This is a genomic window from Chlamydiales bacterium (assembly GCA_016185065.1).
Taxonomy (GTDB): Bacteria; Chlamydiota; Chlamydiia; order Chlamydiales; family Rhabdochlamydiaceae.
Map to the genome: position 1 here is coordinate 114,316 of JACPOL010000004.1, position 42,240 is coordinate 156,555.

Annotated in this window: 35 protein-coding genes and 3 tRNA genes (1 of these 38 only partly in view); 15 read left to right on the top strand and 23 right to left on the bottom strand. The window is 49.4% G+C overall.

The window, feature by feature from the left end:
- The 9 genes from HYX48_02500 to HYX48_02540 all read right to left on the bottom strand — a co-directional run.
- Positions 1-79, bottom strand: the beginning of a protein-coding gene (locus HYX48_02500) for a hypothetical protein (protein MBI2742771.1). 464 nt of this gene lie to the left of the window's left edge; only the first 79 of its 543 coding nucleotides appear in the window; its start codon is at positions 77-79; its stop codon lies off the left edge, out of view.
- 38 nt (positions 80-117) lie between these two features.
- The gene (locus HYX48_02505) at positions 118-639 is read right to left on the bottom strand and encodes a hypothetical protein (GenBank protein MBI2742772.1); all 522 of its coding nucleotides are present in this window, start codon (positions 637-639) and stop codon (positions 118-120) included.
- A gap of 447 nt (positions 640-1,086) precedes the next feature.
- Positions 1,087-1,160, bottom strand: a tRNA-Lys gene (locus HYX48_02510).
- Positions 1,161-1,163: 3 nt separating this feature from the next.
- Positions 1,164-1,238: transfer RNA gene (locus HYX48_02515), tRNA-Glu, on the bottom strand.
- 71 nt (positions 1,239-1,309) lie between these two features.
- Positions 1,310-1,861, bottom strand: coding sequence for a ribosome recycling factor (gene frr / locus HYX48_02520; protein ID MBI2742773.1), 552 nt, complete (start codon positions 1,859-1,861; stop codon positions 1,310-1,312).
- Positions 1,862-1,864: 3 nt separating this feature from the next.
- The gene (locus tag HYX48_02525) at positions 1,865-2,599 is read right to left on the bottom strand and encodes a UMP kinase (protein ID MBI2742774.1); all 735 of its coding nucleotides are present in this window, start codon (positions 2,597-2,599) and stop codon (positions 1,865-1,867) included.
- Positions 2,600-2,623: 24 nt separating this feature from the next.
- Positions 2,624-3,475, bottom strand: a complete 852-nt coding sequence (locus HYX48_02530) for an elongation factor Ts (GenBank protein ID MBI2742775.1) — start codon at positions 3,473-3,475, stop codon at positions 2,624-2,626.
- Complete coding sequence (gene rpsB / locus HYX48_02535; GenBank protein ID MBI2742776.1) at positions 3,472-4,269, bottom strand: 30S ribosomal protein S2; 798 nt, start codon at positions 4,267-4,269, stop codon at positions 3,472-3,474. The genes HYX48_02530 and rpsB overlap by 4 nt, the downstream gene beginning before the upstream one ends.
- Before the next feature lie 96 nt (positions 4,270-4,365).
- Positions 4,366-4,436 (bottom strand) — tRNA-Gly (locus HYX48_02540).
- Positions 4,437-4,733: 297 nt separating this feature from the next.
- On the opposite strand from HYX48_02540, the gene HYX48_02545 reads away from it, so the two are divergent.
- Positions 4,734-8,114 (top strand): hypothetical protein, encoded by a 3,381-nt coding sequence (locus HYX48_02545; GenBank protein MBI2742777.1) that lies wholly within the window; start codon positions 4,734-4,736, stop codon positions 8,112-8,114.
- 18 nt (positions 8,115-8,132) lie between these two features.
- On the opposite strand, the gene HYX48_02550 is transcribed toward HYX48_02545, so the two are convergent.
- The 4 genes from HYX48_02550 to HYX48_02565 form a co-directional block, all read right to left on the bottom strand.
- Positions 8,133-9,149, bottom strand: coding sequence for a hypothetical protein (locus tag HYX48_02550; GenBank protein MBI2742778.1), 1,017 nt, complete (start codon positions 9,147-9,149; stop codon positions 8,133-8,135).
- Positions 9,150-9,394: 245 nt separating this feature from the next.
- Entirely contained in the window at positions 9,395-10,333 is a 939-nt protein-coding gene (locus HYX48_02555) for an SDR family oxidoreductase (protein ID MBI2742779.1), read from the bottom strand.
- On the bottom strand, positions 10,330-12,849 hold the full coding sequence (locus tag HYX48_02560) for a hypothetical protein (GenBank protein ID MBI2742780.1): 2,520 nt from the start codon (positions 12,847-12,849) through the stop codon (positions 10,330-10,332). The genes HYX48_02555 and HYX48_02560 overlap by 4 nt, the downstream gene beginning before the upstream one ends.
- The gene (locus HYX48_02565) at positions 12,846-13,871 is read right to left on the bottom strand and encodes a polysaccharide biosynthesis/export family protein (GenBank protein ID MBI2742781.1); all 1,026 of its coding nucleotides are present in this window, start codon (positions 13,869-13,871) and stop codon (positions 12,846-12,848) included. The genes HYX48_02560 and HYX48_02565 overlap by 4 nt, the downstream gene beginning before the upstream one ends.
- Before the next feature lie 310 nt (positions 13,872-14,181).
- Between HYX48_02565 and HYX48_02570 the strand changes: the two genes are divergently transcribed.
- Complete coding sequence (locus HYX48_02570) at positions 14,182-15,141, top strand: GDP-mannose 4,6-dehydratase (protein MBI2742782.1); 960 nt, start codon at positions 14,182-14,184, stop codon at positions 15,139-15,141.
- A 731-nt stretch (positions 15,142-15,872) separates the two neighbouring features.
- Here HYX48_02570 and HYX48_02575 read toward each other — a convergent pair.
- Together HYX48_02575 and HYX48_02580 are read right to left on the bottom strand one after the other, a co-directional pair.
- Positions 15,873-17,390 (bottom strand): NAD(P)H-hydrate dehydratase, encoded by a 1,518-nt coding sequence (locus HYX48_02575; GenBank protein ID MBI2742783.1) that lies wholly within the window; start codon positions 17,388-17,390, stop codon positions 15,873-15,875.
- Positions 17,387-18,385: an NAD(P)-dependent glycerol-3-phosphate dehydrogenase gene (locus HYX48_02580; GenBank protein ID MBI2742784.1), complete on the bottom strand. Its 999-nt coding sequence runs from the start codon at positions 18,383-18,385 to the stop codon at positions 17,387-17,389. Before HYX48_02580 ends, HYX48_02575 begins: the two co-directional genes overlap by 4 nt.
- Positions 18,386-18,564: 179 nt before the next feature.
- Between HYX48_02580 and HYX48_02585 the strand changes: the two genes are divergently transcribed.
- Positions 18,565-19,173: a hypothetical protein gene (locus tag HYX48_02585; protein ID MBI2742785.1), complete on the top strand. Its 609-nt coding sequence runs from the start codon at positions 18,565-18,567 to the stop codon at positions 19,171-19,173.
- A gap of 646 nt (positions 19,174-19,819) precedes the next feature.
- Here HYX48_02585 and HYX48_02590 read toward each other — a convergent pair.
- Genes HYX48_02590 through waaF form a run of 3 tightly spaced genes read right to left on the bottom strand, consistent with a single transcriptional unit; the run spans position 19,820 to position 23,154 of the window.
- The gene (locus HYX48_02590) at positions 19,820-21,184 is read right to left on the bottom strand and encodes a UTP--glucose-1-phosphate uridylyltransferase (protein ID MBI2742786.1); all 1,365 of its coding nucleotides are present in this window, start codon (positions 21,182-21,184) and stop codon (positions 19,820-19,822) included.
- The gene (locus tag HYX48_02595) at positions 21,169-22,086 is read right to left on the bottom strand and encodes a hypothetical protein (GenBank protein ID MBI2742787.1); all 918 of its coding nucleotides are present in this window, start codon (positions 22,084-22,086) and stop codon (positions 21,169-21,171) included. The genes HYX48_02590 and HYX48_02595 overlap by 16 nt, the downstream gene beginning before the upstream one ends.
- The gene (gene waaF, locus HYX48_02600) at positions 22,087-23,154 is read right to left on the bottom strand and encodes a lipopolysaccharide heptosyltransferase II (GenBank protein MBI2742788.1); all 1,068 of its coding nucleotides are present in this window, start codon (positions 23,152-23,154) and stop codon (positions 22,087-22,089) included.
- 66 nt (positions 23,155-23,220) lie between these two features.
- On the opposite strand from waaF, the gene ruvC reads away from it, so the two are divergent.
- The 4 genes from ruvC to nth all read left to right on the top strand — a co-directional run bounded on the left by ruvC (position 23,221) and on the right by nth (position 26,537).
- Positions 23,221-23,733, top strand: coding sequence for a crossover junction endodeoxyribonuclease RuvC (gene ruvC, locus HYX48_02605; GenBank protein ID MBI2742789.1), 513 nt, complete (start codon positions 23,221-23,223; stop codon positions 23,731-23,733).
- A complete protein-coding gene (gene ruvA, locus HYX48_02610) occupies positions 23,711-24,307 on the top strand; it encodes a Holliday junction branch migration protein RuvA (GenBank protein ID MBI2742790.1) in 597 nt (198 codons plus the stop codon). Before ruvC ends, ruvA begins: the two co-directional genes overlap by 23 nt.
- A gap of 236 nt (positions 24,308-24,543) precedes the next feature.
- The gene (mnmE, locus tag HYX48_02615) at positions 24,544-25,920 is read left to right on the top strand and encodes a tRNA uridine-5-carboxymethylaminomethyl(34) synthesis GTPase MnmE (GenBank protein MBI2742791.1); all 1,377 of its coding nucleotides are present in this window, start codon (positions 24,544-24,546) and stop codon (positions 25,918-25,920) included.
- A complete protein-coding gene (nth, locus tag HYX48_02620; protein ID MBI2742792.1) occupies positions 25,917-26,537 on the top strand; it encodes an endonuclease III in 621 nt (206 codons plus the stop codon). Before mnmE ends, nth begins: the two co-directional genes overlap by 4 nt.
- A 212-nt stretch (positions 26,538-26,749) precedes the next feature.
- Here nth and psd read toward each other — a convergent pair whose 3' ends face one another.
- The 3 genes from psd to HYX48_02635 are packed head-to-tail and all read right to left on the bottom strand — an operon-like array spanning position 26,750 to position 29,571.
- Complete coding sequence (gene psd, locus HYX48_02625) at positions 26,750-27,664, bottom strand: phosphatidylserine decarboxylase (GenBank protein ID MBI2742793.1); 915 nt, start codon at positions 27,662-27,664, stop codon at positions 26,750-26,752.
- Between the two features lie 3 nt (positions 27,665-27,667).
- Positions 27,668-28,060 (bottom strand): hypothetical protein, encoded by a 393-nt coding sequence (locus HYX48_02630; GenBank protein ID MBI2742794.1) that lies wholly within the window; start codon positions 28,058-28,060, stop codon positions 27,668-27,670.
- 2 nt (positions 28,061-28,062) lie between these two features.
- Positions 28,063-29,571: an ankyrin repeat domain-containing protein gene (locus tag HYX48_02635; GenBank protein ID MBI2742795.1), complete on the bottom strand. Its 1,509-nt coding sequence runs from the start codon at positions 29,569-29,571 to the stop codon at positions 28,063-28,065.
- 238 nt (positions 29,572-29,809) lie between these two features.
- On the opposite strand from HYX48_02635, the gene secA reads away from it, so the two are divergent.
- Both secA and HYX48_02645 read left to right on the top strand, forming a co-directional pair.
- Complete coding sequence (gene secA, locus HYX48_02640) at positions 29,810-32,761, top strand: preprotein translocase subunit SecA (protein ID MBI2742796.1); 2,952 nt, start codon at positions 29,810-29,812, stop codon at positions 32,759-32,761.
- Between the two features lie 171 nt (positions 32,762-32,932).
- Positions 32,933-33,412 (top strand): hypothetical protein, encoded by a 480-nt coding sequence (locus HYX48_02645; protein MBI2742797.1) that lies wholly within the window; start codon positions 32,933-32,935, stop codon positions 33,410-33,412.
- 58 nt (positions 33,413-33,470) lie between these two features.
- Here HYX48_02645 and HYX48_02650 read toward each other — a convergent pair whose 3' ends face one another.
- The gene (locus HYX48_02650) at positions 33,471-33,995 is read right to left on the bottom strand and encodes a hypothetical protein (protein ID MBI2742798.1); all 525 of its coding nucleotides are present in this window, start codon (positions 33,993-33,995) and stop codon (positions 33,471-33,473) included.
- 333 nt (positions 33,996-34,328) lie between these two features.
- Here HYX48_02650 and lpdA point away from each other — a divergent pair, with 333 nt between their 5' ends.
- The 4 genes from lpdA to HYX48_02670 all read left to right on the top strand — a co-directional run bounded on the left by lpdA (position 34,329) and on the right by HYX48_02670 (position 38,758).
- Positions 34,329-35,732 (top strand): dihydrolipoyl dehydrogenase, encoded by a 1,404-nt coding sequence (gene lpdA / locus HYX48_02655; GenBank protein MBI2742799.1) that lies wholly within the window; start codon positions 34,329-34,331, stop codon positions 35,730-35,732.
- Entirely contained in the window at positions 35,729-36,670 is a 942-nt protein-coding gene (gene lipA, locus HYX48_02660; protein MBI2742800.1) for a lipoyl synthase, read from the top strand. The genes lpdA and lipA overlap by 4 nt, the downstream gene beginning before the upstream one ends.
- A gap of 61 nt (positions 36,671-36,731) precedes the next feature.
- Positions 36,732-38,003 carry a glucose-1-phosphate adenylyltransferase gene (locus HYX48_02665; protein MBI2742801.1) on the top strand — a complete coding sequence of 424 codons (1,272 nt, stop codon included), beginning with the start codon at positions 36,732-36,734 and terminating at the stop codon, positions 38,001-38,003.
- Complete coding sequence (locus tag HYX48_02670; GenBank protein ID MBI2742802.1) at positions 38,003-38,758, top strand: metallophosphoesterase; 756 nt, start codon at positions 38,003-38,005, stop codon at positions 38,756-38,758. Before HYX48_02665 ends, HYX48_02670 begins: the two co-directional genes overlap by 1 nt.
- Here HYX48_02670 and HYX48_02675 read toward each other — a convergent pair.
- The gene (locus tag HYX48_02675) at positions 38,729-39,718 is read right to left on the bottom strand and encodes a hypothetical protein (protein MBI2742803.1); all 990 of its coding nucleotides are present in this window, start codon (positions 39,716-39,718) and stop codon (positions 38,729-38,731) included. The genes HYX48_02670 and HYX48_02675 overlap by 30 nt on opposite strands.
- 2 nt (positions 39,719-39,720) lie before the next feature.
- Here HYX48_02675 and HYX48_02680 point away from each other — a divergent pair, with 2 nt between their 5' ends.
- Entirely contained in the window at positions 39,721-40,215 is a 495-nt protein-coding gene (locus tag HYX48_02680) for a hypothetical protein (GenBank protein ID MBI2742804.1), read from the top strand.
- A gap of 16 nt (positions 40,216-40,231) precedes the next feature.
- Positions 40,232-42,112 carry an oligopeptide transporter, OPT family gene (locus HYX48_02685; GenBank protein ID MBI2742805.1) on the top strand — a complete coding sequence of 627 codons (1,881 nt, stop codon included), beginning with the start codon at positions 40,232-40,234 and terminating at the stop codon, positions 42,110-42,112.
- Positions 42,113-42,240 lie beyond the last annotated feature (128 nt).

Below are 42,240 nucleotides of genomic sequence, written 5' to 3' on the forward strand. Positions count from 1 at the left end.
CCCAAATCATTCCCGACACTGCAAAGGGAGTCATGATTGGATTGTTATAGTCTCTTGATTCGATTACGTTGAATACCATAAATTCTCCTGTTTAATTAGTCGTCGTCGCAGATGCTACTAGAAATCGCAGATGTTTAGCTCGTTTAACTCTTTACGGAACCCGCCCTCATTAACTACATCGAGCAGACACTTCTGAACGATCGCAGAGATTGAAAGCAGGGGCCCATCGATCAGATAGATTACAGAAAAAATAGCCTGAGCTATGCAATACCAAGTCCAAGAATCTTGAAATTTCCTATCTTGCAACGCGAGAAGCGGAAGGGTGAATGGAATAGCAGCAAGGGAGAGGGCGAGACGCACGATCTCCTCTGCTACAACTGCAACGAGAAGCCCTGCGTAGCAGAGAGCTCCAAAAACTCTACGCGCCATGCTCTCAAGGCATCCTAACTGAGCATCTGTTAATAGCGGCTTTCCAGTATGCCTGCCAAGCCTCACGGTTCCATCTGCATTCTTGAGTGGCTCTTGAGGATTCATGATCTCGGTGGTCACCCAGTCCATTGCACGGTAGGTGAGAGGTAGAATATCTGCGTCAGCGTGGGACCAGTCTCTTACCGCGTTTATATTCACTTGCATTACCATAGATGCTTCTCTTGTTTAATTTTTTAGGCGTAGAGCCTACACCTCTTCACACTCTTTTTGCAAGAAATCTATTTCCAAACAGCTTCTTGTAAAATCTATAATAAATAGACATAAAATTATAACACTTAATTACAATTACAGTAACATTAATGATTAATTGAATATCTTTCTTTGATTGAGCGAAGCGAAATCCCTGGAGTGCGCGCGCTCTGCGCCGCCTTGGCTTCTTTCTGACCAGAGTTGTGAAAAACAAAATTTTAAGAAATTCAGGGCGGCGCAGAGCGCGCGCACTCCAGGGACCTCTCTTCGTTCGGTCAAAAAAAGATTAATGCTTAAGACAAGTAATTTTTGTTTATTAGGAATGAAAGAGAGATCGCCGTGCCGATGCCTTAGAAAGGCGGCGCTAAGTTGCCGCACTCTAAAACCTAAATTTTTTTGGAAAAAAATTGAGACTTGATGGACTCGAACCATCGACCCCCTCATTAAAAGTGAGGTGCTCTAACCAACTGAGCTAAAGTCTCGTGTGACCCCAAGGGGATTCGAACCCCTGTTATCAGAATGAAAATCTGGTGTCCTAGGCCTGACTAGACGATGGGGCCATTCTAAAAACGCTAAGAATCTAAAGAATTCCCGCTATTATTTGCAAGAGGCACTTAAACCTACCATGCATTTAAACAGTTAAAATCTCCTTCTCTTTTTGCGCAAAGAGGTCGTCGATCTCTTTGCAGAACTTATCTGTATACTCTTGGATGCTCTTTTCGGCTTTTTTCATCACATCCTCTGCGATCTCTCCATCGGCCTTCTGTTTGCGCACCTGCTCGTTGCCTTTGCGGCGCGTCTCGCGGATGGTGATCTTGGAGTCTTCTGCCTTCTTCTTGCCCTGTTTAACGATCTCTTTACGGACGTTCTCATCCATCGGAGGGATCATGATGCGGATGGCGCCCCCTTCAACGATGGGCTGAAGGTTGAGGTTCGCCTTTTCAATGCCTTTTGCGATGGGGCCTGTTGTTTGGGGATCAAATGGCGACACCTGGAGCTGGCGCGACTCTGGAACGGAGATGTTCGCAAGCTCTTTAATGCGCATATTTGAGCCGTAGACCTCTACCATCACGTTTTCAATGATGGCGGGGTTGGCGCGGTTGCTGCGAAGCCCCTTAAGCTCTTGCTTAAAGTGTTCAACAGTGGCTTGCATTTTTGTTTTTACTTGATCTGGAACGCTCATCTTCTATTCTCCTTGGACTATGGTGCCGCCAACAACTCCATCCCTCTCTTCACAGATCGCTTTTAACAGGGCTCCTTTTTCAAAGAGGTTAAAAACATAGATGGGAATACGATTTTCACGACAGAGTGCTATTGCTGTAGCATCCATGACTTTAAGATTTTTGGCGAGTGCCTCTGAATATGTCAGTGTGCTGTACTTGGTGGCTTTCGGGTTTTTCTTGGGATCGTCGGTGTAGACGCCATCCACAGTAGAAGCCTTGAGCAAGATCTCCGCGCTCATCTCACTGGCTCTTAAGCTGCCTGCAGTGTCGGTAGTGAAATAGGGGTTTCCTGTGCCGCCAACAAAGATGACGGGGATCTTTTTTTGGAGTGAGAGGAGGGCCTGCTTCCAATTGTACTTTTCTACAATCGAGTCTGCACTAAGAGCGCTCATGACGCGGCTCTCGACGCCAACAGCAGCAAGAGATTGCTGCAACACGAGGCCGTTAATGATGGTGGCGAGCATTCCGATCTGATCAGCTGGGGTGCGGGCGAAATCGAAGAGGGAGGCTTGAGCTCCGCGGAAGACGTTTCCTCCGCCGATAACGATGCCAATCTCTACGCCCTTCTCATGGATCTCTTTAATCGAGCGAGCGATGTGTTCACATGCGCTGCGCTCGAATCCGAACTTTCCATCGCCCTGGAGGGCCTCGCCAGAGAGTTTGAGCAGGATCCGTTTGTACTTTACCTTCATGCTCATCACTCTCTCGTTCCAAAGTTTGGGTTATGCTCCAACCTGCCAGCGAAGGAAGCGTTTGATGGCGAGTTTTTTGCCGAGGCGCTTCGACTCGTTCTCTAGCAGCTGAGTAATGGTGATGGAGTTATCCTTCACATACTTCTGACAGACGAGGCAGCTCATATCGTAAAAGGCTTTTAGCTTCCCTTCGACGATCTTGTCGACGATGTTGGCTGGTTTGCCTTGAACCTGGCCTCTTGCAACCTCTTCCTCACGCGACTTGACATCGCTGGGCACATCTTGAGGAGCGAGATAGTCTGGGGACTCGGCTGCAATGTGCATTGCGATATCGCGCGCTAGAGCTTCCTGCCCTGCTCCACCTTGGAGTTCTACAACACAGACGATCTTGCCGCCCATGTGCGAGTAGAAGCCGATAGAGAGGTCTGGGCTCTTGGGGATGATTGTGAGGCGCTTCACTCTAATATTTTCGCCAAGGCTCTGCATCACGATCGCGCGCTGCTCATCGTTTGTGATGCTCGAATCTTTGCGATTCTTCTGAGCTAAAAACGCTTCTAGAGAAGCGGGTTTTGTCTCAGCTGCATCACTGCAAACCTCTTTAAGAAACTCTTTGAACTTCTCGTTCTGCGTGACAAAGTCTGTCTCGGCGTTCATCTCGACAAGAGAGAATGCAGTTTTGCCTTCAGCATAACCGACGAGACCCTCTTTGGTCTCTCTTCCCTCTTTTTTTACAGCGCTCGCCATTCCAGCTTTACGGAGAAAATCGATTGCGCGCTCCATATCGCCGCCGACCTGTTCAAGTGCTTCTTTGCACTTTCCCATGCCAACGCCAGTGCGCTCTCTGAGCTCTTTTACTTTTTCTGCTGTGACTTTTTCGCTCATGACTTCTCCTCATCAGCATCAACATCGCTCTCTCTCGATCTTCCAGCAGCTTCATCGATGCGCTCTTTCTGCTCTTTTGAAATGGTCAGCTGCATGTCGTTCTTCTGATCGATGATCGCTTGAGTTAGCGCTTGCAGGATGATCTTGATGCTCTTAAGAGCGTCGTCGTTGCATGCAATAACGTAGTCGATAGGATCTGGGTCGCAGTTGGTGTCGACGAGAGCGAGAACTGGAATACCGAGCTTGTTAGCTTCTGCAACGGCAATGTGCTCACGGCTTGGGTCTACGACAACGAGAAGCCCAGGAAGCTTGCGCATTGCGCGGATCCCTGAGAGGTTGCGATCGAGCTTAATCTGCTCTTTGCTGAGAAGAGAGAGCTCTTTTTTAGTGAAATCTGCTCCGCCTGTAGCGATGCGCTTCTCTGTGCGCTCTAAAGTTTTTACTGACTGGCGAATCGTAGAGAGGTTTGTGAGAGCTCCACCGAGCCAGCGTTCGCACACGTAGAACTCGCCGCACTCTTCAGCGCACTCGCGAAGAACTGCTTTTGCTTGTTTCTTTGTGCCGACGAAGAGAATAGATTTGCGTTTTGCTGTCATCTCTCGTACGACTTCAGCAGCCTTGCGGATCTGCTGCATGGTCTTCGCGAGGTCGATGATGTAGATTCCGTTGCGCTCTTCAAAGATGAAGCGTTTCATCTTTGGGTTCCAACGGTGCTTCTGGTGCCCGAAGTGGGCTCCGCTCTCTAAGAGGTCCTTAATCGTGATTTGAACAGTATGTTCTTTTGTAGTTGCCAAGCCTTGTCCCTTTTGTTGTTTTTGACTGCGGCATCCCTACTTAATGTAGAGATTTCGGTCTTGGTTAAAAATTTAATTTAATCGACTTTCACACAAAGCGCCTGATCAGAATCGAACTGACACAAGTAGCTTGGAAGGCTACGGTTCTACCATTGAACTACAGGCGCATTTGTCAATCAGAATCTTTTACCGCAATGCCACCTTTTTTTCCAATGAAAAAGGAGGCGCTCGGAGAAGAACCCGCCCGGGAGCACGGACATTAATGGACAGGAAACGGACGAAAACGGACAGGAAATGGACAGGCGGGCAAGAGAGAGGGAGAGAATTCTTTCTTCTGCGCGTGTCCGTGCTCGTCCGTTTCTTCTCCGAGCGCTCTCTTACTCCCTGCGACATAAAATATAACTTTAAGGTTCTACAAACTATAAATTGTTGTATAGAATGAGCTGGAAAAAGTGGGAATGCGGATGAGTTCGACGGTACACACCAAAGCGAATAGGGTTCTCAACCTGATTCTGGTTGCGCTTCTGCTCGTCCTGATCCGCGTCTGGTATCTGGGAACTGTTCAGCACGACCAGCACCTTGAGCTGGCCCGCAGACCGCAGAGAAGAGTTGTCATTGAGAACGTCGAGAGAGCGACGATCCGCGACCGTTTCAACATTCCTTTAGCAATCAACACCATACAGTACAATATCTCGGTCTCATTTGCGCAGATCCGCCAGATTCCAAGCGTAGTTTGGAAGAAAGACGATAAGGGAAAGTGGGTGAAGACCCAGGCAAGGATGGCCTATGTGGCGGAGCTGTCAAAATTTTTAGCAACAGAGCTAGGGTTAACCTCTCAAGAGGTAGAAGATGCGATCATCGGCAGAGCTTCTCTCTTCCCTCACACGCCTTTTGTCATTAAAGAAGATGTCTCAGAGAAAGAGTACTACCGCCTAAAGGCGCTCGAAAAAGATTGGCCTGGAATGCAGGCGCGGCGCTCTTCAAAAAGGTTCTACCCAAGAGGGAAGGTGGGCTGCGACGTTCTTGGCTACCTGGGCCCGATCAGCGAAAAAGAGTATGTGGCGATCGCCCAAGAGATTGAGGAGCTCCAAACCTATTTAACTCAGAGAGAAGCAGGCGAGCTCGTTCCTCTGCCTCAGGGCTATGAGACTCCCCTAGAAGTGCGGAAGAGATTAAAAGAGCTGAAAGAGAAGGCCTACACAATCAACGACCTGGTTGGAAAGAGCGGGATCGAGAGCGCCTTCGACCAGAATCTGCGCGGCGCTTGTGGAAAAAAAATGGTCGAGGTGGATGTAAAAGGAAATTTTATTCGGCAGCTGCCAGGGGGACGAAGAGCCAAGCCGGGCGAGAGAATCCTGCTTTCGATCTCTGCTGAGCTACAAGAGTTCGCCGAGATGCTGCTAGCACAGCACGAACCTATTCGCGACAAGAAGAATCAGAAGGGAGAGATCAAGCTGGACTACCCTTGGATTAAGGGAGGCGCGATCGTAGCTCTTCATCCGAAAACGGGAGAGGTGCTTGCACTAGCCTCCTATCCACGCTTCAATCCGAACGATTTTGTTCCCTCGCAGAAACCGGAGAGCAAGCAGAAAAAAGAGTCCGACCGGTTGCGCTGGCTGGAGAGCGAGAGCTATGCCGGAGAGATCTGGGATGGGAAGCGTCCTCTAGAGAGAGAGGTCTTCGATTCTGTGAATCGCACCTTGAAAGAGGAGACACTCGCGCTGAACTGGGAGCGCTATCTTGAACTGATCCTCCCCTCAGGGGGAAGTGTGAGAAGCGCATTAGATCGCCTTGGCGATCTAAGCACGTGCGTGCGCCTGCAAAAGGAGCTAGACACTCTGCTGCTCTACTCCGCACAAGATGAGATGGCAACATTAATCGATGCGCTTTACGACGAAGAGGGACACTCCCCTTCTCGCTTGCAGACAAAGGGGGGCTCCTCCGAAGAGGCGCGAGAAGCAGTCAGGGCGCGCTGCAAAGAAAAGGGAGAGATTTACGAATCGAGCAGAAAGTGGATCGACTACTATCTCGCCTCCATTCCCAAAAACGATGATAAGCTGCTCTTGATAGATCTGGCCTATCTAATGGCAAAGAAAGAGGAGTTCTCTCCACAGCTTCTCGAGGCTGTTGGGGGACAGAACTTATCTACCGCTCGGGCTCTCTGCCAAGCTGCAATCTCCACTCAGCTGCTGCTTAAACCCTACATCCAGGAGCTCTATCACGACATCGACTTTAACGCCTGGAGACGTGCCCATTTTAAGGAGTTTTTAAAAGCCAAGCGCAGAGAAGAGAAGGAGTCTAGGCGCTACACGCGGCCCTACACAGAATATCTGCAGCAGCTCGAACGAGGACTCTTTAAGGAGTTCTGGGAGAAGAATCGCTGGCTTCTCGTACAGACATTTATTCTGGGCAAAACATCAGATCTACCTACGGAACTTCAGCCCTACGTAGCGCAAATTCTCGAGCTGCGCAAAGAGCCTCTTGCTCTGCACTCCTCTTTCGGCAGATTAAAAGAGCTGATCTCCTCTCTTCCGCACTCGACCGCACTCAGCTACCTGCAGACGATGCACTCGTTTCAAGAGCTCTCTCGCCCGCTCTTTGGCAGCTACAGACACTTGAGAAATGCAAAGGGGAAGCAGCTCGAGAAGCACCTTGCAGCGGCTTTTTATCCTCTCTACGGATTTTCTTACGGTAGATCGCAGGCATTTCGGCAGCCAACGCCACTGGGATCTGTGTTCAAGATCGTCACTGCATATGAAGCGTTAAGGCAGAGGCATCAGACGCTCTCCGAAAGAGTGTCGAGAGATCTTAACCCTCTAACTCTCGTCGATGACTTGAAGTGGGATGCAAACAAGAACACCTCAAAACAGATCTTGGGATATACCCTCTCTGGAGAGCCGATTAGACGTCTATACAAAGGGGGGCAGCTTCCGCGTAGTAGCCACTCCCACATCGGTCGCATTGACGTGACGGGGGCTCTGGAGCAGTCGAGCAACATCTACTTTGCGATCCTTGCAGGAGAGCATCTCGAAGATCCAGAACAGCTGGCAATTGCAGCGCGTGGATTTGGATTTGGACAGACCACAGGGATCGAACTGCCTGGTGAAGTGGGCGGGAGCGTGCCGAGCGATCTCTCTTATAACCGAACAGGCCTCTACTCGTTTGCTATCGGACAGCACTCTCTCGTGGTTACGCCGCTTCAGACCGCTGTAATGGCTGCTGCGGTTGCAAATGGAGGCCAAGTACTACAGCCCAAGATCGTCAAGGCTGTGGCAGGAAAGGAGGCGACTTATGAAGAGGAGTCTCCTTTTGAAAGCAGCGAGTTCTCATTCAAAGAGGAGCTAGCTCTCGTGGGGATCTCCTTCCCCTTCTTTGTAGAGACGCAGAAGGAGCAGATCAAGAGTTTCGTCTCTTGCGCATCGACAGAGGTAAAGCAGACTGTCTCGCTGCCCGATGAGGTGCGAAACCTTCTGCTAGAGGGAATGCACCGTGTGATCGCTGGCCAGAGAGGAACTGCAAGACCTGCTGCCGTCTCGCCGCTTATTAAAAATCCTCAAGTGATGCGCGACTATGTGGACCTGCAGCACTGTGTGGTTGGAAAAACGGGAACGCCTGAGATCCTCTATAAACACACGATCGATGCTGAGTCGGAAGCGGACAAGATAGACCACGTCTGGTTCACAGGGATCTCATTCCACGATGATGCGCAGCACAAGAAGTGGGAGGAGCCAGAACTCGTCGTGGTCGTGATGCTCCGCTTCGGTGAAAAGGGGGGCCGCGAACCCGCTCCCCTCGCCATCCAGATGATCAAAAAATGGCGCGAAATCTCCGCGCGCAGCAAGTAAGAAGAAGGAAAAGAGAGATTAGACGCGCGAGCGAAGCTGCGCTAGGCGAGTTGCAGCAACCCTATTTACTTCGGAAGGTTCAATGCCATATTTCGCGGCAACTTCAAGAGCTACTTGAATCTGCTCTTCGGTCTCTAGACAGTTGATGAGCCCCTCTCCCGCTTGTCTTCCGCAGAACCCTATTACCGGCTCTGTCATCTCCTCGAGGTCAAATAGAGCAATTTTATATCCTTCGGTAATGTTGATCTGCTGAATATTGCGTGGGGCCACATCGCTAAAGCCTGTAAGTGCAATAAAAGTTGCAAGATCTCTGATTGTTTCTTTGGGTGTTTGACGATACCGCTCTCGGTGATTCTCATCACTATCTGCTTCTACTGGTAAACGCTGCTCTGCGATTATAGAAAACGTTTCTCTCACTCCGCCGGGCATAGATACCGCTTCTAAAGCAAACAGATGCGTAGTCGGAATAAAAAGATTGGTCAACTGATTCTGTTCACAAATCTCGCATGCTTTGACTACTTTTGCAAAACGCGATTCAGTGAGCTCTTTTGAAGACTCTTCTCTAACGATTTTAAAAACGAGGTCCGGTGCAAATGTTAAGCCAAAAACCGAGGTGCCCCCATTTCCTTTATACCAGTGAAGTTCGGGTCTCTCATCTCCTCCCCAGATATACATCATCAACCTTTGAATGGCGCGTCTCATTCGAAGAGTGATTGTATGTCCAGGTTCTTGAGTAGAGGTTAGATCTACGAAGGAGTGCGTTGAGCGCAGAAAGGCTTTAATGGCGAATATGATGAGTGGGATAATGAGGGTAGCGTAGGAGACAACCTTTAGAAGTGTGAGCATAAAGGAGGTAGCTTCCTGCACAGAAACTGTCCCCTCAGCCTCACCGATCATGTATCCTGGAACAACTTCAAATTTATCTCCCGTTAAACAGAAGTAGTCATCTGCACCTTGTAAAAGCCTCTCATCCCAAGTTAAATCTTCGTGCTGCCCATACGTAATTGCGCTTGTAAAGCCTACAGCTGTTGCCATTTTGAACTAATCTCTATTGATTAAACAAATAGTATACCAGAAAAACAGCTCTAGCTCAACCTGCAAATAATTATAATTAAAATTTTGATTACAGAAAGCGCTCTTTCTTTTTTGGAGTGCGTCGACTCGGCGCCGCTTTTCTCGAGATCGGCTTGTCGATCTCTCCCTATTTAAAGAAACATCGCCGAGTCGATGTTGAAAAAAGCGGCGCCGGGTCGCCGCACTCCAAAAAAGAGATTTTTCTGCTAGAGGATCTGCTGGAAGTAGCGGATGGTGGAGAGGAGTCCGGTGCGTGGAGGGATTTTAGGCTGCCAGTCGAGAAGGAGCTTCGCAAGGGCGATGTCTGGCTTACGCTGCTTGGGATCGTCGCTTGGAAGCGGCTTGAAGACGAGCTTGGAGCGGGAACCTGTAAGAGCCAGGATCTCCTGAGCGAGCTCAAGCATCGAGAATTCTGTGGGATTTCCAAGATTGATAGGTCCTGTAACTGCACTCTCGGTACTCATGAATCTTACGAAGGCATCGATGAGATCATCGACATAGCAGAAGGAGCGGGTCTGGCTTCCTGTTCCGTAGATGGTGATGGGTTCTCCCTTCAGCGCCTGAACGATGAAGTTGGAGACGACTCTTCCATCATTCGGATGCATGCGCGGCCCGTAGGTGTTAAAAATGCGCCCGACTTTGATGCGAACGCCATGCTGTCTGAAGTAGTCGAAGAAGAGCGTCTCAGCGCACCGCTTTCCCTCATCATAACAGGAGCGAAAGCCGATGGGATTGACATTCCCCCAATAGCTCTCTTTCTGGGGGTGTTCTAGAGGATCCCCATAGACTTCGCTGGTCGAAGCTTGGAAGATCTTCGCCTTCCTCTCGGATGCCAGCGTGAGCATCTGGATGGCTCCAAGAACATTGGTCTTGATGGTCTGGACCGGGTCGTGCTGGTAGTGAATGGGAGAGGCGGGGCAGGCCAAGTTGTAGATCTCATCCACTTCCAAAGAGAGCGGCAGGCAGACGTCGTGCTCAAGAAGCTGAAAATCGGGGTGATTGATAAATGTAGAGAGGTTCTCTCGGGTGCCGGTGAAAAAATTGTCGACACAGATAACCTGGTGGCCATCGCGGAGTAGTCTCTCGCAGAGATGAGACCCTAAAAACCCCGCACCGCCGGTGACTAAGACTCTCTTTTTTTTCACACTCTACCTATTACAAAACCCAGTGCACTACTCTCTCTTGCTTGGTTCCACTTGCGATAGGGAGCAAGCTCTTCTATCTTCTCATCAGAGGTCATAACAACAATAGCATCTGCATACTTAAAAAAGAGGTGCGCTTCACTTAAAGCTGGTTTGGCAGTTGAATAGATCAAGATGAGATCATACTCTCTCTTCTGCTGTTCTAAAAGTTGTTTAAAAGAGGCTCTGTTCAGAAGCTCTGTTGCATGTCTCGATGTTCCGCCTGTGGGGAGAAAGTCGAAAGTTTTTCTCCTCTGTATGGGAGCTGCCTGGATTTTCCCCTCTAGATAGTGCCAGAGACCGGGAATCTGCTCTGGAGTTACGGGACGGTCAAAGGCGGATTGAACGAGGAGAACACGCTTTCCCTCGAAAGAGAGAAGTTCGGCGAGATTAAAAGCTGTATCGAGAGAGCTTCCTCCTACGACTACCGCCATCTGCGCCTCATTCGAACTCCTCTTCTCTCCTATGAAAGAGGTGATGCGCCGCAAGGTCTCTAAATCGGAGTGGCCTAGCTCTTTAAGAGGCGCTCCTGCGAAATGAGAGAGCTTTCCACACAGAGTGAGTCCGTAATGAAGCAGACTCTCTGAGGTAACGACAAATCCCCTCGAAATGGCTCTTCCGAGTTGAAAGATTGAGAGTGCGGCAACGGCAAAAAAAGTTCCGATGATCAGTGAGAGAAAAAGACCGGAGGGCTTCAGGCGCGCTGGAATCAGTGCAGGATCGATCGGTTTCGAATCTACGTAGAAGAGGTTATAGTGCAGATTTTTTGTTTCGACAACTTTACTTATGCCCTCGATAACACCCATGCTGAGCTCTTTCTTAAAGCGCAGATGGTTCTCAAGCTTCCACTTCTCGGGAAGATCTTCCATTTTCACGCTAATTTCTTCTAACTTCTCTCCGATCAGCCCCTTCTCTTTTTCAAGAAGATTCAAACAGATCCTCTGCAGAGAGCCGATTTTTTCTTCGACGAGCTTTGCGCGGAGCTTGTCCAGTTCGATCGTCTGATCGATGTGGTTTATCAGGAAGTCCTTTTCGAGCTGCATCGACTCTTTGAGTCTCAAGATCTCTTTGATGCTGCGGTTCTTCTGATCCCTGAGCTGCAAGGCGATATCGGCTGCTTTCTGCACAACACCTCGGCCAACAGCATCTTCTAAAAGCGGCTCAAGAGAGCTAATCTCAAAATCGGGGGCGTGAATCCGGTCTCTAAGATAGAGAAGTTGGCGCATCTTGCTCTGAATAGTATCGAGCTGATTCTGATAAGAGGCGTAGAGGCTCTGCGCCGTATTGAGATTAATTCCCTGCAGCTCTTTACTGATCTCCTCTTCAATCTTTTGAAATTCGGTTGGAGTGAGCGGAGAGGCCTGCATGGAGCTCTCTTGAAGAGAGACGTTCGTAAGTTGATCGTGGTAGTGCTTCTGCTGACTATCTAAAAGTGTTGGTGCGCGCGCATCGGCATGAGCGCCGCCTTTTAACCTCTTCTGTTCGACTTCGAGATCGAAGAGCTTAGAGGTGTAGGCCTGCTTAGGAATTGCAAGCATTTCAACCTCTTCCTTCAAGCCAACAAAGCCATCTTTGCCCAGGTTCTTCTTCATGTACTCGGACTGCTCATCGAGAACATCGTCTAGAGAAGCGGTGAGCTCTGCTTGGCGCCTATCGAGATAAGCGAGTTGAGCATTTGCAAGATCATCATTCTCAAGTTTTAGATAGTCGTGATAGGCGGCCATCATAATATTGAGAAAGTTGGCTGCTACCTTGCGATTGGAATTTGCGTAAGTAAGCTCTAGAATATTCTTATCCAGCTTCGAAGACTTTATATTAAAGCGTTTGATCTGCTGTTTAAGCGTAGCAGTCCAGGGAGAGACTGTGACTGTATAGAGCTTCTTCTTTGAAGCGCTCTTTCGCGCTTTTTCCAGTGTGAATGAGAGCTTCTTATGCTGGAACCGCTCTCCCAACTTGCAGACTCCCATCACCTTCTTTTTGCTGTCTAGAACTTCAACTATCCCCTCTTCAGGAAAGCGCAGAAAAAGAGCAAGTCTCTCATCTCCTTCGTAAAGGACATCTCTAAAAACAAAATTGGCGCTCTTTTTTCTTTTTAGTCCAATATCTGCGCTGATATTTCCCCAGAGGTTTGAGACCATCTGTGTGAGAAGGCCCTTCTCGTGCACGCTAACCTGCATCCCCAGCTTCTCAATTACAGGACGGCCAAGCTTTTGGGAGAACATGAGAGCACCCGCACTCTTGCTGAGCTCTCCGGAGCTCATCGCCTGGAGAAGGCTCTTTAATTCAGAGCGCTGCTCTCCTTGAGCGGTCGACTGTCTAAAGGTGGCTGTTGCTTGATAGAGAGGCTGTTTTAGAGAGAAGAGAAGCACGACTAGCGCTGCTGCATAGAGCGCATACCGTTTTAACTGCGGCTTGATCTTTCTTAGCAGAGTTTGAACGTCTTCAGCAGTAACTAGCAGCTCTTCGTGCATTTCTGTCATTGGACGTTAACCCCCACGCCCCTTATTCCTCTTGTGACTAGATCGAACCCGATCAGAGTAGGCATTAGCTGATTCACGAAGCGGTTCCATTCGGTCATTGGAGTTGCAGCGACGTAGACGATATCTCCGGGCATTAGGAGCATGCTGTCGCTGGGAAGATGGATCACATGCCTCCAGTTCAAGGTGTAGATCTTCGGATTGAGCACATTCCCGCGAATCACCTGTATATACGCCTTATCACCCGTTGAAGGGATCCCGCCCGCTTCTGCTAAGGCTTGTCGCAATGTCATGAATCCATTTGGGAGATCTACCACGCGCTCTTTGCCCACCTCTCCAAGCACCATGAGTGAAGAGGCCGAAGCATCAGCTACATAGACCTTATCTCCTCCCCTCATGACGATATTCTGCGACATGTCCCCCTCTTTCATCAGTTTGAAGAGGTCGACCGGAAGCAGCTGATTATCTCGAATGACATAGCTCTTAAAAAAATTCGCCTGTGTCGGAACGCGCGCGATCGACATCACCTCAAAGAGGCGAATGCGTCCATCCACGGGAATATTTGGCACCTGAACAAGACCTGCAAGCTCCACTTTTCGTTCAATGCGGTCGCGGTAGGATAGGAAAACTTCGATATCTGCGATCTGCTCAGTGTACTTCTGTTTGATCTTGCCTCGCGCCTCTTCAAGAGTGAGCCCGGAAACTTCGATCTCTTCGAGATCTGGGAGAAGAACTTTTCCACTTGCCACTCGATAGCCCACCGTGGACCCGATCCTCTGCACAGCTTCGCTGATATCGTGACGCGTCGGATGGTAGATGGCGATCTGTAAAATATCGCCCTCTTGAATCACATCTCTATACTCTTCAAGAAGAGGAGGAGAGAGCGTGCCTGGCTCCTTCCCTTCTAATTGGAGAATTGAGAACTTTCCATCGCGGATCTTATACGAGTCCATCACAAACTCATCCGCACCCAGAACATCCGCTCCTTTATAGGGAGGATTCGTACAAGCCGCAAAAAAAAGCATTAAAATTACTAATAAAAAAGAAGCGCGCAAATATGAAGAAAAAGGCAAAAATTTAGAATTTGCGGATAGGTTCATAGCAAAAAATGATCATTTATTTTACAAGAGAAGGAACATCTGTATCCTATCTTGGGCTTTTTCAGCAATAGACCTCTTGCGTAATTCGCTTTGTTTGGAAAAATTCGCAATTTTTATACAAATTTGCCGCAAAATTTTGAGAACATATGCAAACATATGGTCGAGAAATTTTGCGGTAAATTTGTCAAAAAGTGCAATTTTAACGAATAAATGGAATTGCGCAAGAGGTCTAATTATGAAACGCGTCTTTATCACAGGAATCGCCGGTTTTATAGGTTTTCATCTGGCTCTTTTCTTAAAAGAGAGAGGAGACTTTGTAACTGGCTGCGACAACTTCAATGCTTATTACGACCCTGCGCTTAAACATGCTCGCGTCGAACTATTAAAAGAAAAGGGAATCTCCGTTCTAGAGTGCGACATCTGCAACACTTCAAAGATCGAAGAGATCGTTAAGAATGAGGAGATCACCCACTTTGTCCATCTGGCCGCTCAAGCAGGTGTGCGCCACTCTCTTTTTCATCCTGAGAGCTACGTTCACTCCAATCTCGATGGCTTTGTAAAGATAATTGAACTCGTCCGCTGCTACCCTTCGATGAAGTTCATCTACGCCTCCTCCTCTTCTGTTTATGGCCACAATGAGAAGATCCCCTTCGCTGAAACGGATCCTTGCGAGAGACCCGCCAACCTCTACGGCGCCACAAAAAAAACGAATGAGCTCGTCGCCTACTCCTACCACCATCTCTACGGACTCTCTGTAACAGGCCTCAGATTTTTTACAGTCTATGGCCCCTGGGGAAGACCCGATATGGCTACATTCTCTTTCACGCGCGCCATCCTAAACGGCGAGACGATCCAAGTTTACAACCATGGCAAGATGAAGCGCGACTTTACCTATATCGATGACATCGTGAAGGGAACGGCCGCTGCAATAGATCTTGGCGCCCCCTGCGAAATCTTCAACCTGGGAAATAACCATCCCGAAGAGCTGCTCTCTTTAATCTCCATCATCGAAAAAGAGACTAAAAAACCAGCAAAGGTCCATCTCCTGCCCATGCAGCCCGGCGAGGTGCTCACCACCTATGCCGATATCTCAAAAAGCCAGAAGATGCTCGGCTTCGCCCCCTCGATCTCACTCGCCGAGGGCATGTCCCGCTTCATCGCCTGGTACAAAACCTACTACGAAAGCGCAACCTAACAAAATCCGTTGAACAAACTTTATTGTTAGCCAAGATAGACATGTCGGATGGTGTGCGCTCCGCCACACCTCCTGCGACCAGTCGCAGTAGTAGTTAAAGAGAGGGGAGAGAAGATCGGGCTCGGGCACGCACACGGGCACGTTCACGAAAGAGAGAAAGAGAGGGAATGAGAGAAGCGTGCCCGATTCTCCTCTCACGTCTTTCTTTCGTGAACGTGTGCGTGCCCGTGCCGGTGCCCGGTCCTCTTCTTCCTCACGCTTGCTTTAGAAAAAACCGAAGGGGAACCCTTCGGACAATGAGTCAAAAACTACTCCTGCACACATCGAAATCACACTTTGTGCATTCATCCACTTTTTGCCCGAACTATTTTCTCATTTGTATAGAACGGCACAGGCCAAAGCAACAATGATGACCCCGAATGTATGGGCATGATTTCGACTTGTAGCCCAATATAAAAAAGAATAAACAAGCGCTCCAACCAAGAAGAGCATACTATTTCTAAAACCTCTTTCCTTTTTCATATTTACTCAAATGGGTGATGAACAATAACGCGTCGATGTTAAAAACTATTTTTCAGAAAGTCAAACGCGATTTTTTTAGGAAAAAGAATTACAGGATAATGAGGATCCTGTTCTATCTCTGTTTTTTTGCTAAGACAGAAAACGAGGGCGGTGCAGAGCACCGCAGTCCAGGGATTTCGCTCCGCTCAATCAGAGAGGAGAAGATTTGTTTAGCTGAGGAGTTCGGAGAAGGCTAGGGGGAGAGCTTCGATGAGATCGGAGGCGATGAGGCTGTAGGAGCCCTTTTCGTGGGCGACGATCTCTCCGGTGATGCCGTGGAGAAGCACGCCGAGAGTTGCGGCGTATTGCGATGAGACTCCTTGTGCAACAAGCGCTGCGATGATGCCTGTGAGCACATCGCCGGTTCCTGCAGTTGCCATGCCTGGGTCGCCGCGTAGACAGACTAGAGGAGCTGCACCTGGGTGGAAGATGAAGGTCGGTCCGCCCTTTAAAACAAGAGTCACTTTTCTCTTGTCGACATACTCTTGACAGAGTGTGTGAAGCGCAGCCTCATCTGGGACCTTTGCGACCTTGAGGAGTCTTTCGAGTTCGCCTCGATGCGGAGTAAGGATAGCTCCTTCGGGAATCTTCCAAGAGGGATTTTCTGCGAGGAAGTAGAGAGCATCAGCATCTAAAACCATCATCGGTTTGTCGTAAGAGAGAAGGCTCTTGAAGAGCTTCATGCTCTCTTTCGTTCTACCCATGCCAGGCCCAACCATCAGGCATTTAGCGCGCATGCACTCTTCGCGGATTCTTCTGAGGCCATTTTCTAAAATGGGCTCTTTAACGATTTCAAGAGGCGCTCCTGCGAGTTCGCTCTCCATATCCCAGTGGTGAAAGAGGCGTACGATGCCGGCGCCCGTGCGTAGAGCGGCCTTTGTCGAAAGAAAAGCGGCGCCTGAAAATCCTCGAGAGCCTGCAACGGCTACAATGTAACCAGCTTGATACTTGTGTCTATTGCGCTCGATCTTTGGAAGCGCGTGTACGCACTCCTCTCTATCAATTAGAAAAGCTGCTGCTTTTGCTTCTTCGAGAAACTTCTCATCGATGCCAAAGTCTGCTCCTCTAAGCTCGCCAATATGATTCCACCCCTCTTTCAAGAAGAATCCTAGTTTTGGCAGCCCAAGATAGATCGTCTGCACTGCATGGATGGCAATAGAACCAACTTCGCCAGTGTTTCCATTTAAACCGGAGGGAATGTCGATAGCGAGAATAGGCCGACCCGAAGCATTTGCTAGCTCGATGGCTTCGAAGAGTTCGCCCTCTGCCTTGCCATGAAATCCAGTCCCGACAAGACCATCGAGTAGAAGGCCTTTTAAAATAGGAAAGTCTGGAGCATCTTTTTTATAGAGATAGATTTTGCCGCCCGCAGCTTTGAATGCGTCGTGCTGCTTCTGACAGAGAGGAGAGCAGGCCTCGTAGGGATAGAAGTGTATAGCTTCCACGGAGAAGCCTTCTGCAAGGAGCCGCTTGCCCGCAGCAAAGGCGTCTCCTCCATTGTTACCTTTTCCAACAAGAAGCGTCACCTCTTTATGCATCGACTGGACGAGGCAGAACCCTGTGACTATGCTTGCGATCGCCTCACCTGCGTTCTCCATGAACTGGATATCTGAGGCGCCTTCTGCGTAGGCGAGCTTCTCGATGCGCGCCATCTCATCTGCTTTAATGACTTTCTGACCGTAGATCAAAGGTGCTCCTCTTTGATAGCGCGCTGCAGAAGCGCTCTTACTGCATCTGCAGGATTTAATCTCTCATACAAAATAGAGTAGACGGCTGCGGTAATCGGCACGTCGATCGATGCTTTGTGACCCAACTGCAGTGCTGAAACAGCGGTGTATGCCCCCTCAACTACCATGCCGACCTTATCCTTTGCTGCCTCAGCATCGAGACCTTCTGCGATAAGACGTCCAAATTTATAGTTGCGACTGAGAGTAGAGAGGCAGGTCACGCATAGGTCTCCCATTCCTGAAAGGCCATTCAATGTCTCAGGCCGGCACCCCTTCGTAACGGCGAGTTTGCGCATCTCGTGAAGTCCGCGCGTCATGAGAGCCGCCTTTGTGTTGTCGCCAAAGCCGAGCCCGTCTGAAATTCCACATGCGATAGCGATGATGTTCTTCATTGCGCCGCCAAATGCAACACCTGCGATATCTGCGTTTGGATAGATGCGGAAAAATGGCGTTGAGAAGATATCTCGAATCGAGTTCATGAGCTCAGGGTGGTAGGAGGAGGAGACGATCGAAGTCGGTAGCTTTGCAATCACCTCTTCGGCGTGGCTCGGACCGCTTAAAACACCAATGAGGTCTCTCTTCTTCTCACCGATTACCTGGCAGATCACCTCGGGAAGCAGCAGGCAGCTATCCTGCTCGATTCCTTTAGAGGTCACAACGATCGGACAGTTGCCTCCTCCGAGAGCAACTACCTTCTCAAACACTGGGCGGACTCCCTTTGAAGTTACCGATTCGGCGATAAGCTCGGCTCCCTCTAGAGCTTCCTTTAAATTACTTGTAATCAAGACATTAGGATCTAACTTATGCCCGGGAAGCTTTGGGTGCTCCCTTTTGGCAGCAAGAAGCTTTGCAGTTTCGGGATTCGCCGTCCAAAGAACGACCTTATGGCCTTTTGCAGCCAGAAGAGACGCAAGACAGAAGCCCCAGGTGCCAGCCCCGAGAAAGGCGATTTTCATACTCTATAATCCCTAGTCAAATAGGCCACACGTTACCACACTTGGATAAGCTCGTCAAACTCAGCTCGGAACCAACTAACAACAAACAACTTACGAATAAGATATTAATTAATAAATTTATTGAATAATCATAAATTAAATAGTATAATTAAGTGTATAAAAAGGAGATAAATAAAATTATGGGAAGAACAATAAACCAACCTATTCATACTTCATGTTCAACGGGCGTATCCCCTCATCGAATCAACGATCGAGTGGAGGCCGTGATGATTAAAGGCGAGATGAAGTTAGATCAGCTAGGCAAAAAGTGGGGCGTATCCATTCTTTCAGGTGCTGGACGTGCAGTTTACGGCTCACTTCAGGTCATAGGGGCCATCTTCTTCTTCCTCTTCAAGATATGCGATGCTCTCTATTCGCTTCGTTATAGTAGAGGACACGCTCTTCTTTCTCTAGAAGAAGCCGGACGCGGTTTAACCTATATTGAGCACGGTATTGAAAATATCCTCCGCGGCGGACTAGAAGCCGCACAGCTCTTCGCTATCTTTAAGCCCAATTTAAAAGAGGTAAGAGACCGCTACTACAGCGAAGGTCGAAATGTCGTGTTAATTGATGAAGAAAGAAGAGCCCGTGAGCTCGCCGACCAAACAGCACCTATCACCGGCGAATACACTGAAGCAGGCATAGATCTACTCGGAGAAACCGAGTGCGACTCTCCTACTGAATCCTTCCAAGATGACGCTCTGGTTAACTTTGACCAAACTTGGGCCCCTGAGCAAGAAGGCGCCTAAACCATCCCTTCGCCTATCGACCTGCTTTCTAGCTAAATTAGTAGATGCAATCTACTTATTATAAGTATTTTATAAATTAAAATAATTATTTACATTATATTCAAATAAAGTATATAATGTTTATTATAACGCATTAACAAGGAACATAAAATGGTATTAAGAGCAGAAAGTGAACAAAAGATAGTAAGACGCGCAGAATACGAGTATGCATTGCTAGAAGATCAACAACTAGCGATAAACGATCGCGCAATACTAGCACAACGAGGTCCCCTATCGAGAGAAGAGGGGATACGATATGTACAAGCTGCCGGCCGACAATTTATTCGAGATCGAATTGAAAAAGAACGCCTGTTCACTCCTTTCCGCGAAAAAGTAGACAGTCTATTCAGGTGCGTGAATGACGTCTTTGATCTCCTGGGTAAAATTTGGATCTTCTCGGCCGTATCTGGTAGCTGCCGACTCGTGCTAGGGATCATTCAGACTGTCGTGGGGTTTCTCTTGGCTTGCGTTTCCCCAAATGATGAACATAGTAAACTACGATACATCGCATTGAAGTTGCTTTTTGGCGGATTGAATAACATAGGCACTGGCCCAATGGAGATATTACAGGTCAGAGCTTTCGAGAATTCATTTCGATCTTAAGGTTTTAAGGAAGGATGTACTCCTGGTCTTGGGGGAGCTCTCTCCCCTTCCATTTCTGGAGCAGGTCGGGAGTGGGGTAGTAGAAGGCTTGATCTAGCTCAAAGAGCCTTGAAGGGGGCTCTCTTCCTGTAATCTGTTTAATGATATGGCGGTCCTTTTCAAGGAGCGCTCTCTGCACCGTTTCAAAGCTATCGCTTCCTGTCGCATTCTTGAGTGGAGCAAAGATCTCCTCTCTGGGATAGACGAGAGATCTAGCGCGTGTGGTGAAGTTTAATACGTCAAAGATAAAACTCTCGCACTTCCATACTTTTACCGTCTCTTGATGGCCGCCTGTAGAGTTCTCTACCATCACTCTGGTGCTCTTGTTTGCCATATGCCAGGGAAGAAAGAAATGTGGGTTCCTCGCAAGAGATTCGATAAAATCCATTGTGAAGCAGAAGAGCCCAGCGTTCGCTATCTTCCAGAGCAGCGATCCATCGGCTGTGACTGCGGCCTTCTCATTTTCTGGAAGCTCTGTGTACTCGACTACTTTGAGATGATCTTTTACACTTCCGATTACTCCTACCTTCTCCTCTTTATTGCGTCGCAAAATCCCCTTGATTAACGCCTCGCACTTGGTCCGCATCAAGTAGCCCACCCCCTCTGCATCAAACGGGTCGCACAGCGGATTATCTACGGGAATAACATTCACATACTCGATGCCGATCTGCTTCCACTTTGCCCAGATTCCAGAATTGAAAAAGTTAGAAAGAGTGCCTCCGTTGCCGTCCGCCCCTTCAGCGAGAAGGCCAGGCGCCTCGAGTACCCAATTTCCCGCGTCATCGAGGTAGGGAAGGGTCGACTGCAAAAAAAAGGAGCAGTGCTCTTCTCTTAATCCGAATCTCTTATTCCTCTCTAAAAAAGAGAGCGTCTCGTTGTGATTTAGGGGCGAGGTCATGATGGCAACAGGAAGAGGAGCCCCGCCCTGCTTTGCTGCGGCAGCCGCCTTTTCCAGAAAGAGCTGAAGAAGCCCCTTTTTACTTACAGGTGTTAAAGGAACAACGCCTTTGGGTAGATTCGAACCGAGTCGCGAGCCATGCCCTCCGGCCAAAATCAGACAGCCGACCTTTCCTTTGGCTAGAAGTTCTCTTCCTCTCTCCTGATCCTCTTTTGAGCCCGACTGGTCGAATGCTTTTAGGGGTTCTACTTGTGCTGGAATAGTGGGTTTGCGAAAGAGAGCTTCTCTCTGTCTTTTGAGAAGATGAGCATCATATTTTTTAAGCTGCGCTAAAAAACGCTCCTGCTGCGAGGGAGAGAGCCCCTCGACTCCCATGTAGAGCTGCTTCTGTCCAAGCGCTGTAAGATATTCCAAAATCAGATCTTTGAGCATGCAGCGCCCTCGATCTCTTGTACAGATAGGTTACGAAGATCTCCCTCCCTCGCAATGAGTGGAGTGTGGGTGAGCTGAGTATTTGGAGAGGCGACATTCTGCTTAAGCACTCCCTGGCGTGGATCGGCCCACAACGAGATGATGTGAAGAGGAAATTCAGCGTCGATAAAATAGGAGAGTGAGAGGACGCCGGAATCTGGAACGATGAGCTGTCTGCAGCGATTTTTTATGATTGAGAGCATTTCGAGCAGAGAGGTCTTGCCGCGTAGATCGATCAGGTCGAAATTTGAAAAATCCATGTTGGCCTCCCGTCCGAATAAGATGATTTTGACATCTCTCCTTAAACTAAGGAGTTCGATCAATTCCTTCCAGTAGGATAGTGGCCAATTTTTTTCATACCCATACTGGCTACCCGTCTCCGTTTGTGGCTGGATGCCAATATAGATCCTCTCTTTTTCTAGAGAAAATGAGTTGCATAGGGCATCCCACTCCTCTCTCCATTCTAGTTTGGGGGTGAGCGTGCCAAGTTGCCACTTCAGCCAGTAGGTCGGGTCGGGCTTCTCTAGAATGAGATCGTACGCTGCGGGACTCTTCCCCACTTTGAGAAGCATCTCTTCAACATTGCATGGCTCTCCTCTCTTCCAATCTGGAATAACGAGGAGCTCCACATCTTTTAAAAGCGAAAAACCCTCGGCGAGATCTGGACGTGTGAGAAAGGTGATCTGGGCATCTGGAATCTGCTTGCGTATGCGGAAAGTAAGAGCGTAGAGACCTAAAGCGATGTCGCCTAACCCGCGGTTCCAGACAATGAGAAAGCGCGTCTGGTTTCTGCTAGCGGCGTGCCTCAGAGTGCGCTCAAAGGGATTGGGAGCCCATTTGCGCCATATCTTCTTAATTGTCACCTATTTGCCTAGCGAGGTAATAGAAGTTGATTTAGCGAGCTGCTCTAAGATCTTCTCGGTGACTTCATCCGACTCGATCTTCTTCATGCAGCGGAAATCGATGGGGCATTTGCGCTGGTAGCAGGGAGAGCAGTCGACATGCTTGTGAATCACGATGCCCGAACGGTAGGGTCCGGTGACGACTTCACTTGTCGAACCGAAGAGAGCCACTACTGGCACCTCTAAAGCATCTGCAATGTGCATCGGTCCGCTATCATTCGTGAGAATAACGTCGCAAACGCTGATGAGAGAAGCGAGCTCGCGCAGCGACGTTAATCCTGCAAGATTGATGATCCGCGGAGGAAGGCCCTGACAGATCTCTTTAACAAGAGAAGCGTTCGCTTGGTCGCCAAAGTAGATAATGAAGAGATCTTTATCCTGAAGGAGTCTCATCGTCACCTCTCGAAACCTCTCAGGCAGCCAGCACTTTGCCGAGCCGTAAGTCGCTCCGGGATTAATTCCCACAATGCGGCTGCTTTCGGAGACGCCATGCTGACGGAGCAGCTCCCGGGCTTGAAAGATCTCTTTCTGGGAGAGGTGCAGATGGGGCGGGGTATTAGAGATTGGAATTCCGAGGGGTTCAAGAAGCATCTTGTATGTGACGACTAGATGCTGCTCTTCCATGGTTGCAGGGAGGGGGATGCTGTGCGTGAGAAGCAACCTTCTGCCATTTCCAGCATAGCCCAAACGATACTTTACCTTACCTTGCCAGAACCACCATGCCGCGGAAAAGGAGTGAGGAAGTAGAATGCCAAGATCATACTTGCCCTTTCTCAGTTTCTCGATCAGGTTTCTTTTGCTAACCCTCCTTCCAAAGGTATTTCCCTTGCTGAAACAGAAGAGCTCGTTGATCTCGGGGTTCTCCTGCAGAAGTTCGCAGACTGGAGAGCGCGCCATCGCTGTGATATAGGCGTCGGGATAGGCTTTTCGAAGATCGGTTAAGATCGGCGTCGCCATCACCAGATCACCCACCCAGTTGGGCAAGCGGACGATAATATTCTTGGGCTGAAAATTTTTGAGAGAGATCATGAGCCCCAAAATAGCAAGAGTCTTGGATTTTCTGGAAAAACAAAAAAACTTATGCATGATTAAAGCATGAAAGAATCTGAAAGCAGGGTCATTTTAGGCGTGGATCCCGGCACCCGGATCACGGGGTATGGGCTTATTAACGCCCGTTCCAATAAGTATGAGCCCCTCGATTTTGGGACGATCCGGCCAGCTCCCAAGCTTCCGATGGCAGAACGCTATCTGGTGATTTTTGAAGGAATTCTCTCCCTGATTGAAAAATACCAGCCCATCGCTATGGCAATAGAGACCCAGTTCGTGTATAAAAATGTGCAGAGCGCAATGAAGTTGGGAATGGCAAGGTGCGCTGCGATGCTGGCGGCAGCAAAAATGGGGATACCCGTTTACGAGTATGCACCAACGAAGGCAAAGCTCGCAGTAGCCGGAAATGGCGGAGCGAGTAAAGGCCAGGTGCAGAAGATGATGCAGCTACTGCTAAATCTCTCTGCCATCCCAGAGCCCGAGGATGCAGCCGACGCCCTCTCTCTTGCGGTCTGTCACGCACATACGGAGAAACAAGATGTTAGAATACGTTCGCGGTAAGCTCACAGGATCAACTCTAGAAAAGGCCACGGTCGAAGTCGGAGGCCTAGGCTACCGCTTCTATATCCCCTTTAGCACCTACGCGAAACTTCCTCCTCAAGGCCAGGAGGTGCTCCTCTATGTCACAACAATTATCCGTGAAGATAGTCAGAGGCGTTTTGGCTTTCTCTCCATGGGTGAGCGCGACCTCTTTGAAGAGTTCAATCAGATCTCTGGAATTGGCCCTAAAACCTCTCTCTCTCTGGTTGGACATATGGATATCGCCGATCTACAGCTCGCTGTTTCTCAAAAAAATGCTACTGCTCTCTGTAAGATCCCAGGCATCGGCAAGAAGACCGCCGAACGCCTAGTTGTAGAACTTAAAGATAGATTAAAAAAACTCTCTCTTCCAAGCGCGCCTACCTCTCCTTCAGGCAAAAAAAATCTCATGATCGAAGATGCGATTGCGGCTCTAATCAATCTGGGCTATCCAGCACCTCGTGCCGAGCGCGCTGTCAAAACAGTTCTTGATACAAACGGCGAATCTCTTGAGCTCTCCCAGCTCATCACCCAAGCCCTCAAAATCTCCCGCTGAATCTCTTTCTTTGACCGAACGAAGAGAGGTCCCTGGAGTGCGGTGCTCTGCACCGCCTTGGCTTTTTTCGAGCAGGATCGTTAGCCAAATCTTTAAAAATTAAGGCGGTGCAGAGCACCGCACTCCAGGGATTTCGCTCCGCTCAATCAAAGAAAATCCGTTTTTCTTTTTATTCAGTTCCTGGAGGTATTTCGCTGAATCGGGTATGATGGACGGAGTTTTTAAGAAAATTTTTTATGGAATTCGTCCACCGCCACTACCAGATCGATGACACGATAGCCGCTGTTGCCACTCCTCCTGGCGAGGGCGGAGTTGCGATCATCCGCATCTCTGGAAAAGAGGCGCTCTCCGTTGCAGAGAAGATCTTCTCCGGGCCTGTGAGAAGCTATCAGTCGCACACAGCACACTTTGGTCGCATCCTCGATGAAGAGGGCCGCACCATCGATGAGGTGCTTCTCCTGCCGATGCTCGGATCCCGCTCTTACACTGGAGAAGACACCGTGGAGATCCACTGCCACGGAGGAAGCCTCATTACGCGCAAAGTGCTTCAACGGGTAATTCAAGCAGGCGCACGGCCAGCAGCGGCAGGCGAGTTCACTTTTAAAGCGTTTATGCATGGCAAGCTCGATCTTGCCCAAGCTGAAGCTGTTCAGAATTTAATCGGCGCGCGGAGCGAGCTTGCACTTCACTTTGCAGAGCAGCAGCTGCAGGGCGCCCTTTCGAAAACAATCTCCGAGTTTCAAAGGGGCTTAACGGACCTCGCTGCAATTTTAGAAGCGTGGGTCGACTTTCCCGAAGAGGGCCTCGAGTTCGCCTCCATGGAAGAGGTTGTGGAAATGCTCACGCAGATCCGCGAAAAGATGGAGAGACTCTCTCAGACCTTTTACGATGGCAAGAGGCTCCATGAGGGCCTATCTCTCTGTCTTGCAGGCCCTCCCAACGCGGGGAAATCCTCTCTGATGAACGCCCTTCTCGGCAAAGAGAGAGCTATCGTCACAGAGATCCCCGGTACAACGCGTGATCTCCTTGAAGCCGACCTGTCACTTGGCGATCTAAACTTCCGGCTCGTAGATACTGCGGGGATCCGTAAAACCGACGAGCGCATTGAACAGGAGGGCATCGCACGCTCCAGACAAGCCATTTTAGATGCCGATCTCGTCCTGCTCGTCTTCGACGCTGCGCAGAGTTTTTCGGATGAAGATAGGGCTCTTCTAGATGCAGCTCAAGGCAAGCGAGCGCTTATCATCTGGAATAAGATCGATCTTTTGGATGCTGCTCCTGAAATCCAAACTACTCTTCCCTCGATCTGCATCTCAGCAAAAGAGAGAAGGGGATTGGAAGAGCTGAAGGAAGAGATCGATAAGCTCATCTGGAAGAGCGGACTCCCTTCAAAAGAGGAGGTGCTGATCACATCGCTCAGGCATAGAGAGGCTCTTGCCCGAGCTCTTGCCCATCTAGAAACTCTCATTTCAGGCCTGAAAACCGGAATCTCTCCCGAGTTCCTCTCTTCTGACATGCGCGCTGCCTTAAGCGAACTTGGAACGATTATTGGAACAAATATCACAGAAGATATTCTAAGCGCGATCTTCTCAAAATTTTGTGTAGGGAAATGAATAAAAAAGAAAAAGCGCAGCTAGTTCAGAAAGTTTTAAATAAGCTCTTTCCCCACCCTGAAATTCCACTCTGCCACAGAGACCCGTATACGCTGCTCATCGCTGTGCTTCTTTCCGCTCAGTGCACAGATGTGCGCGTAAACTTAGTTACGCCCCACCTCTTTGCAAAAGCTTCCACACCGCGAGAGATGGTAAATCTATCTGTCGAAGAGATCGAAGCGCTCATCCGCCCTTGCGGACTCAGCAAAACCAAAGCAAAAGCGATCCTGCAACTCTCAAAAGATCTTCTCACAAATCACAAAGGAAAAGTTCCTAGCAGCTTTGAAGAGCTCGAAGCTCTTCCCGGAGTTGGACACAAGACCGCCTCTGTAGTCATGTCACAAGCGTTTGGCCTCCCAGCTTTTCCCGTCGACACGCACATTCACCGGTGCGCAAAGCGTTGGGGATTAAGCCGCGCAAAAAATGTGGTGGAAACCGAGCGCGATCTTAAGCGTCTCTTTCCGGAAGAGAGCTGGAATAAGCTACATCTCCAGATCATCTACTTCGCACGCACTTACTGCCCTGCCCGCGGCCACAAGCCCGACCTCTGCCCCATCTGCTGCCACCTCTCCAAATAAGAAGAAAGCAAAAGAATTTACACAGAGATCACAGAGACACAGAAAGGGAGGAGAAGAAAAGATATTAACAGGATCCGCTTCGCTGGCAGGATCGCCTACGGCGGCAGGATCTCCGGAATTTCCCTTATCCTGCCGGCGCGGTTAGCGCCGATCCTGCCAGCGAAGCGGATCCTGTTTTTTTCTCCTCTTTCTCTGTGTAAAATCTTAAAATCTTATTTCTTAAGGGAGTGGCCGAGGGATTGGCCATAGTGAGCGCGCACCTCAACTTTCCGCTGAGAGGCATCTAGTAGATCTTGATCGAACTGGATGCAAGAGGGTTCAAAGAGAAGAATCAGAGAGGAGCCGCCGAATGAGAAGAACCCCTTCTCATCTCCCTTTTGGCAAGGATCGTTTGCAGCGAAAGTCTGATGGATGGTGCCTACGTAGGTTGCGCCCACTTCGATGTAGAGAATCGTTCCAAAGTTCTTTGTGTGGAAGGGAGTGATTGCCCTCTTATTCTCTGCCAAAATCTCGATATTCTTCTTCAAGGCAGTGGGATTTACGGAGAAGAGAGGCCCTTTAATTTCACTCGTCTCTTCAGGCACTCCATCGCAGGGAAAGTGGAAACGGTGGTAGTCGAGGGGACAGAGGCGCGCAATGACAAGAGAGCCTTGAGCATACTTTTGTGCTAGCGTCTCGCTCTGCAAAAGCTTCTCTAGAGAAAACTTCTTATTCTTTACGAGAAATCCGTCGGCAAGTGCGATGTTCGGATAAACGAGATAGCGCGCATCTGCAGGCAGCACAGCCACCTCATCTCCTGGAGCCATTGGCCGCGCTGAGGGTTTCAGTTTACGGATAAAGAAGTCGTTGAAAGAAGAGAAGGAGTCGGTGGGCTCCAAAAACTCCTTCTCATCCACTTTATACTTTTCGATGAAGGGACGTATCTTGTAGCGGCTTAAGCGGCTCTTCTGGAAGCTTCCATAGAGGCGGGAGAAGCAGGAGCAGTAGACCGTAGGTATTAAAAAGAGAAGCGAAAGAAGCTTAGAGATCCAGCCATTTCCATACAGAGTTTCGATGTAGAAGCGTCCGTAGACCTCTTCTCTCTCTTCTCTTTTTGTGAGACGGTCGATGTAGTGAATTTCAGGCATCTGTTATGGACGAGCAGGAGTAGTTCTGCCCGCAATTGAAGAAAATAATGCCAACTCTTCCATATATTCGGAAGAGAACAAATGTTCTAGGTGCCCTTTTTTGATGAGATCTAGAATCTGGCGCGCTGTGTTCACCATTTTTGAAGAGTGCTCTTTGGATTGATCTCCTCTAAAGAAGCGCTCTTCTTGATCGCGAAAGAGAGCCATCAGCCTCTTTAGCTCCTTCTGCTGATCGAGCTTTTGAAGCGTCGCATCGATGAGATTATCGACCGCCTTCGACTCATCTTCGCCGATCTGATGCGCCTTCTCCTCGGGCATAACCGCTGCTGGAAGCGGCAGGGCCGGAGAAGACGCCGGAGAAGATGTAGCAAGCAGAAGAGAGAGGATCCAGGTCATATTTATCTTTTAGATTCAGGTTTCACTGTTTTTTTTCTAACTCGTACGACAGTACCTAAGTCAACCGGTAGCGCAAGAGTTGCTGCTACCTCTCCCTTATCTGTTCTACCACGTTTCTTAGGAGCAGCAGACTTCTTCGGTTCCGGAGTTGACTCTGTCATGAACTTTAAATCCGGAAGCTTTTCTTGTCCATCGACCGTTCCTCCGATTTTCTCATCCGCACCCAACTCCATCAGAACCTCAACCATCGGCCTTCTCTCTGTTTTTAATTTCAATCCCATCTCATTTAGGCAGACGAGGTGAAGAGGTGTCATTCCACTTAAGTCGCACGCATTGATATTTTGATTGTACTCTTGCACGAGAAGGCAGACCAGATTTATCTCTCCATTCATTGCAGCGTAGTGTAGAGGCGTTCTACCAAGGAGGTCTATCGCTCTGGGATCAGCGCCCAATTTTAGCAGTTGCTTTGCATACTTCTCCGACCCCTTGATACACGCAAGGTGCAGCGCAGTGGTACAATCTGTTCGCTCTGCATTCACATCAAAACCCAGCTGCTTAGAAAGGAGATCGATCATCTCGACTCCTTTTTCTTTTTCTTTATTAGCACAGAGGCGATGCAAAGGCATCCTGTCGCAGTTATCCTCTTCTAGAGCATCGGCGCCATTCTGCAGAAGCAGCTTAACAAATTCCACGTGTGCACTTTCCACGTGTACGCTCTTGCAGGCTAGATGAAGAGCAGTTTCTCCTAAGCAGTTTTTCTGATTGATCTTCAAAGCACTGCCTGACAGACTAAGCATTTGACGGGCTTCTTCAAGAGCGCAATGAGTTACCGCGACATGCAGCGGAGTATTCCCCGTTCTGTCCGGCTTATTCACGTCGGCTCCAGCCTCAATAATCGTTTGGATAAGTGGCTTTCCCTCAATTTTCAAACCCAGCCATTTGACGCAGCAGCACATGTGCAGTACGTTTTTCCCCGTTGAGTTAGTAGAGTTGACGTCAGCTCCAGCCTTTAAGAGGCGAGGAATGAGGTGGTGCATATTATAAAGAAGCAGATCGCAAAGAGGAGACCAGCCCTCTTTTTGTGCTGCATCTTGCGCCCCCCAATTGTCGATTAACGCTTCCAACTCTGCGGTATTTTTTGCCATACAGAGTGCGTTGAACTGCTCATCTAATGAGCTCACCGCTTCAGCAGGACTTTCTACGCCGCTTGTCTCCGCAGAGCCCGCTGAGGAGGTGTCGTCTACTGAAGCTTCTTTCTCTTCGCTCTCGCCTTCGCAACAGAAGAGGCATCGCAGGCACTCTAAAAGGCAGGTGAAGGGGTAGCAGATAAAAGAGAGGCATGAGTAGAAGGTGCCCAGGCAGCATCCCGGCTCTTCACTTTCAGGGCTTCCTGCGCTTACGAGTGTATCTGGAATGGGAGCTCCACGCGAAGAAGACGCAAACTCTTTAGCTTCAGATATTTGCGGTCCTTTAGTCTCTGGGGAGGGTGAGCCGGCGGCTTTAACTGTCATATTTACCTCATAATTAATGCACTATTTATAAACAATTAACGATTTATGCTTAATTATTAAAAACCATTCTACGTTTTATCAAATTCAAATTACTAACTATTCAATTGCTTAATATATAGTATTTTGTGTAAAATGGTGCCTCCATTGTGTTGCAGGAAAAGCTGAGATAACCTAGCCTGGAGATCTCTCTTTTGAACCAGCGATAGCAAACCAAGATAAGACTTAAAAGGACTCTCCGATGTTTGGAATTTTAAAAAAAATATTTGGCACAGCTCAGAGCCGCAAACTGAAGAAATACGCAAAGATCGTATCTCAAGTAAATGCGTGGGATGAGAAGTATAAGTCTCTAAGCGATGAAGAGTTAAAACACAAAACAGTCGAGTTTAAAGAGCGTATCGCAAATGGCGAGACCCTCGATCAGCTCCTCCCTGAAGCGTATGGCGTCGTAAAAAATGCGTGCCGCAGACTCTGTGGAATCGATGTCCACGTCTCAGGATATGATCAGAAGTGGGACATGGTCCCCTACGATGTGCAGATTCTGGGTGCGACAGCCCTCCACTACGGCTCGATTGCCGAGATGCAGACAGGCGAAGGAAAGACCCTAACCGCCTCCCTCCCTCTCTACCTCAACGCCCTTTCTGGTAAGCCGGTTCATCTCGTCACAGTAAACGACTACCTCGCTCAGCGCGACTGCGAATGGATGGGAACGATCTCCCGCTGGCTTGGACTCACAGTAAAACCCCTGATCTCCTCTACCCCCCACCATCTCCGGAAAGGGATCTACGAGGCGGACATCGTCTACGGAACCTCCTCAGAATTCGGTTTCGACTACTTAAGAGACAACTCGATGGTTCAGAGCAAGGAAGAGCAGTGCCAGAGAGGCCACTTCTTTGCGATCATCGACGAGGTCGACTCGATCCTTATCGATGAAGCGCGCACACCTCTGATCATCTCCGGCCCCTCCACTTCTTCGAGACAGATGTACGATGAGCTTAAAGATGGCGTTGCCGACCTCGTACGCCTCCAGAGAGATCTCTGCAACCGCTTGGCAACAGAGGCTCGCAAAACACTCGAACAACTAGGCATGCTTACCGAAGGCGAGAAGCCGAAGCTTGAGAAGAAGGCAGCTGCTGATGCAAAAGAAGCCTTCAGAAAGTTCTGGCTCGTCAGCAAGGGAACTCCTCAGAACAAGATTCTTAAGAGAATGCGCGAAGATCCCGACCTTCGCTCCGAGATCGAAAGCTGGGACACCTACTACTACTCCGAGAGCAACAAGCAAGAGAGATCTGCCGCTCTCTCCGAGCTCTACATCATCGTCGATGAGCGAGCGAGCGAATATGAGCTGACCGATAAGGGGATCCACTCCTGGATGGGCAGCCGTACAAATGAGCCAAACGAAGACGACTTCCTCATGATCGACTTGGGCGGCGAGTATGCGAAGATCGACGAGAATCCCGATCTCAGCGAACAGGAAAAGCTCAAGCAGAAGGTAGCTCTTAGAGAAGAAGATGCGCTGCGCAAAGAGCGCTCGCACAACTTAAGACAACTCTTCCGCGCTCACCTCCTGATGGAAAAAGATATCGACTACATCGTTGTCGATAACAAGATCGTGATCATCGACGAGAACACGGGTCGTCCGCAGCCAGGCAGACGCTTCTCAGATGGACTCCACCAGTCGATTGAAGCAAAAGAGGGAGTCGCGATCCAACAAGAGACGCAGACCTACGCGACTATTACCCTGCAGAACTACTTCCGCATGTACAAGAAGATCTCCGGCATGACGGGGACTGCCATGACAGAAGCGAATGAGTTTAAAGACATCTACAAGCTGGATGTTCTTGCGATCCCCACACACCGCGGATGCCACCGCAAAGATGCCGATGATGAGATCTACATGACAGAGCGCGAGAAGTACAACGCGATCTTAAAAGATCTCCAAGAGATCCACGCTCTCGGAAGACCGATCCTTATCGGCACCGAGTCTGTCGAGGTCTCTGAAAAGCTCTCTCGCATCTTGAAATTGGGAAAACTGGAACACACTGTTCTCAATGCGAAAAACCACGCAAAAGAGGCTGAGATCATCGCCGATGCGGGCAGAAAAGGCGCAATCACCGTTGCGACAAATATGGCCGGCCGCGGAACTGATATTAAACTCAAAGAGGGAGCAGCAGACGTGGGCGGACTTCACGTTGTAGGCACCACTCGCCACCAGTCTCGCAGAATCGACAGACAGCTCCGAGGAAGAAGCGCTCGCCTTGGCGACCCTGGCTCTTCCAAGTTCTACGTCTCTTTTGAAGATTCGCTCATGCGCCTCTTCACCTCTCCGCGCATCACATCGTTCCTACAGCGATTCCGCCCGCCAGAAGGCGAGCCTATCTCTGCAAAGGTATTAAACAAGTCGATCGAGACAGCGCAGAAGAGAGTTGAGCAGCGCAACTACACGATCCGCAAGCATACGCTCGAGTATGATGATGTGATGAACAAGCAGCGTGAAGAGATCTACTCGTTCAGAAACGAGGTCCTTCACACTGAAAATACAGCCGCTCTCGCAGAAGAGATTCTCGAAGAGGTGTGCGCCGATCTATCTAGCCAGTTCCTCGCTATCCACTCCTCAAAAAATGGGTGGGACGTCGAAGGCTACCGCCAGTGGCTCATGACTCAGTTTCCCGTTAAGTTTGATAAAGAGGAGTTTGAAGGCGCAAATGCCAAGCCCGAAGAGCTGGAACGCAAAGCCCAGCAGCTCGTGGTTCAAGCCTTCCGCGACAAGCTAGCAAACGACTGCGAGATGCTTGAGAAGGCACAGCTAGCGCTAGCCCCTGCTACCGGCGCCATCGACCCCAATGGCATCTTAAAAGAGGTGGTGCGCAACGTCCTCATCCGCACAATCGATCAGTACTGGCAAGAGCACCTTCTGCACATCGACCACCTGCGCGCAGAAGTGCACCTCCGTGCGATCGGGCAGAAAGATCCGCTCATCGAGTTTAAACACGAGGCGTTTGCCCTCTTTCAATCTCTCAGTGCGAAGATCAAGATGGAGATCGCTCATGCGCTCTTCAAATTCGCCATGATGATGCCAGAGCCTCCAGAAAAGATGGAGCTGCCTCGAGAAGATCGCCTCCAGCACCGCACCGATCTCTCTATGCTTCCTAACTTCTTCTCCGAAGAAGAGACCCTCGACATCCAGGGATAAGAGCGCGCGGAGAAGAAATGGACATTAATGTCCGTTTTCCCGAGCGGGCTTCTTTTCCCGCGCGCTCTTATTTCAAAAAATTTTATTACTAAAATTTAAAGAATTATTACAATCTTATTATAAAAGATTGAATATTGTATAATAGACTCTTAAATTAACTGGGAGTTTATTATGGCAATGGGTGTAGGAATGGAAACGTTTGCTTTAGGAGTTCTTGGCGTTTGCGCATCAGCCGTCGGTGCCGCCGGATCAGTGATAGAGTTAGGTGCCAAGCAGCTCAATGTGTTCGACAATCCTGAGACGAGAAAAGCTGCGATCGTCTTCGGAAAGACGATTCAGGCAATTAGCGCAGCAGTCTCGCTGTTCATCCTTGCTGGCATGGTCTCTCCAACGCTATCAGCTATCGCTCTTTTTTTCTCTCTAGGCATGATTGGATTTCCCATTGCTGAAGAGTACCTAGAAAGTTTTGGCAATTTTCCAGCTGAGATGGTAGAGATGGTAAGAAACGCTGCATCAGGAGCGAATTATACTGCAAAAATAGTGAACATAATCACGCTAAGCGCCGCAGCAGCTGTGATCCATCCGCTTGCAGCAGTTGCAACCCTGCTCGCACTTGGCGCCTTGAATTACGCAGCTCTCGAAAGCAACTAGATCCCAAGAGAAAAAAGTCTCTAAAGAAAAAAGACCGTTTTTCAACGGTCTTTTTTTATTACTTTTTGAAGGGGGAGGCCTTCTTCATGCCGAAGTAGATGAGGGGAAGGGAGATGAGGCAGTAGATGAACCAGTAGCTGGCATCCCACTCGAGCTTTAAAAAGCCGCCTTCTGAGAAGAAGAACTGGAGAAGGCCGAGTAGGCAGAGGTTGCTTCCGATTGAGAGAAAAAGAATAGGGAGGAGGCCGCTCTGGCTCTGGGCTTCGTGTGCTTCTCCTTCTGAATTGTTGATCTGCATAGTGGTGGCTCCTAAACCAGCGGTGACAGTTTTAACTTCTTTGAACGTCTCTACTCTTTTCTTCACAGGCTCTGGAGTTTCTGTTTGAGCTTCTGCTGCTTTTTTAGAGTAGGGAGGTGAGTAGAGGGAGGTGAGGCTCTCTTGAAGGGCCTGGTGCTTGAAGAGCTGCATCTGCGCGGTATCGGTTTCTGCGACTTCTGCTCCGCAGTAGGTGCAGATTGTAGAATCATAGGAGATCCTTCCATCGCAATTGGCACAAACTTTCTGGCGATCTGTTGGCTTCATACACCACCTCAAATTCTCATTTCTATTCTCATCCTCGCATAAACCCCGAGATTTTGGAAATGCCGAAATCAAACAAGATACTATTCGCTAAAAAGATTGTGAAAGAGAAGATTTTACACAGAGATCACGGAGACACAGAGAAAGAAGAGAAAAAGAAAAAAATGCCGCGAAGCGGCAGGGGATCCATCTTTTCTGCAGGGAGCAGAAGAGATGATCTTCTCCTCTTTCTCTGTGTCTCCGTGATCTCTGTGTAAAATTCCTGGGTCTCCCTCTCTCTTGGGTAGCGGCATTTTCTCAAAGTCGATAACATGGAGCGAAAAACTTTGGTGGCTCATGGAAAAGAAAAAATTTGATTTAACTGTAATTGGAGCGGGACCTGGCGGTTATGTTGCAGCGATTAAAGCTGCCCAGATGGGAAAGAGCGTCTGTCTAATCGAAAAAGGCGATCTCGGCGGAACCTGCTTGAACGTGGGTTGCATCCCGACAAAGACGCTGATTGCAGGAGCTCACGTTCTCAAAAAGGTTCAAGAATCTAGCGAATATGGGATCACTGTTGGCTCCGTCTCTTTTAACTACCAGAAGATGAAAGAGCGCAAAGACAATGTGGTGCAAAAAATTCGCAAGAGCCTTGAGGGCTTGCTGAATTCAAATAAGATCACAATCATGCGCGGCCAAGCCGAGCTCCTCTCTCCTTCAGAGATTAAAGTGAAGGGACAGGAGAGCGCGATTATCTCTTCGGATAAGATCATCATCGCAACGGGCTCAGAGCCACTGGATATCCCCGCATTTCCTTGCGATCATAAGAAGATCTTCAACTCGACATCGATTCTAGAACTCACCTCTCTTCCTCTCTCAATTGCTGTGATTGGCGGCGGCTACATCGGCTGCGAATTCGCCTCTCTCTTTGCAGAGCTGGGGGTGCGCGTGACGATTTTGGAAGCGCTTCCTTCCATTGTGCAGATTCAGGGAAAGATGATCTCCGACACTCTGACGCGCGCCTTTCAGCAGAAGAAGATCGACATCATGACTGGAGTCATGGTCGAAGGAATCGACACCTCTTCATCTGGAGTGACGGTCCGCCTTAAAGACAAGCCCCCTGTTGCATTCGATATCGCTCTTGTGGCGATTGGCAGAAGAGTGGTCTCTTCGGATCTCGGCCTAGAAAAAGCGGGCGTGAAGGTCGACGCGAAGGGCGCGATTGAGGTTAACGAGAAGATGGAGACGAATGTACCTGGAATATACGCGATCGGCGACGTGACGGGAAAGTTCCTCCTAGCTCACGTGGCTTCCCACCAGGGGATCGTCGCAGCGAGCAATGCGGCAGGCAAAGAGGCTTCGATGCACTACAACGCAGTTCCAGCTGTTATTTTTACCTCGCCAGAAATCGCGACGGTGGGCATGACTCTCGAACAGGCGCAAGAGGCGGGCCGCACCTCAGCTGTTGCGGGAAAGTTCCCCTTCCAGGCGCTAGGCAAATCTATCGCATCGCAAGAAACAGAGGGCTTTGCTCAAGTGGTTACCGATCAGAAGACAGGTCAGATTCTGGGAGCTCAGATCGTCGGCCACGACGCATCGGCGCTCATTGCTGAGATGGCGCTTGCTATCTCGAGCGAGCTCACAATCGAATCTGTCTCGGATACGATCCATGCGCATCCAACTACGCCAGAGGCGTGGCTTGAGGCAGCTCTCCTCGCTCAAGATACGCCCATCCACTTTCCGCCTAAGGTTAGAAGATGAGTGACTCTCCGCGCAGACTCAATATTCTGCCAGCTAACCAAGAGCCAGAAAGTGGCGAAGAGGCCGCTGTAAAAAGAGGCCGCTTCCCCTCCTGGCTACACCGCAGGCTGCCCGAGGGGGGCTCTCTTTTTAAAACGGGAGCGGTGCTTGAAAAGTATAAGCTCAATACTGTCTGCGAAGAGGCGAAGTGTCCTAACCGCCTTGAGTGCTATAATAAGAAGACGGCGACCTTCCTCGCACTCGGAAAGGAGTGCTCCCGCAACTGCGGATTCTGCGATATCGATTTTTCTAAACAGCCCAAAGGGCCCGAAGCAGATGAGCCTCTGCGCATCGCACTCTCTGTAAAGGAGCTGGGATTAAAGCATGTGGTGATCACGATGGTTGCCCGCGACGATCTGCCAGATGGCGGGGCCGCCCACATGGCTGAGATCATCCGCGAGGTACGCCGCCACGATCCGGAAGTGACCATCGAACTGCTTACCTCCGACTTCAACGGCAACCTCGCTTCAGTCGACCGAATTCTTGAAGAGCGGCCGGAGATTTTTAACCATAACATCGAAACTGTCAGGTCTCTAACTCCTCGCGTTCGCCACAAGGCGACCTATGAACGGACGCTTGCAGTGCTTAAGCATGTCAAAGAGAGCGGCAAGGTCCTCTTTGTAAAGTCGGGCATCATGCTCGGCTTAGGGGAAAGTGAAGCCGAGGTGAAAGAGACGATTGCGGATCTCCATGCTGCCGGCTGCGATATCATCACCATTGGCCACTACCTTCAACCCAATCGTAAAAAACTAACTGTTAAAGCCTTTATCCCCCCGGAAAAGTTCAAAGAGTATGCCGACTTTGGAGAGAGCTTGGGCGTCCGCTACGTCTATGCGGGTCCTTTTGTGCGATCTAGCTACAATGCCCACGAAATTAAGAACCTGGCTTCTATAAAATAATTATTTGAATTCTCCTCTCTATTATGTTAAATAATAATTTTAACCTATTTAGAGAAGTGGGATGGGCTCTGTCAGGCAACATCGGGAGATCCCGGGCGAAGTCGCTAGCATTGTACTAGCGGGTGGTGAAGGAACGCGCCTATTTCCCCTGACTCAGTCGCGCTGCAAGCCAGCTGTCTCTTTTGGAGGGCGCTACCGCCTCATTGATATCCCTATCTCTAACTCTCTGAATTCCAATATCAACCGCATCTATATCATCTCTCAGCATCTCGCTGCAGATCTGAACCAGTATGTGAAGAGCTGCTTCACACCCCACCAGTTTCAGAGGGGAGATATTCAGCTGCTCACTCCGATAGACACTCCCCAGAGAAAGGTCGTTTTTAAGGGAACCGCCGATGCAGTGCGCCAGAACATCGACCATCTGATTAAATCCTCTGCGGAGTACTTCTTAATTCTCTCTGGGGATCAGCTCTACAACGCGAACTTCATGTCGATGGTGAACTTTGCCAAAGATACGAATGCTGATCTAGTGATCGCAACAATCCCTGTAGAAGAGGCGGAAGCCAAACGGATGGGGCTATTGAGAATTGACGCAACGGGGCATGTGGAGGGGTTCTTCGAGAAACCGAACACTCCCGAGCTGCTCAAGCTCTACGAACTTCCTGAAGGCCACTTTACCGAGAAAAAGCGGCCGGGAGTTAAGGGGCCTCACTATCTGGGGTCGATGGGAATCTACGTCTTTAAACGTTCTTGCCTGATCTCGCTGCTAAGAGAAGAGGGCGAAGACTTTGGAAAGCATCTAATTCCACTCCAGGTCAAACGGGGGAGGACCTACTCCTATATCTTTGATGGTTACTGGGAGGACATTGGAACGATCGCCTCCTACTACAAAGCGAATCTGGCTCTTCTTTCGAATAAGAACTGTCTCGATATGTACGATGAGATCTTGCCGATCTACACCAAACCTCAACAGCTTCCCAACCCGGTCATTCACCAGACCCATATCGAAAACTCGGTGATCGGTATGGGAGCAATCGTCGAAGCGCAAGAGATCACGGGCAGCATCGTGGGACTGCGCGCGCAGATCAAGAAGGGAACTGTGATCCGCAATTCGATCATCTCAGGTCATAAATCCTACGTTGGCGAGTTTTCCATCGGTGAAAACTGCCGCATAGAAAAGGCGATCATCGATGAGCACTCATCGATAGGGAATAATGTGCAGCTGATCAATAGAGAGAATCTGCAGAAGTATGATGGCGATGGAGTTTATATCCGCGACGGCATTATCATCATCCCTTCAGGAACTCACCTGCCCGACGGCTTCACAATTTAATGGCTGTTTACGCTCTCTCCGATCCCCACCTCTCATTCGGCGTTCCACAAAAATCGATGGAGGTCTTTGGCCCCCTCTGGAAGGAGTATGCCGAGCGCATCGAAGAGAACTGGCGCGCCACGATAAGAGCGGAAGATCTAGTTTTAATTCCTGGAGATATCTCATGGGCCATCTACCTTGAAGACGCTCTGGTCGATCTAAAGTGGATCGATAAACTCCCAGGAACCAAGCTTCTTTTAAGAGGAAATCACGACTACTGGTGGAGCTCTCCCAAGAAGATGAGAGAGGTGATGCCCTCTTCTATCCACTTCATTCAAAATGATGTGTTTAACTGGAATGGGATCTCAATTGGGGGCGCGAGGCTCTGGGACACCGAGGAGTTCAGCTTCGGTCCTTACATCGACTTTCAAGAAAATCCTCAGGCGAAAAAGAGAACGGCGGAAGAGCTTGCAAGTAAAAAGGAGGAGGATGCCAGACTCTTTGAAAGAGAGCTCCAGCGCCTTGAACTGAGCTTGAAAAACCTCGATCCTCATGCAAAAACGCGCATCGCTCTCACTCACTACCCTCCAATTAGCGCAGACCTCAAACCCTCTCGCGCCTCAGCAATCTTAGAAAAGTATAAAGTGGAGATCTGCGTCTTTGGGCATCTTCACAACCTCAAAAAGGGAGTGCAAATGTTCGGAGAAGCGGGCGGCATCCGCTACCTTCTCACCTCTTGCGACTATCTAGATTTTTTTCCCTTGAGAGTTCTCTAAGAGCAGATAAATACTCTTAAAATCGGAGGCGTCTACTGGTGCGTCTAGAGATCGATTCTGCCGCTGAGAGAGAAACTCCTGCGCGCTTTTATGATGGGTATCGAGATCTAAGCAGCAGAAGTACTCAACAACAAGTTTAACAAGAGCTTGAAACTTCTCTTCATCATCAATGAGTGTCATGAGGAGTTTTATACACCTCTGAAAGAGAGCTGGGTCGCCCTGAGTGACGAGATAGGTGGTGATTTCAAACAGAAGGTCGACATCGGGCTCCTCTTCCAGTTGCAAAAGAAGCCGCTCAAGCACAAGAACCGACTCTTCGAGATCAACAGGAGCTAGCAGCCTTGCCCGTAAGAAGTCGAACCAGTTTGTCTTCTCGATGTAGATATAAAACTCGTCGATGAGCTCAGAAGCGTCAAGATCCTCACCCCCATCGATCAATCCGGTGGCGTAATCATAGAGAAACCGCTCAAGATCGTGGGCGCAAAAGCTTTCGAGGGTCAAAAAGATCTCTTTAGGCTCTGCTCCATTATCGACGCTCTCGTCGAGGAGATCTTCTAAATCTGAGATCACCTCTTGCAGATGTTCTTGGCTTAGAAGCTCCCGATCGTACAGGTAGATGCGCCAATCGAGCTCATCACAAAAGACGGACAAAGCAAATTTTTGAGGAAGTAGGCGCCGCCAGAGTTCAAAGATAAGAAGATAGGACTGCTCATATCCCGCATCTTCAAGGACGCCATCATAGAGGTGATCGATAAGCTCTTCTGGATCCTGGCTCTCTTCTGCATGCACGAGAAAGGCTTCAGGGCTCAGCTCTATGCCGAGCGTTTCAAGGCGTGCAAATAACGTTTCTAGAGAGGCCGATCTAAGATCCTCAACTTGCCAAGGCTCGACCACTATGCTAGGCTCTTCCAGCCAGCTGATTCTAACGAGATTATAAAGGGCTTTTCCCTGAAATTCCATCTATGAACCTTTCTCGATATTCAAAAAAACGCCCCTATCTCATGCTTGAACTGGTTATCGCCTTCTCTCTTTTATCTATATGTGCTCTTCCATTAGTGCGCAATCCCCTTCGTCTGCTTAAAGCGCACTTCTCCTCTGTGGAGGGAGCAGAGATCTCTCGTCTTTCAGCCCTAGAGTTTGCGGCAATCAAGGCGGAGCTCTATAGAAATAGTGTCGAATGGGAGACGCTCTCAAAACCAGCCCCCGTGGGAAAAGAAGTTCCTCCTCCCGATAAGGAGGATAAGATCACGGTCTCTCTCATTCACCCCGCAAAATATATTAGAAAGGTCTACTTCTGGACTGTGAGCGATAAAGAGGGGCAGAGTGGAGAAGAATTAAAATTAGTAAATATCCGCATAACTTTTGAAAAAGAGAAAGCCCAAGGAGAAAAAAAAGGTAAAAAATACACTTTTAACTGGCGAACATTTGTAATGCGTGGCACTAGTAGTAAAAAATAGCTAGATAGGTTTTCTTGTGAAGGTCCCACGCTTCAAGCCCTACATTGCAGCAGCAACACGCGTTCCTGAATTCTCTTTTCGCGCCGTAACCCTCGGCCTCCTTCTGGGCCTTCTTTTTGCAATTGCCAACACCTATCTGGGACTCAAAGTAGGAATCACCGTTACCGCCTCGATTCCCGCAGCTGTTCTCTCACTGGGAATTCTCAAACTTGTTTTCAAACACGTCTCCATCTTAGAGCACAACCTAGTACAGACGATCGCCTCTGTAGGTGAGGGACTGGCAGCGGGTGTGATCTTCACAGTTCCTGCGCTCTTTCTCTTGGGAGAGGCTCCTTCTGCAATGAGAATCTTCTTCCTCTCAGCGCTTGGGGGGATCCTCGGTGTGCTCTTCATGATTCCGATGCGGCGCTACATCATCGTCCAAGAGCATGGAAAGCTCCCCTTTCCTGAAGGAACAGCTTGCGCGGAGATATTACGAGCGGGGGAGAACGCTCACGGAAGCGCTCCGATCGCGATCATCGGCATCATCACTGGAGCCCTCTACAAGATCATGGGAGGAGTTCTCCATCTCTGGAATGAGGTTCCCACCTATATCATCAAACCCTTTCAGCGCACGCAGTTTAGCATGGATTGCACACCGGCCCTTCTTGGCGTCGGCTTTATCATCGGTCCGCGCATCGCATCGGTTCTGTTCGCTGGAGGAGTGCTCGCCTGGGGAGTCTTTATCCCCCTGATTAAACTCTTCGGAGCTGGGAGTGTGACGATCTTTCCAAGCGTGATACCCATCTCTGAAATGACAGCCACCGATATCTGGTCAAAATATGTGCGCTACATCGGCGCTGGTACAGTTGCAACAGGCGGACTATTCAGTTTATTTAAAATAGCGCCGCTCATTGGAAAAACGTTGAAAGTGGGATTCAGCGAGCTCTTTCAGAGCGCCACAGATTCGAAACATATTCTTAGAACAGATAGAGACATCTCCCTCCGCTGGCTCATTTTGGGCTCTATTGCGATCATTCTCACGCTCTGGCTCTTTCCCGGCCTTCCGATGAACCTACTGACCATTCTGCTTCTCATCTTTCTGGGATTCTTCTTTGTCGCCGTGACCTCTCTTACGGTGGGCATTGTCGGCAGCACCTCGAATCCGGTATCGGGAATGACAATCACCACGCTGCTCATCACCTGCCTTGTCTTTGTTGCGCTCGGTTGGACCGAGAGAATATTCCTTATCGCCGCTCTAACAATGAGCGTTGTTGTTAACGTCGCCATCGCGCTTGCAGGGACAACCTCTCAGGATCTAAAAACAGGCTTCCTTTTGGGGGCAACTCCTAGAACTCAGCAGATCAGTGAAATCATCGGAGTCATTCTCCCAGCAGCCTTTATCGGCGGCACCCTATACCTTCTCAGCAAAGTATACGGCTTTGGTACGCCAGAGCTGCCAGCTCCTCAGGGCACAATGATGGCAATGGTCGCGCAGGGCGTTATCTCTGGAAACATCCCTTTCACGCTCGTCGGCATTGGCGTTCTTATCGGCCTTCTTCTCGAGCTCGTCCGGCTGCCTATTCTCCCGTTTGCAATTGGCCTCTACCTTCCATTTTCTCTAAGCGCAGGGATCATGGCGGGCGGCATCACCTCTTTCGCTGTTGAGCACCTCTCAAAAGGTGGCAATAAAGCCAGTGCAGCAAAGGATCGCGGCATCTTGGCCGCCTCCGGTCTCGTCGCAGGAGACGCCTGCATGGGAGTCGTGACCGCCCTCCTCGCCATCCTTGGCTGGGTCAACACCGATGCCCTTCCCCTGCTTCCCGACTCCTTCAGCCTCATCCTCTATGGCCTACTCGCCGCGGCCTTCGCCTGGTTCTCACTAAAACCCAAGCAGTTCGGCCTCAAAAACACCTAAAAAAATTATAACAGGATCCGCTTCGCTGGCAGAATCGGCGCTAACCGCGCCGGCAGGATCTCCGGAAAATTTCCCTTATCCTGCCGGCGCGGTTAGCGCCGATTCTGCCAGCGAAGCGGATCCTGTTA

Coding starts and splice junctions, on each gene's coding strand:
- HYX48_02505 (MBI2742772.1), bottom strand. CDS start 639: ATGGTAATGCAAGTGAATATAAACGCGGTAAGAGACTGGTCCCACGCT.
- frr (MBI2742773.1), bottom strand. CDS start 1,861: ATGAGCGTTCCAGATCAAGTAAAAACAAAAATGCAAGCCACTGTTGAA.
- HYX48_02525 (MBI2742774.1), bottom strand. CDS start 2,599: ATGAGCATGAAGGTAAAGTACAAACGGATCCTGCTCAAACTCTCTGGC.
- HYX48_02530 (MBI2742775.1), bottom strand. CDS start 3,475: ATGAGCGAAAAAGTCACAGCAGAAAAAGTAAAAGAGCTCAGAGAGCGC.
- HYX48_02545 (MBI2742777.1), top strand. CDS start 4,734: ATGAGTTCGACGGTACACACCAAAGCGAATAGGGTTCTCAACCTGATT.
- HYX48_02550 (MBI2742778.1), bottom strand. CDS start 9,149: ATGGCAACAGCTGTAGGCTTTACAAGCGCAATTACGTATGGGCAGCAC.
- HYX48_02560 (MBI2742780.1), bottom strand. CDS start 12,849: ATGACAGAAATGCACGAAGAGCTGCTAGTTACTGCTGAAGACGTTCAA.
- HYX48_02565 (MBI2742781.1), bottom strand. CDS start 13,871: ATGCTTTTTTTTGCGGCTTGTACGAATCCTCCCTATAAAGGAGCGGAT.
- HYX48_02570 (MBI2742782.1), top strand. CDS start 14,182: ATGAAACGCGTCTTTATCACAGGAATCGCCGGTTTTATAGGTTTTCAT.
- HYX48_02580 (MBI2742784.1), bottom strand. CDS start 18,385: ATGAAAATCGCCTTTCTCGGGGCTGGCACCTGGGGCTTCTGTCTTGCG.
- HYX48_02585 (MBI2742785.1), top strand. CDS start 18,565: ATGGGAAGAACAATAAACCAACCTATTCATACTTCATGTTCAACGGGC.
- HYX48_02590 (MBI2742786.1), bottom strand. CDS start 21,184: ATGCTCAAAGATCTGATTTTGGAATATCTTACAGCGCTTGGACAGAAG.
- waaF (MBI2742788.1), bottom strand. CDS start 23,154: ATGATCTCTCTCAAAAATTTTCAGCCCAAGAATATTATCGTCCGCTTG.
- ruvC (MBI2742789.1), top strand. CDS start 23,221: ATGAAAGAATCTGAAAGCAGGGTCATTTTAGGCGTGGATCCCGGCACC.
- ruvA (MBI2742790.1), top strand. CDS start 23,711: ATGTTAGAATACGTTCGCGGTAAGCTCACAGGATCAACTCTAGAAAAG.
- mnmE (MBI2742791.1), top strand. CDS start 24,544: ATGGAATTCGTCCACCGCCACTACCAGATCGATGACACGATAGCCGCT.
- nth (MBI2742792.1), top strand. CDS start 25,917: ATGAATAAAAAAGAAAAAGCGCAGCTAGTTCAGAAAGTTTTAAATAAG.
- psd (MBI2742793.1), bottom strand. CDS start 27,664: ATGCCTGAAATTCACTACATCGACCGTCTCACAAAAAGAGAAGAGAGA.
- HYX48_02630 (MBI2742794.1), bottom strand. CDS start 28,060: ATGACCTGGATCCTCTCTCTTCTGCTTGCTACATCTTCTCCGGCGTCT.
- HYX48_02635 (MBI2742795.1), bottom strand. CDS start 29,571: ATGACAGTTAAAGCCGCCGGCTCACCCTCCCCAGAGACTAAAGGACCG.
- secA (MBI2742796.1), top strand. CDS start 29,810: ATGTTTGGAATTTTAAAAAAAATATTTGGCACAGCTCAGAGCCGCAAA.
- HYX48_02645 (MBI2742797.1), top strand. CDS start 32,933: ATGGCAATGGGTGTAGGAATGGAAACGTTTGCTTTAGGAGTTCTTGGC.
- HYX48_02650 (MBI2742798.1), bottom strand. CDS start 33,995: ATGAAGCCAACAGATCGCCAGAAAGTTTGTGCCAATTGCGATGGAAGG.
- lpdA (MBI2742799.1), top strand. CDS start 34,329: ATGGAAAAGAAAAAATTTGATTTAACTGTAATTGGAGCGGGACCTGGC.
- lipA (MBI2742800.1), top strand. CDS start 35,729: ATGAGTGACTCTCCGCGCAGACTCAATATTCTGCCAGCTAACCAAGAG.
- HYX48_02665 (MBI2742801.1), top strand. CDS start 36,732: ATGGGCTCTGTCAGGCAACATCGGGAGATCCCGGGCGAAGTCGCTAGC.
- HYX48_02670 (MBI2742802.1), top strand. CDS start 38,003: ATGGCTGTTTACGCTCTCTCCGATCCCCACCTCTCATTCGGCGTTCCA.
- HYX48_02675 (MBI2742803.1), bottom strand. CDS start 39,718: ATGGAATTTCAGGGAAAAGCCCTTTATAATCTCGTTAGAATCAGCTGG.
- HYX48_02680 (MBI2742804.1), top strand. CDS start 39,721: ATGAACCTTTCTCGATATTCAAAAAAACGCCCCTATCTCATGCTTGAA.